Origin of the sequence: Aneurinibacillus aneurinilyticus ATCC 12856, from assembly GCF_000466385.1 — a bacterium.
GTDB classification, from domain to species: domain Bacteria; phylum Bacillota; class Bacilli; order Aneurinibacillales; family Aneurinibacillaceae; genus Aneurinibacillus; species Aneurinibacillus aneurinilyticus.
Genome location: NZ_KE952873.1, coordinates 1 through 49,532, shown reverse-complemented (window position 1 = coordinate 49,532; position 49,532 = coordinate 1). Strand labels below are relative to the sequence as shown.

The following is a 49,532-nucleotide window of genomic DNA, read 5'->3' as shown; positions in this document are numbered from 1 at the left end:
TGTTACTGTTCAGTTTTCAAGGAACTTTTCTTTCGTACTTCACCGCGTCTCAGCGGCGACTTTTATATCTTATAATATTTTAAAACAACTTGCAAGCACTTTTTGAAATTTATTTTTTAAAATTTCGAAGGCCTACAATCTTTTTTGTGACGACAAAATATAATTTATCACATATTACGCAATATGGTCAATACTTTTTTGCAAAATAAAAAGCGCAGGAATATTGCTCCTGCACTTTATATCTTCACATCGCACTTCTTTAAGGAATAATCGATTGCCCTAGCCCACTAGCCTCGTTCTCTCTCTCCATTTCTCCAATGAGCTTATTATTCTTCTCTATAGGAGATTTTTTATGATATCGTCCAAGCACAACACTCATCACCATAATAGCAACGACAGAGTATAAAGTCTGTATGTAGTCAAATACTAAAAGCGCAGAACATACGATGCAAATATCCGTAATCATAATGGTTTTGCCTGGATTAATACCATGGCGTCTGCTAAGGAACATAGCAAGAATATTGATGCCCCCGAGTGAAGAGTTACTTCTAAAAAGAAGGATTAATCCAAAACCAATTAGCACCCCACCTATAATGGCTCCAAAAAACGAATGAATAATTGGAAAATCTAACAAAGCAGTCAGACCATCAGAAAGCAGGGAGAGTAATGTTACACTCATAAATGTTTTGAGTGTAAAACCCATTCCCAGCTGCTTTATTGACAACCAGTAAAAGGGAAAATTAATCAAGAAAAAAAGCACCCCAAAAGATAGCCCGGTAATATGATGCAGCACAATGCTTATTCCAGCTGTACCTCCCAGCACCAAATCAGAAGCAGAAAAAACTCTAATACCAAGGGCTACTAAAAAACAACCGCCTAAAATCATGAACATTTGCCTTGCAAATGACACTTGAATAGTACCCCTTCCTCCTTATATTTCTCCTCCAACCAACTATTTTTATGCATTTTTTATGCATTATATATATAAACAATAATTCTTTTTTCTCTATTGGTTACAATATACCATATTAAACAATACGTTTTCTATCTTAAAATTAAACAAAGAAAAAGGCTCAATTATCAAATTTTAAGATTCAATATTAACTTAATAATAAAAATATTATATTGATAATAAATGAATATTTATGCATAAAAGCTTTAAAGCAATAAAGAAATTGTACCTTACAAACATAAAATAACTTCTATATAATAACAAAGAAAACCTTATCGGAAAGGAGAAGGCATCATGTCAATCATTGTGTATTCTGCCCCAGGATGCAGCACCTGTGAACTTGTTAAAAATTATTTGCAAGAAAAAGGACATGCATTTGAAGTCCGTGATTTGCTTTCTAATCAGGACTACCAAAAAGAAGTCGAAGCACTGGGTATCATGGGAATTCCGGTTACCGTAGTCAACGGAAAAGCGGTAAAGGGCTTTAAGCCAGCAGAATTAGATAAACTTTTGGAAGAAGTATAGCTTTCTTTCATTCTCTTTTTGAGATAACAAAGCAGCATAAGGAAAATTGTATAGCTACACAATAATGAAGGAAGGCGACTGCACATTTGCAATCGCCTTCCTTCATTATTTACTATGTGTTTAAATCTGCAATGTTTCCTGTAGACATATACAATGACCATTCTCCAATATTGGTCGCATGATCTCCAATACGTTCAAGAGATTGAAGCACCTTGATTAACTGCACACCTTCTTTAATTAATTCCGGTTGCTTCTCCATGCTCCACTCCACGTATTCAAAACACTTGCTATAATATCCATCAATGATATCATCCATCTCGTCCAGCAGGCGTAAACGGCGAAAATCCCCGCTTTTAATGGCTTGCACACATACACTTAGCATTTCTTTTACTTTCTCAGCCATTGTAGGCATTTCAAACAAGGAGAGCTGATAAGCTTTTCCTTCCAGACGAACTACCACCTTTGCGATGGCAACCGCTAGATCCCCAATGCGCTCTAAATCAGTCACGATTTTCAAATATGAACCTATGGCCCGTAAATCGGCAGCGACGGGTGCCTGTAGTGCGATAAGACGCAAACTCATTTTAAAGATTTTCTCCGCCAATACATTTAGCTTTTCGTCACGTACGATAACTTCCCTAGCTAAATCGACATCCGCCTCTAGAAATGCTCTCCATGCTTGCAGGAAGCCCGTCTGAGCAATTGTAGCCATCTCTGCCACTTCGTTCGTTAATTGGTTCAACTGCTCTTCTTGCATTCGAGCGCTCGCCCTCCTTCCTTGGAAAATATCTTTCCATACTATAGACTACACTTTATATTTTGATATATGCATAGCAGTGTTAAAATACTGAGAATAGAAAAGACGGTATCTTTACATCATAGAACATAATCATTAATGGAAAGTTAAGACATTGTTAATCTAAAATGAAAATACATTTCTTGATTTAGGACAAAAATAAAGTAAAAAATACCCCTGATTCACTTGACAGGGTATAGTAAACTACTAATATGCGATTCCATGTTTATATACTTAAAGCAAACTTTATATCCGGAGGAAAATATGAAAACAAGAGGAAGACCTGATTTCCCCATACTTATCCTAACCCTCTTTCTTGTAGGATTTGGTATTGTAATCGTTTATAGCGCCAGTTCCGTTTTCTCCCTGGATAAGTTTGGGACTGACACATACTTCGTGAAAAGGCAGGCCTTGTGGGCCTCAATTGGCTTAGCATTTATGCTATTTACAATGAATGTTCCGTATACATTCTATAAAAAACATTTTGTCGGCATTGCATTCATTGTCTTCTTATTACTAATTGCCGTGTTGATTCCTGGCATCGGACTTTTAAGGAATGGTGCACGAAGCTGGATTAATCTTGGTTTTGCCTCATTGCAACCGGCTGAATTCGCTAAGCTGGCAATAATTATCTATCTATCCGCACTTATTACAAAGAAGGGGGATAATATCCGCGATATTAAGAAAGGGCTTGTTCCTGTCTTCGTGGTGTTAGGATTATTCTGTGGTGCCATCATGCTTCAGCCCGACTTCGGTTCCATGGTAATTCTTGTGCTAACCGCTATGGCGGTTATTGTAGCGGGAGGTGCTAACCTAAAACATCTGCTTTATGGCGGGATCCCTTTTGCCATTGTGGGCTTTTTATCTGTGGTTTTCACTCCGTATCGGTGGAATCGACTACAAAATGTAGGTGATCCGTGGGCCGACGGAATGGATGGCCTAGGGACAGGCTATCAGTTGGCACATTCCTACTTTGCACTTGCTCATGGGGGGATTACCGGGGCAGGTCTTGGCAAAAGTATTGAGAAATATCTTTATCTGCCTGAGGTGCAGACTGATTTTATCTTCTCAATTATAGGGGAAGAACTTGGTTTTCTCGGCGCCGGCTTTTTTTTGCTAGTGTATCTATTCTTCTTATGGCGCATACTTGTGATTACCCTCCGTGTGCAGGATACTTTTGCAGCACTCGTAGGTATCGGTGTTGTCAGTATGATTTTTGTCCAGGCATTTATTAATGTTGGTGGTGTTACCGGTCTTATTCCCATTACCGGTGTTCCACTACCGTTCATTAGCTATGGCGGTTCTTCTCTATTGCTTAATATGATTAGTATCGGAATTGTACTAAGTATTTCACGAGAGAACTATAAACAAACCGTTCAAAAGCTAGAAGGCCGAAGAAGGAGCCTGCAAAATGCTCCAAAAGCAGTAACACAGCGTCGGAAAGCGTAAGGAATACATATTTCCCACCCCTCTCTAGAATATTGAGAGGGGCTTTCTATGCCTTTCTGGTAACTATAGTCTTAATTTATACAAAGCAATAAAATAGAAAGAGACTCGATCCGAAGACCGAGTCTCTTTTTTAATATATAACGTGCAGTGATTACTTAATGATAGTAGCAACCGCACCGGCACCTACAGTACGTCCACCCTCACGGATAGCGAAACGAGTACCTTCTTCCATAGCGATTGGGCTGATGAGTTCAACAGTGATCTCAACGTTATCGCCAGGCATAACCATCTCAGTGCCTTCTGGCAGTTTGATGATACCAGTTACGTCTGTTGTACGGAAGTAGAATTGCGGACGGTAGTTCGCGAAGAACGGAGTATGACGTCCACCCTCTTCTTTAGACAGAACATAGATTTGAGCTGTAAAAGTTGTGTGTGGTTTTACAGAAGCCGGTTTAGCAAGAACTTGTCCGCGCTCGATATCTGTACGGTCAACACCACGCAGAAGCGCACCGATGTTATCACCAGCTTCTGCTTGGTCAAGAAGCTTACGGAACATTTCTACACCTGTAACAGTTGTAGTTTTTGGCTCTTCAGTAAGACCAATGATTTCAACTTGGTCACCAACTTTAACGACACCGCGCTCTACACGACCAGTAGCAACAGTACCACGACCAGTGATAGAGAACACGTCCTCAACAGGCATCAAGAACGGTTGGTCAACAGCACGTTCTGGAGTTGGGATGTAGTCATCAACAGCAGCCATAAGCTCAAGAATACGTTGAGCCCATTCGCCAGTTGGGTTGTCAAGAGCTTCTTTAGCAGAGCCTTTTACAACTGGGATGTCATCGCCAGGGAATTCGTACTCAGAAAGAAGGTCACGAATTTCCATTTCAACCAGTTCAAGCAATTCTTCATCGTCAACCATGTCGCATTTGTTCATGAATACAACGATGTAAGGAACGCCTACTTGGCGAGAAAGAAGGATGTGCTCACGAGTTTGTGGCATCGGACCGTCAGCAGCAGATACTACCAGGATCGCTCCGTCCATTTGAGCAGCACCAGTGATCATGTTTTTAACGTAGTCAGCATGTCCTGGGCAGTCAACGTGTGCATAGTGACGGTTCTCAGTCTCATACTCAACGTGTGCAGTAGAGATTGTGATACCGCGCTCACGCTCTTCTGGAGCAGCGTCAATGCTACCGTAATCCATAGCAGTCGCGCCACCAGTTTGAGAAAGTACAGTTGTGATAGCAGCTGTCAAAGTAGTTTTACCATGGTCAACGTGACCGATAGTACCAATGTTTACGTGCGGTTTATTCCGCTCAAATTTAGCTTTAGCCATGTGGAAAAAAGCCTCCTTAATTAAAGGTTTTAAGAAGTATAAGTATTTATAAAGAAAGGTCCAAATGCAAGAAGGATATGTACCCTCTACACATTTTAAACCTTTCTTTAATTACAATAAAGGGGTTTGCTGAAAAATTACAGACCTTTAGCTTTTTTAACGATCTCTTCAGCGATGCTCTTCGGTACTTCTTCATAGTGATCGAAGTGCATAGAGTATGTGCCGCGGCCTTGTGTACGGGAACGCAGATTTGTTGCATATCCGAACATTTCGGAAAGCGGTACAAAACCACGAACAACTTGTGCATTACCACGGGCTTCCATACCTTCGATACGTCCGCGACGGGAGTTGATGTCACCCATGATGTCGCCCATGTATTCTTCCGGTACAGTTACTTCTACTTTCATCATTGGTTCGAGAATAGCTGGATTAGCTTTCTTTCCAGCTTCTTTCAAAGCCATAGAACCAGCGATTTTAAACGCCATCTCAGAGGAGTCAACCTCATGGTAGCTACCATGAACAAGCGTTGCTTTCAGGTCAAGGATCGGATATCCGGCAAGAACACCGTTTGCCATGGACTCTTCGATACCAGCTTGAACAGCAGGGATGTATTCACGAGGAATCGCACCACCGACAATTTTGTTTTCGAACACGTAGCCGGAACCTGGTTCGCCTGGTTCGAATTCAACTACAACGTGACCGTATTGACCTTTACCACCAGATTGTTTCGCATACTTGGATTCAACTTTCGCACCCTGGCGGAAGGCTTCTTTGTATGCAACTTGTGGAGCACCAATATTCGCTTCTACTTTGAATTCACGTTTCATACGATCAACAATGATATCAAGGTGAAGCTCACCCATACCTCGAATGATCGTTTGACCTGTTTCTTCGTTAGTATGCGTTTTGAATGTTGGATCTTCCTCAGCCAATTTTGCAAGAGCCATACCCATTTTATCCTGGTCAGCTTTTGTTTTTGGCTCGATCGCGATATCGATAACCGGTTCAGGGAATTCCATAGATTCAAGAATTACAGGGTTTTTCTCATCACAAAGAGTGTCCCCTGTTGTTGTATCTTTCAAGCCTACGCCTGCAGCAATGTCCCCGGAATATACGATTTTGATCTCTTCACGGGAATTTGCATGCATTTGCAGGATACGACCGATACGCTCACGCTTGCCTTTTGTAGAGTTAAGCACGTATGAACCGGACTCAAGTGTACCTGAGTATACACGGAAGAACGTTAATTTACCTACATAAGGGTCAGTCATGATTTTGAATGCAAGCGCTGAGAATGGAGCTTCATCGCTTGATTCACGAGTTACTTGCTCATCGCTGTCTGGAACAACACCTTGGATCGCCGGTACATCAATCGGCGCTGGAAGGTAGTCGATAACAGCATCAAGCATCGGCTGAACGCCTTTATTTTTGAAGGCAGAACCACAAGTAACCGGGAAGAACTTAACGCTGATTGTCGCTTGGCGAATCGCAGCTTTCAATTCTTCAACCGATACTTCTTCGCCCTCTAGATATTTCATCATAAGTTCTTCATCAAAGTCAGCAACCGCTTCGATTAGTTGACCGCGAAGTTCTTCAGCTTGCTCGGCAAATTCAGCCGGGAAGCCTTCAGTGATTTCAATATCTGTTCCAAGGTCATTCGTATAAATGTATGTTTTCTTCTCAACAAGGTCGATGATACCACGGAAGTTGTCCTCCGCACCGATCGGTAATTGGATCGGATGCGCATTCGCTTGCAAACGCTCATGCAGCGTGCGTACAGAATAGAGGAAATCTGCACCCGTCTTGTCCATCTTATTGACGAACACGATACGTGGTACACCGTATGTCGTAGCTTGACGCCATACTGTTTCCGTTTGCGGTTCTACACCAGACTGGGCATCAAGAACACCAACAGCTCCATCAAGAACACGCAGGGAACGTTCTACTTCAACAGTGAAGTCTACGTGACCCGGTGTGTCAATAATGTTTACACGGTGACCTTTCCATTGAGCAGTCGTGGCTGCCGAAGTGATCGTAATACCACGCTCCTGCTCTTGTTCCATCCAGTCCATTTGTGAAGCACCTTCGTGCGTTTCACCAATCTTATGAACGCGGCCTGTATAAAACAGGATACGCTCAGTGGTCGTCGTTTTACCAGCATCAATGTGTGCCATGATACCAATATTACGAGTCTTGGCTAAGGGGAATTCGCGTCCCATGCAAGTACTAGCCCCTTTCTCATGTTAGAGATTTGGCAAAGCAAAGCGGATAAGTATCCGCCTTGCATCCTACCAGCGGTAGTGAGCAAACGCTTTGTTTGCTTCCGCCATTTTATGTGTGTCTTCACGCTTTTTCACGGCTGCTCCAGTGCTATTGGCAGCATCCAAGATTTCACCTGCAAGACGTTCTTCCATTGTTTTCTCACCGCGTTTGCGGGAGTACTCCACTAACCAGCGAAGTCCAAGTGTAGTACGGCGTTCCGGACGAACTTCAACCGGAACCTGGTAGTTTGCACCACCTACACGACGAGCACGAACTTCAAGAACCGGCATGATGTTTTTCATCGCTTCTTCAAACACTTCCATTGCATCACGGCCAGAACGTTGTTGAACAAGATTGAAAGCATCATACAGGATGCGCTGAGAAACTCCGCGCTTACCGTCAATCATCATACGATTGATCAGGCGAGTTACTAATTTGCTATTGTAAATCGGGTCAGGTAATACATCACGACGAGGTACTGGGCCTTTACGTGGCATTCGTTTCCCCTCCTTTGCCTTTAAGTTTTTACGTATGTCTTACATCGCTTGAAGCAGATTATGCTTTCGGCGCTTTCGGACGTTTTGTACCGTATTTAGAACGGGACTGGTTGCGGTTTTGTACACCTGCTGTATCCAGAGCACCACGTACGATTTTGTAGCGTACACCTGGTAAGTCTTTAACACGGCCTCCACGAATAAGAACAACACTATGTTCTTGCAAGTTGTGACCGATACCCGGGATATACGCTGTAACCTCAATGCCGTTTGTTAAACGTACACGAGCGTATTTACGAAGCGCGGAGTTCGGTTTTTTCGGAGTCATTGTACCTACACGAGTACATACACCACGCTTTTGTGGAGAATTCGTGTCTGTTAACTCCTTCTTCATGCTGTTGTAGCCTTTTCCGAGAGCCGGAGATTTAGATTTATAAACCTTCTTTTCGCGACCTTTGCGCACGAGCTGGTTAATTGTTGGCATGCGTCGCACCTCCTTCCAATGTTACACGTGAATTTAAGACCACAGGTCCTGGTGGTTCATTGATAGGCAAACGAAAAGTTTTTGCTCCCGGAAGCCACTTCCTGAAGAAGGGCCCCCGGGAATAAGCAAAAACGTAAGTTAAGTTGCATATTATACTTTTAAACCAACCACTGCAGCTCCTACATCGATCCCGCATGCCTTGCCGAGTCGGTGCATCGAATCAACATAGTGAACCGGCAGACCTTTATCTTGGCATAGTGAAATAACCTTACCGGTTAATCGGGCGTCCGCATCCTTGGCCACAATCACTTCGGATATTTGTCCGAGCTCAATGGCACGTGAGGTTTGCTTAGCACCAATCACAGTTGCTTTAGCCTGTTCCACTTTTTCATAAGACATTTTCATATCCTCCAAAGCAGTATTAGGCACACTCAGATATCATATCACCTTCGACAATTTGTGTCAACAAGTTTTATTCATTATTTCTCTAGTATAACATCTTCCAGTTGACTTTCTGTAAAGGCTGCTTCAGAAGCTTCCTCGGCTGGCATCAGTTCATGCTCCAGAGAAATATTGCGGTAACGGTTCATACCTGTACCTGCAGGCACCAATTTACCTATGATAACATTCTCTTTCAAGCCTAACAAGCGGTCAACTTTTCCTTTAATTGCAGCATCCGTCAGGACACGTGTTGTCTCCTGGAATGATGCCGCAGACAAGAAGGAATCTGTTTCAAGAGATGCTTTGGTAATACCCAACAGCACCGGACGGGCTACGGCAGGCTGTTTACCTTCCCACAGCGTCTTCTTATTGGCTTCTTCGAACTCGTGAATTTCTACATAAGATCCTGGAAGAAGATCGGTATCTCCGTTATCAACCACACGAACTTTGCGCAGCATCTGACGGATCATAACTTCCACGTGCTTATCGTTAATTTCTACCCCCTGCATACGGTATACTTTCTGTACTTCCTGCAGGATATAGTATTGAACGCCTCGCATACCACGAATTTTCAGCATCTCTTTCGGGTCAATAGAACCTTCAGTCAATTCCTCACCAATATCGACTCTGCTGCCGACGCTTACTTTCAGACGGGAACCGTAAGGAATTGGATATACCTTGTTCTCGGTTTCACCGCGAATCTCGACTTCACGGCGATCTTTACCCTCACGAATATCGATAACTTCCCCTTCGATCTCGGTGATAACCGCCTGGCCTTTCGGATTCCGAGCTTCAAACAGCTCCTGAATACGCGGTAGACCTTGTGTAATATCATCCCCGGCAACCCCACCAGTATGGAACGTACGCATCGTCAACTGTGTACCTGGTTCCCCGATGGATTGCGCAGCGATAATACCAACTGCTTCCCCAATATCAACTTTTTTACCTGTAGCCAAATTACGACCATAGCATTTTTTACATACGCCATGCTGCGTCCGGCAACCAATAACGGAGCGAATATTCACTTCCGTAATACCCGCGGCCATGATTTCATCGGCAATACTCTCATCGATAAGCTCATTGCGACCCACGATGATTTCACCTGTCTCTGGATGACGTACTGTCTGGAAGGAATAACGGCCGACAATACGATCATACAGATCCTCAATGATTTCTTTTCCGTCGCGCAGTGCTCCTGCCTTAACGCCTTTATCCGTACCGCAGTCTTCCTCGCGCACGATAACATCCTGCGCAACGTCAACAAGGCGGCGGGTAAGATAACCAGAGTCCGCAGTACGAAGGGCCGTATCTGCCAGACCTTTCCGCGCACCATGCGTGGAAATAAAGTATTCCAATACGGTCAGACCTTCACGGAAGTTGGATTTAATCGGAAGCTCAATAATACGTCCAGATGGATTTGCCATCAGACCGCGCATACCGGCAAGCTGGGTAATCTGCGATACGTTACCACGGGCACCGGATGTCGCCATCATGTTAATGGCGTTGAATTTATCGAGTGAAGCCATGAGCACCTTGGTTACATCATCCTTCGCTTTACTCCAGATGCTAATAACCCGGTCATAGCGCTCGTTTTCCGTAATCAAACCACGACGGTATTGCTGCAATACCTTCTGTACTTGCTCGTCAGCATTTGAAAGGATTTCTTGCTTCTCGTCCGGTGTTTTAATATCGGCAACCGCAACAGTGATACCCGCCTTGGTCGAATACTTAAAGCCATTCGCCTTAATCCGGTCAAGAATAACTGATGTTTGTGTTGTTCCAAAACGACGGAAACACTCAGAGATGATTGTACCTAGATATCCCTTCTTTACAGCTTCCTGCTCAGGAAGCTGTTCCAGGAATTCTTTTACATTCGTACCTTTTTCAAAGATAAAGAACCTATCAGGAACATTCTTCTGCAGATTTGCTTTCGTCGGCTCATTGATAAACGGCAGTTCCGGCGGGAAAATTTCATTAAAAATAAGCTTCCCAACTGTTGTCACCATCAATGGAGCCTCCGCCTGTTTCGGCGTAAAGGACGTTTTGTTCAAGCTCTTCGGCGGAATAGCAATGCGGGCATGAAGCGTAATATGTTCGTTCGCATACGCCGCAATCGCCTGATTCGGATTAGAGAACACACAGCCTTCGCCTTTGGCTGCCTTGTTCTCCATCGTCAAGTAATACGTACCAAGCACCATATCCTGCGAAGGCGTAACAACAGGCTTTCCATCTTTCGGGTTCAAGATGTTCTGCGCTGCCAGCATCAAGATGCGAGCTTCCGCTTGCGCTTCTGCTGACAGCGGAACGTGTACAGCCATCTGGTCACCGTCAAAGTCAGCATTATATGCCGTACATACGAGCGGATGCAGACGGATCGCGCGGCCTTCAACCAGCGTCGGTTCGAATGCCTGAATTCCCAGTCTATGCAGTGTAGGGGCGCGGTTTAAAAGAACTGGATGTTCTTTAATAACATCCTCTAGAACATCCCATACTTCTGGATGCACGCGCTCTACTTTGCGTTTTGCAGATTTAATATTGTGAGCCAGCCCTTTGCTGACAAGTTCTTTCATTACAAAAGGTTTAAACAGTTCCAGTGCCATCTCTTTCGGCAAACCGCATTGGTACATTTTCAAGTGTGGCCCTACAACGATAACAGAACGTCCGGAGTAGTCAACACGTTTACCAAGCAGGTTTTGACGGAAACGTCCCTGCTTACCTTTCAACATATGGCTAAGAGATTTCAATGGACGGTTCCCTGGTCCAGTAACCGGACGGCCACGACGGCCGTTGTCAATAAGAGCATCTACCGCTTCCTGCAACATGCGCTTCTCATTCTGCACGATGATATCCGGTGCCCCCAGATCCAGCAGACGCTTCAGCCGATTGTTCCGGTTAATTACACGGCGGTACAAATCATTCAGGTCGGACGTCGCAAAACGACCGCCATCCAGTTGTACCATCGGACGAAGCTCTGGTGGAATAACCGGTAGTACGTCAAGCACCATCCAATCTGGATTGTTGCCTGAATTGCGGAATGCCTCCAGTACTTCCAAGCGCTTGATCACACGGTTCCGACGTTGTCCTTGTGCTGACTTTAACTCTTCTTTTAGGTAATCGACCTCTTTATCTAGGTCAATTTCTGCAAGCAGGCGTTTAATTGCTTCCGCACCCATGGAAGCTGTAAAAGAGGCACCGTACTTCTCGCGGTAGTTACGGTATTCCTTCTCAGACAGCAGCTGTTTTTTCTCCAGCGGCGTCTCGCCCGGATCGACAACTACATACGATGCAAAATAAATAACCTCTTCCAGAGAACGCGGAGACATGTCAAGCACAAGTCCCATACGGCTTGGAATTCCTTTGAAATACCAGATGTGAGAGACCGGGGCAGCCAACTCAATGTGCCCCATGCGCTCCCGGCGTACTTTCGCGCGGGTGACTTCAACCCCACAGCGATCGCAGACTACGCCTTTATAACGAACACGCTTGTACTTTCCGCAATGACATTCCCAGTCCTTTGTCGGTCCAAAAATTTTCTCGCAGAACAAGCCTTCTTTTTCCGGCTTTAAGGTCCGGTAGTTAATGGTTTCCGGTTTCTTGACCTCACCGTAAGACCAGGAACGAATCTTATCGGGTGATGCGAGGCCAATTTTCATATACTCAAAATTATTCACATCTAACAAGGCGCATACCTCCCATTACTTCCCGGTTTCATCCTTTACTCTTCGGTGCCGCTGATGTTCAGGTGTAGCTTTTCTCCAGATGTATCATCATCTTCATCCGTATCACGCATCTCGATTTCTTGCTCATCTTCAGAGAGGATTTTCACGTCCATACCTAAACTTTGCAGCTCTTTAATCAATACTTTAAAGGATTCCGGTACACCAGGTTCCGGTACATTTTCTCCTTTAACAATAGACTCGTATGTTTTCACACGACCTACGACGTCATCCGACTTGACAGTAAGAATTTCCTGGAGCGTATAAGCCGCGCCGTATGCTTCGAGCGCCCATACCTCCATCTCCCCGAAGCGCTGACCGCCAAACTGGGCTTTACCGCCGAGCGGCTGCTGGGTAACGAGAGAGTACGGTCCTGTAGAACGGGCGTGGATTTTATCATCTACCATATGCGCCAGTTTAATCATATACATAACGCCTACGGTTACCGTACGGTCGAATGGTTCACCCGTACGTCCATCATACAGAAGCGTCTTACCTGTACGGCTTAGGCCTGCTTCTTCAAGCGTATCGAATACATCATCTTCCGTCGCCCCATCGAATACAGGGGTAGCGATATGAATGCCAAGCGACTTGGCCGCCATACCTAGATGAACTTCCAGAGCCTGACCGATGTTCATACGAGACGGTACACCGAGCGGATTCAACACAACTTGAACAGGCGTACCATCCGGCAGGAAAGGCATATCCTCTTCCGGAAGAACACGGGCAATAACACCTTTGTTACCGTGGCGTCCGGCCATCTTATCCCCTACGGAGATTTTGCGTTTTTGTGCAATATACACACGCACGAGCTGGTTTACACCCGGCGGCAATTCATCGCCATTCTCACGGGTAAAGACTTTCACATCGACAACGATACCGGAGCCACCATGTGGCACGCGCAAGGATGTATCACGTACTTCACGCGCTTTCTCACCAAAAATGGCATGCAACAGACGTTCTTCTGCAGTCAGTTCAGTTACCCCTTTTGGTGTAACTTTACCTACTAGAATATCGCCATCCTTAATCTCAGCACCAATACGGATAATTCCACGCTCGTCAAGGTTACGTAGCGCGTCTTCCCCAACGTTCGGAATATCTCGTGTAATCTCTTCCGGACCGAGTTTTGTGTCACGGGCTTCCGCTTCATATTCTTCGATATGAATCGATGTATATACATCTTCTTTTACGAGTTTTTCACTTAATAGAATGGCATCCTCGTAGTTGTAACCTTCCCAGGTCATAAATGCGACGACAACATTGCGTCCAAGAGCAAGTTCACCTTTTTCCGTCGAAGGACCATCAGCGATAATATCTCCTGGTTTCACCACGTCGCCCCGCTTGATAATCGGACGCTGGTTAATGCATGTTCCCTGATTGGAACGTTCAAATTTATGCAGCTTATATTTGTCGATATCACCCATAATCGTGCGGCCGTCTACTTCCTCTTGACGGCGTACCCAGATCTCGCGAGCAGTTACACGCTCAACAACACCCGGACGGCGCACAACCGTAGCTACCCCGGAGTCCTTGGCTGCTGTATGCTCCATACCTGTACCGATAAACGGAGCTTCTGGCACAAGCAAAGGTACAGCCTGACGCTGCATGTTCGCACCCATCAGGGCACGGTTGGCGTCATCGTTCTCCAGGAACGGAATCATTGCAGTCGCGACTGACACGACCTGTTTCGGCGATACGTCCATATAGTCAACTTTATCGCGTGGCACAGTAACGATTTCACCTTTACGGCGGCAGATAACCATCTCATTCTCGAACTGGCTGTCTTCCGTTAGAGGTGCATTAGCCTGTGCTATGTTGTATACGTCCTCTTCGTCCGCAGTCAAATATTCAATCTCCATCGTTACGCGATTCGTTTCCGGATCGATTTTGCGACGCGGCGTTTCGATAAAGCCGTATTCATTAATACGCGCATATGAGGACAAGGAGTTAATCAGACCGATGTTCGGTCCCTCCGGCGTCTCAATCGGACACATACGTCCATAGTGCGAATGGTGAACGTCGCGAACTTCAAAGCCCGCGCGCTCGCGGGTCAAGCCCCCTGGTCCGAGCGCAGACAGGCGACGTTTATGCGTAAGCTCTGCCAGCGGATTCGTTTGATCCATGAACTGGGATAATTGGGAGCTGCCAAAGAACTCTTTGATCGCCGCGATAACCGGACGAATGTTAATAAGAGCCTGTGGCGTAATTGCATTCGCATCCTGGATGGACATACGCTCGCGTACTACACGCTCCATACGGGACAAACCAATACGGAACTGGTTCTGAAGTAATTCACCTACAGAACGCAGGCGACGGTTACCCAGATGGTCGATATCATCCGTTGTGCCGATACCATGTAACAGATTAATAAAATAGTTGATAGAAGAGATAATATCAGCCGGCGTAATATGTTTAATCTTCTTGTCGATTACACCATTTGACGTAACTTTAATTACTTTTCCGTCTTCTGTCGGCGAGAAAATATTAATAGACTGCAGACGAATATCTTCTTCCAACACACCACCACGAGGTTTTACGGTTACATAACCGACGTTGTTTTCGAGGTATGGCATAATGCGATCAAGTAGACGGCGATCAAGCATTTGACCTGCTTCCGCAATAATCTCGCCTGTCTCTGTATCAATTAGCGTTTCAGCGAGACGCTGATTGAATAATCTATTCTTAATATGAAGCTTTTTATTAATCTTGTAACGTCCTACATTTGCCAGGTCATAGCGCTTCGGATCGAAGAAGCGGGAGATTAGCAAGCTTTTTGCATTCTCAACCGTTGGTGGCTCACCCGGACGTAGTCTTTCATAGATTTCAATAAGTGCTTTTTCAGTTGATTCTGTGTTGTCTTTTTCTAACGTATTTCTGATGTATTCATCTTCACCAAGCAAGCTTAGAATCTCCGCATCGGTTCCGAATCCTAACGCACGCAAAAGAACCGTAACGGGGATCTTCCTTGTACGGTCGATACGAACATAGATAATATCCTTCGCGTCGGTTTCAAGTTCAAGCCATGCGCCTCGGTTTGGAATCACAGTTGCAGCATAAGCTTGCTTACCATTCTTATCTACTTTTGTGCTGAAATAAACGCTAGGAGAACGAACAAGCTGACTGACAATAACCCTCTCAGCTCCATTGATAATGAAAGTACCCGTCTCTGTCATAAGCGGGAAATCACCCATGAATACTTCCTGTTCCTTGACTTCTCCCGTTTCCTTGTTGATGAGACGGACTTTCACCCGCAGCGGGGCAGCAAACGTTACATCTCGTTCTTTTGATTCATCGACAGAGTACTTAGGTTCTCCTAAACTATAATCAATAAATTCAAGAACAAGATTACCCGTGAAATCCTGAATCGGAGAAATATCATGGAACATCTCGCGCAGTCCCTCATCTAGGAACCACTGATACGATTTCTGTTGGATTTCAATCAGGTTAGGTAATTCCATTACCTCTTTAATCCTCGCGTAGCTGCGACGCTGGCGATGACGTCCACACTGAATTAGATGACCTGCCAACTTATTCACCTCTCAAACCGAGTTTTTGCACAAAAAAGAACAAAGTCTCCCTCTATTTTAGAGAAGACTTTATTATTAATTTGAAGAGCCGGATGGTAATATTACCCCAGTATTCCCCTGACGCAATATTCTCATACTTACTTCATAAACCTTCCTTTCTTCAGACAAAAAAAAGGTTGACATTTTATGCAATTCCCACTTACTCGTTCACATATTCAGTGGCATTAAATAACGATATCACATTCAAAATATAATGTCAACTTAAGAATTTATTGCCTGAAAGATGAAGTACCCTTTCTTTTTTGCGACTTCCCGTACTTCAGAATATAATTCTTGCAGTTTTACGAGCGCAGAAGGCGCCCCCTGCTTTTTTTGAATAACAATCCATAGACTTCCACCAGGCGCAAGAAAATTCACCGCATCTTCGAAAATACCATGAACAATTTGCTTTCCGGCTCGAATCGGTGGATTGGTCAGAATAACATCAAATTTCTGTTCAGGAGGAACAGAAGAAAATCGATCACTGACAATTGCCTCCGCATTCAAAATCCCATTCACGGCGAGATTTCGATTTGCAAGCGACACGGCCCTTTCATTTATATCCAACATCATTACACGCCCGGACGGTGTAAGCGATGCGGCGGTCATTCCAATCGGACCATACCCGCAGCCCACATCGAGAACGTTCATCCCATCTTCGATTTCCATCGTCTCGATTAAGAGCACGCTGCCGAAATCAATGCGATTTTTCGAGAAAACACCGCGATCGGTAATAAAACGAAACTCTCTGCCTCGCAAATCGAACGTAAAAGTCTGTTCCATGCTGTCGGCTCCGGGTTGATTCGTATAGTAATGTTCCATCCGCGTCACCTCATGTTAGATTAGTTGGAAATAAAAAAGTTAAAAATTAGACTCCAGTAAAAATGAAGAAAACAAAGCTTTTTTCATCATTCCAATCTCTTACTTTTCTATTTCCTTTTTTCTAAAATAAAGCCCGGCGTATCAATACGCCGGGCTTTATGGAAGTAGTTAGAAAACTACTTAAGTTCAACAGATGCGCCAGCTTCTTCAAGCTTAGCTTTGATTTGCTCGGCTTCTTCTTTAGCAACGCCTTCTTTAACGTTAGCAGGAGCGCCATCAACCATAGCTTTCGCTTCTTTCAGGCCAAGACCTGTGATTTCGCGAACAACTTTGATAACGTTGATTTTAGAAGCACCAGCGCTTGCAAGAACAACTGTGAATTCACTTTGCTCAGCTTCAGCGCCACCACCAGCAGCGCCACCCATAACTGCTACCGGAGCAGCTGCAGTTACGCCAAATTCTTCTTCGATTGCTTTAACAAGATCGTTCAGTTCAAGAACGGACATTTCTTTGATCGCTTCAATGATTTGTTCTTTACTCATTGTGTTATCCTCCTAACAAATTATTAGATTAGGCTTCTTGGCCTTCTTTTTGATCACCGACAGCTTTAACAGCAAGCGCGAAGTTGCGCATAGGTGCCTGAAGCACACTAAGCAACATAGAGAGTAGGCCTTCGCGATTCGGCAGGCTAGCAATTGCCTTCACTTCATCAACGGAAAGCACTTTGCCTTCCATTACGCCACCCTTGATTTCAAGAGCTTCGTTTGCTTTTGCGAAATCAGAGAGAACTTTTGCAGCAGCGATTTCGTCTGCGCTGCTGAATGCGATGGCTGTAGGACCAGTCAAAGCCGCATCAAGTTCGCTTAAGCCAGCTTCAGCAGTCGCACGGCGAGTCATCGTATTTTTGTATACTTTGAACTCTACGCCTGCTTCGCGGCACTTCTTACGCAGTTCAGTTACTTGAGCTACGTTCAGTCCACGATAATCAGTTACGACTGTGCCTTTGCTGTTTTGAAGCTTCTCAACGATTTCATTAACGATTTGAACTTTCTCTTCACGTACGGACATGTTTGCACCTCCTGTAGCATGAGACTTTTATAATGAAAAAAGCCCACGCAGACATGCGAAGGCTTCGGATATATCATTCAATATCTTCGTCAGCACCTCGGAAGGGTATTAAGCCAAGGTAAACCCAGGCACCTTCTGTCTACGGTAACGGCATATTCATTTATCAACAAAAGACATTCTATCAGCTTTAAGAACCGATGTCAAGAAATTATTTTGTAGGAACAGCAACTTTTACACCAGGGCCCATTGTGGAGCTTACGGTGATATTTTTCATGTATGTTCCTTTTGCAGCAGCCGGCTTTGCTTTTTGCAAAGTTTCGATCAGCGTGCTCAAGTTATCAGCAAGCTTGCCTACTTCGAAAGATACTTTTCCGATTGGAGCGTGGATATTACCCGCTTTATCAGTACGGTATTCGATTTTACCTGCTTTAATTTCTTTTACCGCTTTCTCAACTTCGAATGTTACTGTGCCAGTTTTCGGATTTGGCATTAAGCCTTTTGGTCCGAGCACTCGGCCAAGTTTACCTACAGTACCCATCATGTCTGGTGTTGCAACAACTACATCGAACTCAAACCAACCTTGTTGGATTTTGTTCACGTACTCTTCGTCACCTACATAATCCGCACCTGCAGCTTCAGCTTCTTTTGCTTTTTCACCTTTAGCGAATACAAGCACACGCTGAGTTTTACCAGTACCATGCGGAAGTACGACAGCACCGCGGATTTGTTGATCGTTTTTGCGCGGATCAACGCCAAGGCGGAATGCTACTTCTACAGTTTCATCAAATTTAGCTTTCGAAGCTTTTTTTACAAGTTCGAGAGCTTCGCTGATTTCATAAGCAACATTACGATCAATCAGCTTTGTAGCTTCTAAGTAATTTTTACCCTTTTTCGCCACGTTAATTTCCTCCTTAATTGTGGTTTTAACGGTTGTGCCTCCCACGAAACAGGGCTGCGCGTCGACGGAATAACCCGTACCTACACAACCCTGCGGCAGAAACGTGTTTGGTTAGCCAGCCAATTAGTCAACGATTGTGATACCCATGCTACGGGCAGTACCTTCTACCATACGCATAGCAGCCTCAACGTCTGCAGCGTTCAAATCAGGCATTTTTGTTTCAGCGATTTCGCGAACTTTATCGCGTTTCACAGTCGCAACTTTTGTTTTATTCGGTACAGCGGAACCGGACTCAATTCCAGCAGCTTTCTTCAGCAGAACGGCAGCTGGCGGAGTTTTTGTAATAAATGTAAAGGAACGGTCTTCAAATACCGTAATTTCAACAGGAATAATAAGACCTGCTTGTTCTTGTGTACGAGCATTGAATTCTTTACAGAATCCCATGATGTTCACACCTGCTTGACCAAGAGCCGGACCAACCGGTGGTGCCGGATTCGCTTTACCTGCAGGAATTTGAAGTTTAACAACCTTGATAACTTTTTTAGCCATGTGGTACACCTCCTAAAGACAATAACTCTATAACTTAGCCACTTGAGCAAAGTCCAGCTCAACTGGCGTTTCGCGTCCAAACATATCAACCAATACCTTGACCTTGCGCTTGTCCAGTTGGATTTCCTCTACGGAACCAACCATATTGGCGAACGGGCCTTCCTTGACCTTCACCATTTCCTTTAATTCAAAGTTGACGCGCTGCACGGATTCCTCCATGCCCATCTGTTTCATGATGGCAGTCACTTCTTCAGGAAGTAAAGGAGTCGGTTTTGAGCCTGCACCTGCAGAACCAACGAATCCGGTCACACCCGGCGTGTTCCGTACCACATACCAAGAATCGTCAGTCATGACCATCTCGACGAGCACGTAACCCGGAAAAACCTTCTTCGTTACGACTTTTTTCTTGCCGTCGCGTTCTTCGGTTTCATCTTCGGTAGGAATGAGCACGCGGAAGATTTTATCTTCCATTCCCATTGATTCTACGCGCTTTTCCAGGTTTGTTTTAACCTTATTCTCATATCCAGAATAAGTGTGAACTACATACCAGCGTTTTTCCATGATTCGAGGACAAACAGGTGTCCTAACCCCCCCATCATTATTTCCCTGTCTTCAAAATGAGTTCAAGGAGCTGGGAAATTCCTAAATCGATTACTGCGAAGAAGATTGCGATGAGCGTCACAGTTACCAGTACAACTGTCGTATAGGAAACGAGCTCCTTACGTGTTGGCCAGGTCACTTTTTTCAGTTCGGTCCAGGCTTCCTTCAAAAAGGCCGGTCCGCGTTTGAGTTTATCTACAAAACTCATAACGCACCTCCAATAAAATTGGACTCTGACACTGCATTAACGAGTTTCACGATGAAGAGTATGATCATTGCAGAATTTGCAATACTTCTTCATCTCGATGCGTTCCGTTTGCTTACGTTTGTTTTTCGTTGTGGTATAGTTGCGTTGTTTGCACTCGGTGCACGCTAACGTTACAGTTACCCGCATGATGTTACACCTCCCACATTATTGGCTATGTACTAGCCTTTCATAGTTAATTTGCATCAAGTAAAACCGTGTGTTTTCACACGGCTACCTCAAATACTTTATCACAGCGTAAAATAGGTGTCAAATAAAAGTTTTGACAATTACTTCTCCATTTTGAAACGTGCTACCAGACTTTCCATTTGATCAGACAGACGTCCCATCGCCGCCGCATCATGCGATAACTGCTGGGCTGCTGCCGCTTGCTGTTCGCTCACTGCAGCTACTTCCTGTGAACCGGCAGATGCTTCCTCGGTAATTGCGGATACATGCTCCATCTCTGCTGATACTTTACGTGCGCTTTCCTCTGCCATTTTAATAGAGGAAGTAATGCGCTCGCTCTTCTCGCCTACCAGATTAATATGCTCATGAATTTTAGCGAATGAATCACCCGTATGCCGTACCATCTCCTGGCCTTCTACAATCACATCATGACCGCGCAAAATCGAGTCGATTGCTTCATGGGTTTCCCGCTTATTTTCCTGAACAATACGCGAGATGTTGTTTGCTGCTTTGTCCGTTTCTTCAGCAAGCTTGCGAACCTCATCCGCCACTACCGCAAAGCCCCGTCCAGCTTCTCCTGCACGCGCCGCCTCAATACTGGCATTAAGTGCAAGAAGATTCGTCTGCGATGCAATACCTGTAATCAAACTAACAATCTCGCCGATTTCTTCGGAACGATTACCAAGTTTGTGCACAACCGAAGACGCATCATCTACCATACGTTGGATTTCCTCCATTTTATAAACAGCGGTTCGTACCGCCTGTTCCCCTTCTTTTGTCAGTGCATTCGTGATGACAAACGTTTGGTTCATCTCGTCAGCATACGCAGAAATCTGCTGTAGGTTTTCGTTAACCAATGCGACTCCCATGTGGGCAGACTGAGTGGAATGGGCAATCGTGCCGGCACCTTCCGCCAAATCATTAATGGTCACTGCCACCTGCTCAGCTGAAGCGGTCGTCTCCCGGCTTGCTAATGTCAGAACCTCCGAAGATTGCCTCATTTTTCGGGATGCTTCTTTAATTTCAAGCAATAGCATGTGGACGCTCTCCACCATCTGATTGAAATTTTGACTGAGTACACCTACTTCATCTTTACTGCGATTGGGCGTTTTCACAGTTAAGTCACCCTTAGCAATCATCGCCGTCAATTCGCTCAAATGACGAATCGGTCGTACAAAATGAGAGGAGAATAAAATAAGAATGATTACTGAAAAAACAAGAACCACACTGGCAGTTACAAATGAGAGTTTCGCCAAATAATCCAATTGACTCGATGCCTCTTTGACCGGAGCTGTAATCGCAACTACCCAGCCTGTAGCTGGTACCTTGGAGAAGAAAGCATACTTATCTACACCTTTGTACGCATACCGTTTATATCCAGTTTTACCAGTGGAAGCTTCCTGAATACCTGCTGTAAGGGGGGGAATGTTTAACTTATACACATTTAACTTTAAAATTTCTTCCTGCTGCGGGTAGCTAATGACAAGACCATCCTTCTGTACCATGTATGCATATCCAGTTTGTCCGATTTTCTGACCAGCTACAATCTCGTTCATTGTGGTAATCGGAACTGTGGCACCCAGCATACCACTTAATTGCTTCTGTTGATTATAAATCGGACTGGCGATAACAACTACCAGCTTGCCGGAAGCACGAGAGATCAGAGGTTCCGAGATGGCATATGATTGTTCTTCAATTACCTTTTTGAAATACTCACGACTCCCCACGTCCACCTTTTGGCCGGCTGTCGTAAGCGCCTTTCCATGCAAATCAGCAATAAAAAACATCTCATATTCCTGGTATTCATTCATCTTGGATTTTAGATAGGAAAATTGCATCTCTTGGTTCATGCTTCGCATATCCATACTGGTTGCTATATTCGTTACACGGTCCCTCTGCTGCTGAAGCCAATCGTTTACTTTGTTACTTAACAAATCGAGCTGAATAAATGCTCTTTCCTGAAAATTGCTTTCCAGAAACTCTTTCGCTTTATTGTGATTAAGCCAGGCAACAAAAGAAAGCGCTATCACAATAAGCGGAACGATGACTCCTAATAGTTTAAACTTGAGACCTCTTGCCTTCATTCCCATCCCCCCTCTATTTATCTAACAGTTAATACCATTATACCATGATAAACGACTTATACATTATACCTAGTAAGAATTTTCATATTATTTGCGTCAATTTTTTGAATATGAAAAAACTCGCAAATACCCTTATTAGACCTTCACACTACGTGGCTCCACATCGGAAAAGCAACGTTCGACAACATCTTACGGCTTTTTCCTTCCTAACCATTCAAAAAAAAACAGGGCCTAGGCCCTGTTTTCCTTAACGTATTCTATTACACTTGGGAAACTTCACGAACTTCCAGATACTTCTCAAGCTTACGCTTTACACGTTGGAGAGCATTATCAATTGATTTGACATGACGGCTTAAATCAACCGCAATCTCTTGGTATGAACGACCGTCCAGATACAAAAGCAAGACCTGTTGCTCCAAATCGCTCAAAATCTCACTGATTTTATCTTCGATGTCATCGTACTCCTCCTGGTTGATAATCAGCTCTTCCGGGTCTGTCACTCGGGTACCGCAGATAATATCCAGCAAAGTACGATCTGAATCTTCATCATAGATGGGCTTGTCCAGCGAGACATAGGAATTAAGAGGAATATGTTTCTGTCGAGTGGCTGTCTTGATCGCAGTAATAATCTGGCGCGTGATACACAATTCAGCAAATGCTTTGAAGGAAGCCAGCTTATCTCCCTTAAAGTCCCGAATAGATTTGTACAGCCCAATCATACCTTCCTGCACAATATCCTCACGATCAGCACCGATTAAAAAATAAGAACGGGCTTTAGCACGAACAAAATTCCTATACTTGTTGATTAAGTATTCTAACGCGTCACCGTCACCTAACCGTACAAGATCCACGATGTCTTCATCGTATAGAGCTTCATAGCGGGTATGGTCTGCAGCCAAACATCATCCCTCCGACCTGCCGTTATGCATCAGATAAAACAATTATATATTATGTAACCTTCCCCAGTCAATAAACTCACTGATCTCCACGGCGCCATTTTTCGAATTTTTTTTAATTTCATCACTTAATTCAATGCCTCTACCCTTAGGTTGCTGTTTTGTTTCACGTACCTTCTCGGTAATATCACGATTTACCTGTTTCATCTCAAGCCATAACTCTCGTGCCGACTTGCGTAAAGCACCATAACCGAATGTCACTCTCTGCTCCGTATAATCAGAGGTCGCTACATAAATCTGGCGATGTCGATTGGACAACTCAAAAACAAGCCGTTCGATACACTCGTCCGCTGTTTCTTTCTCTTTCGTATAACGAATATCCAAGCGGTATTCACGCACTTTTCTGCCCGTACCTTTTACATTGTGCGCATCAAATACAACGATTACACGCGTTCCTGTGAAGCCCTGATAATCGGCAAGCCATCCGAGCAAATCATCCCGCGCTTCCTCCAGACTAATCTTCTTCTTCTCCTTCAGCCGCTTCCAATCCCCGATGACATTATAGCCATCTACAATCAATATTTCTTCCATGCCAATGCGCCCTTATTCAGCTAACGGATGACGCTGGCGGTACACTTCATACATGAGTAAAGCTCCGGCAACGGAGGCATTCAACGAGGTGACACGGCCAGCCATAGGTAATTTGACCGTAAAATCACACTTCTCTCGAATGAGTCGGCTCATTCCCTTACCTTCACTTCCAATAACAAGTGCAACTCCCATATCGAAGCGAGCCTGACGGAATTCTTCCGTGCCAGAGGCATCTGTTCCGACGACCCAAATGTTACGTTCCTTTAAATCTTCAATGGTACGGGCCAGATTCGTTACACGAGCGACCGGTACATACTCAATCGCTCCTGCTGACGCTTTAGCAACCGTAGAGGTCAATCCGGCTGCACGGCGTTTTGGTATGATAACGCCGTGCACTCCGGTGGCGTCTGCGGTACGAAGAATGGAACCTAAATTATGCGGATCTTCAACTTCGTCCAGAATAACGAGGAACGGTGGCTGTCCCGAAGCAGCGGCTTTAGCAAGAATGTCATCCAGCTCTGCATAGTCATACGCAGCAATGTACGCAAGAATTCCTTGATGGCTTTCTCCTTCCGCTGCCTGATCCAGCTTTTTGCGCGGAACAATCTGCACTGTTACCCCCGCTTCCTTTGCCAATGCCATTACCTGACCACTCACTCCCTTTTGGGAGCCTTCGGCGATCCATATTTTATTAATTGAACGTCCCGAGCGTAGCGCCTCGATAACAGGGTTTTTCCCAACGATATATTCACTCATGGCAAACTCCTTCTTCTATTCATTCGTCCTTTCAGCATGACCATTCTCTACCCATTCAAGCGCATATGTTAGAATTTCTTCTAACCTCTCGTCCTGTTCTGTTAAATATAAAAATCCGAGCAACGCTTCAAATCCTGTACTTAGTCGATACTCGGCAACTTGCGCATTCTTTGGCATGGTCGCTGATTTGGCGTTTCGTCCCCGCTTTAATACAGCCTGCTCTTCTTCAGTAAGCCGATCCCATATTCCTCCTACGATACTGGCCTGCGCTTTGGCTGAGACATAGCGTACGGCCGTACGCTGCAGCAGGTTCGGCTTCACCTCCCCTGCCGCAATTAGATGCTGGCGTACGCGTATCTCTAATACCGCATCACCCATATAGGCAAGTGCAAGCGCATTAAGCTGCCTTGGATCTCTAGTTAGTTTATCCCGCTTCATGTCCGCTCCTTTTTCAGGCTTATTTCCGGTGCCATCGCACGCCTTGAGGCGTATCCTCCAATATGATACCCAGCTCCTGCAATTGGTTGCGGATTTCATCAGCACGAGAGAAGTTCTTATCCTTGCGAGCCTGAATTCGTTCTTCAACCAGAGCGTTAATCTCTTCGTCAGAAGGCCCATCCGTTGATACATCAGCCTCTCCAAATGGAATACCCAGCACATCACCTAGCTCCGTAAAAAGCGTAAGGTACGCTTCCGCCAGTTCTTTCTTCAGCATATTCCCTGCCATAGATTGGTTGACTTCTCTTACAATATCGAACAATACCGTAATTGCGTCCGCTGTGTTGAAGTCATTATCCATCTCTTCAACAAATCGTTGCCGGTAGGAATCAATTTGCTGCATCTGCTCATCTGTCATTGCTTCGCTCTCTATGGAAGAGAGGTAGTGCTTGAGATTACGCACGGCTGTATCGATGCGCATAAAACTGTTCGTTGCCTGCTGTAACAGTTCGTCACTGAAGTTAATCGGGTTGCGATAATGCGCACTTAGCATGAAGAAGCGAACCACACGCGGGGCATATTTCTCTCGTACATCTTTTACCAGAATGAAATTACCGAGCGACTTGGACATTTTTTCGTTCTCAATATTGATATAGCCATTATGCATCCAATACCTTGCCATCGGATGCCCGGTTAAACATTCCGATTGCGCAATTTCATTCTCGTGGTGCGGAAAAGTAAGATCATGGCCTCCTCCATGAATATCGAACGTATCTCCAAGATATTTGTGTGACATCGCCGAGCATTCAATGTGCCAGCCCGGGCGCCCCTGGCCCCATGGGCTTTCCCAATAGATTTCACCTGGCTTCGCGCCTTTCCACAACACGAAATCAAGCGGATTTTCTTTCTTGTCATTCACTTCGATGCGTGCACCTGCTTGTAGTTCTTCAATGTTTTGGTGCGAAAGCTTGCCGTATTCCCGGAATGAAGCTGTACGAAAATACACATCGCCACCTGCTGCATACGCATGCCCTTTCTCGATTAAACCCTCGATAAACGAGATAATTTCCGGAATATGCTCCGTAACCTTCGGATGAATGTCAGCCTCTTTAATGCCCAGAGCACGAACATCCTCGATGAATGCCTTAATAAACGTCTCAGCTACCTTTCCGACGCTCATCCCGGTTTCTTCTGCTTTTTTTATGATTTTGTCATCCACGTCAGTAAAGTTCTGCACATACGTAACTTCATATCCCCGATAAGCGAAATAGCGACGCACTACGTCAAATACGATAGGCGGACGGGCATTTCCAATATGAATAAAATTATAGACTGTCGGACCGCACACGTATATCTTCACCTTGCCCGGTTCGAGCGGAATAAATTCTTCTTTTTTGCGCGTAAGCGTATTATATATTTTAATGGTGCTCATCAGATGGTCTACTCTCCTTCAACTGTTTTACTTCCTGTCTAAGTGTATCAATTTCACGCTGCATTGCGCGCATTACTTCCCCGATCGGATCAGGAAGATTAACCTGATCTAAATCCTGCTCTACTCGCATACCATTCTGTATCTTAATACGACCCGGTATGCCTACAACGGTGGAATTTGGAGGTACTTCCTGCAATACGACGGAACCCGCTCCAATTTTGGAGTTATCACCGATTTTCATCGAGCCGAGCACTTTGGCACCGGAGGCGATAAGAACATTATTGCCAATCGTTGGGTGGCGTTTTCCTTTTTCCTTTCCTGTTCCCCCCAGTGTTACGCCCTGATACAATGTAACATTATCACCTATTTCACACGTTTCCCCAATTACGACACCCATTCCATGGTCGATAAATAAACCTTTGCCGATTGTAGCGCCCGGGTGAATCTCAATTCCTGTCAACCATCGGCCGATTTGTGATACCATCCGGGCCAGCGTATAAAATTTCCCTTTCCATAAACGGTGGCTCAGGCGGTGAAACCATATCGCATGCAGCCCGGCATATGTCAGAATGACTTCAAGCGTGCTACGTGCGGCCGGATCGCGTTCCATTACTGCGCGGACATCTTCCCTTATCGTTTTAAACATCTTCTCACCCCTCCCTGCTATTTTCAAACAAAAAAAGCCTCCACAGCCTATACACGGCTGCAGAGGCGGCTAATGTCATCCGCGGTTCCACTCTGCTTCATTACGCTTCCTCCTATAAAAAAGCGTAACGCTCTTACATCCCGTAACGTGGGAATACGAGACACCCTACTGACAAAAAACAGCGTTCAGATGTCCGGCTCACGGATGCATTTCCGGAAACAGGAAGCAAAGCCGCTTTCAGCACGATACAGAGCATCTGTATCGGCGGCCTTCTCTGTTGTTTCCTTTTCATTCCGTACTTCTTCCGTTCCTTGCCGTTGCATATTTACTTTCTATCATTATTTTACAACATGATCATAATTATTGATTACATTCATTATACGCTGTACTACCGTTTCGCGTCCCAATAAGAACAGCGTCTCATTCAAATCACGTCCGTGTGTAAATCCAGTAACGGCTACACGAACCGGCATGAATAGCTTCTTGCCTTTATGACCGGTTGCTTTCTGTACGGATTTCAATGCACCTTTAATCGCGTCTGCACTGTATTCTTCAATGGAGGCTACTTCTTCATGAAAAGCTTTCATTACATCTTGTACCTGTTCTTCCGCAAGTACAGCTTTCGCTTCTTCATCATAGTTCACACCGTCTTCAAAGAACATAGCTGCCAGTTCCACGATTTGTGCCGCATACTCTAGTTGCTCCTGATACAAAGCTACCAATCTCTCTGCCCATTGGCGCTGTTGTTCACTCAATTCCCCTGGCAGCTGCCCTGCCTTTTGCATGTGCGGAATACAGAGCTCAGCAATACGCTCAGCTGGAGCTTGCTTAATATAGTGGTTATTCATCCAATTCAACTTATGAATATCAAAAATAGCTGGTGACTTCGAAACACGATTTAAGGAGAATTTCTCAATAAGTTCTTCACGTGTAAAAATCTCCTGCTCCTCTTCCGGCGACCAACCGAGAAGAACGAGAAAATTCATAAGAGCTTCAGGCAGATAGCCAAGGTCCCGATACTGTTCCATGAACTGAATCAAGGATTCGTCGCGCTTACTCATCTTCTTACCGTCTGGATTTAGAATTAATGCAACATGCGCAAACTCCGGGGCCTCAAATCCAAGCGCCTCATAAATCATCAACTGACGCGGCGTATTAGACAAGTGCTCTTCACCACGAATAACGTGCGTAATCTTCATAAGGGCATCATCGATTACAACCGCAAAGTTATATGTCGGAATCCCATCGGGACGACAAATAACGAAGTCGCCAATTCCGTCGGATTCGAACGTAACTTCGCCGCGAATATGATCATGTACAGTATATTGACGGTTCTCCAGCACACGGAAACGAATAGAGGCTTTGCGCCCCTCTGCCTCATAGGCCTGAATCTGTTCCGGAGTCAAATTGCGGCATGTTCCCGCATAGCGAGGTGTCTCTCCTCTCTCTTTCTGAGCTTCACGCTCCGCATTCAGCTCCTCTTCCGTACAGTAACAAGGATAGGCCTTTCTTTCCGCTACCAGTCGATCAATATAGCTGCGGTAAATATCCAATCTGTCCATCGAACGATACGGACCAACACCACCGTCCTTATCGATGCTTTCATCCCACTCTGTACCGAACCAGCGCAAACTTTCGATTAACTTTGCTTCAGCATCCTCCACATTACGTTTCTGGTCTGTGTCTTCAATACGCACGACAAAGTCACCGCCGTGGTGGCGGGCAAATAAATAGTTAAAAAGGGCTGAACGTGCCCCCCCAATATGTAAATGTCCAGTTGGACTCGGTGCAAACCGGACACGGATTCGTTTGGACATGACTTGCCACCATCCTTCTGTTTTTAGCTTTATCTATTATAATCCTACTTTTTGTAACAATACAACAGCCATCGCGGCGATTCCTTCGCCACGACCTGGAAAACCCAGATTTTCTGTCGTGGTGGCCTTTACATTAATTCTCTCCATCTCCGATTCAACACAAGAAGCAATCACTTCACGCATCGGATTAATGTACGGCGCCATCTTCGGCCGCTGGGCAATGATCGTCGCATCCACATTACCGATGGTGTATCCTTTTTCCTTAACAAGCTTCCATACGTCGCGTAACAGCAGCTGGCTGTCAGCATCTTTGAACGCATGATCCGTATCAGGAAAATGCTTACCGATATCACCCAATCCGAGCGCTCCCAAAATCGCATCGGTAATGGCATGCAGCAACACATCTGCATCCGAATGTCCTAGGAGCCCCTTCTCGTGTGGAATCTCTACGCCGCCGATAATTAACTTGCGCCCCTCTACCAGTTGATGAACATCAAAACCTTGTCCTACCCGAATCATTGCCCTTTCTCCTTTCTCCACCTCAAAATCGCCTCACCAAAAACAAGATCATCTGGTGTAGTGAGTTTAATATTCGTATATTCCCCTTCTACTACATGCACCGCCTGGCCCAGCCTTTCTATAAGGGAAGCATCATCCGTCCCAAGAAAGCCATCCTGCCGCGCCTGTTCATGTGCGGCAAGAATATCAGACAAAGCAAAAGCCTGTGGCGTTTGCACGGCCCACAAGCTTTGTCTTGGCGGTGTGTCCATCACAATTCCCGTCTCGTCTGTGCGTTTAATCGTATCTTTTACGGGTACGGCTAGAATCGCGGCCCGCTTTGAACGCACAGCATCGATCAGTCTCTCAAGCGTCAGGCGGGAAAGAAAAGGTCGCGCTCCATCATGGATAAGCACATAATCCGAAAAGCAAAGCGCCGTAAGGCCAAGATATACACTGTCCTGACGTTCTGCACCGCCCGGAATAACCCGGATATGCGGATACGAACTCAGCAGCTCCTTCGTGCGCTCTACGTCTTCTTCCGCCGCCACGACGACCATTTCTCTCACATATTCCAATTCGGCGAAAAGATCAAGTGTATGAAGCAGTACCGGCTTTTCCGCCAGCTCAATAAATTGCTTCTTGACTGAACCACCCATCCGCTTTCCCTGTCCTGCCGCTGCAATGACTACACCTATATTCACTTTCATCCACTCATTTCCTACAGCGCTTTTTCCATCAATTTCGGCTTCGCGAAGATCATGCGTCCTGCCGAAGTCTGCAACACACTCGTAACGATAACATCAACGAACGAACCGATATACTCTCGGCCATTTTCAACGACAATCATCGTACCGTCATCAAGATACGCTACACCCTGTCCATTTTCTTTTCCGTCTTTAATGACCTGTACATGCAATTCCTCACCCGGCAACACCACAGGCTTGACCGCATTTGCCAAATCGTTAATGTTTAAGACGGAAACACCTTGCAGCTCGCACACTTTATTCAAGTTAAAATCATTGGTAACGACTTTACCTTTCATTACCTTAGCAAGCTTAACAAGTTTGCTGTCCACTTCACTGATTTCCTCGAAGTCTTTGTCTGTAATGATAACCTTTACCTTTAATTCTTTCTGTATTTTATTGAGGATGTCAAGCCCGCGACGACCGCGGTTACGCTTCAACGCATCGGAAGAATCGGCAATATGTTGCAGTTCTTCAAGCACGAATTCAGGAATGACAAGCGCTCCTTCAATAAAACCCGTCTTGCATATGTCCGCAATCCGACCATCGATAATCACACTTGTATCAAGAATTTTATACTGTCCCTGGTTCGAATCTTGCTTCTCTTCCTTCTTCTTCTCGCCTTTAAATCGGCCGATCGAGAATGCCGACATAATCTCATCACGTTTACGCAGCCCTACCTGGAAGCCGATATAGCCGCACAACACGGAAATAAGCAGCGGGAGCAATTTCGCTACGATCGGGATGGGGATGCTATTAATAGGGAGAAAAAGTAAAAACGCTACAATAAGTCCAATAATAAGCCCCATAGCTCCAAATAATACATCCGTAATCGGAAGCTTAATTAGCGTCTCTTCACTGCGTTTGATGGTCTTTACAATATATTCTGTCGGCCAAGAGGCAAGCAGGAAGAACAGCACTGCCCCAAGCACCGCACCGATGTATTCCATACCCGGTACTTTCCCGATATCAATAAGCGAGTTCAGGAGTCCGAACAGGTCAGGACCGAACTGGTATCCTAAGCCTGCACCGACTAAGAGGAAAAACAACTGAATAATTCTTCTGACCATACATTCACCTCCTCAAAATCATTCATATTCCATTATAGTCATATCTACCAAATAAAAAACGATCGAAAACAAAAACACGACATTAAAAAAGCAAAAACTTTTCCTATCTGTTCTTACGTAAAAACAGCAGCAAAAGTTACAAAGAAAGAAAAGAGAAAAGCTTCTCTTAGAGAAGCTTTCCCCTCTAACTATTGACTACTTGCTCCAATAAGTGAGTCGCCTGCTCTTCATCAATATCCTTAACGAGCACCAGTTCGCTCAAAAGAATCTGCCGAGCATTATCCAGCATCTTCCTTTCACCTGTTGAAAGACCTTTCTCTTTCTCTCTGTGCATTAATTCACGAACAACGGCAGCGACTTGATAAATATCGCCCGTACGTATCTTCTCCATATTCCTACGATACCTGCGGTTCCAACTGATGCCTAAATCATCTTCTTCACGCCGCAAAATCTCCATAACCCGCTCAAGCGCATGCATATCAACAACCTGACGGATGCCCAGATTCGACACTTTTTCCATTGGGATCATGACCTGCATATTGCCGACTGGCATCTTCATAATATAGTACTGCTGTTTCTCACCAAGAATCTCCTTCTCTTCAATGGCTTCGATAATACCTGCACCATGCATCGGATAAACAATCTTATCGCCAATTCGAAACAACAAACCCACCCCCAACAGAGTATCCAACCTCACCATAGCATAGCACCTACTTTTTTGTCAAGTATTTAAAATTTATTATCATATCACACAAAAAAGAACCATGTCAACAAATATGTCAAATTAAATTTTCATTAATTTTTTGGACACATAAAAAAGACCGGAGCGCACTCCGGTCTTTTTTATGAATTGATAACTTCTTCTTCGGTTTTTTCGCAGCGGCGTTTCCTCACCATCCGGTCAACATTCTTCTTCACGCCATACAACGCGTAAAGCACAAGCGGAATAAATACAATCATCGGAAACTGTGAAGGGAAACGCACAGCAACGACTCCCACGATTACCATAATCAGCGGGGTCACCCAATATGCAGAACGCGGAATGCCGACCTTCTTAAAATTAGGGTACTTAATATTACTAATCATAAGATAAGAAAGACCAAGCATACTTAATACTAGATACACCGATGAAAACGCCTGATGATATAATGCGAGCGTCGCCAGTACACCCCCTGCGGCCGTAATCGGCAAACCTACAAAATAGCCTGTATTACCTCCGACTGCAGAATTAAAGCGAGCCAGACGCAATGCCCCACAAATCGGAAATAGTCCAGTCAACAGAATGCCTATCCATCCCATATCCTGAAGGATCACCACGTACATAATGAGCGCGGGCGCCACACCAAATGTAACAATATCCGAGAGCGAATCCAATTCTTTCCCGAAGTCACTCTGCGCATTTAACATGCGGGCCAGACGTCCATCCAATCCATCCAGTACCATTCCTATAATAACCATAATTGCTGCATAGCTTAAATATATAGGTTCATCGCGGAAAGCCAACAGCATTGCAATAACGCCCAAAAACAAATTGCCCATTGTAAATAAGTTCGGTATTATTCTCGCTATCATTTCAGCTCTTTTACCTCCCTGATACTGTTTCTCTACCGCCGAAACAGTCTCCCCTTGTCCGAAAGCAGAATGCATATAGATTTATTGGCTTCGGACAATTATTTTATTGTATGCCGAACTAGATATGTCTGTCAATGAACACCTGCTCCTGTATCCGTTTCAATCCCTCTTTGATAGCCCGGGCCCGTACTTCCCCGATTCCTTCCACTTCATCCAGTTCCTCAATGGTCGCCATCATAACTTGGGGCAAACTGGAAAATTCTTCGATAAGATTGCTAACAATAGAGCCTGGAAGACGCGGAATTTTACTAAGAATACGATAGCCGCGCGGAAAGACCGGCTCATCATTCAGATTTGCGCTTGGCAAGTAGCCGAGGGTTTTGAGAATATTAACCGGCTCGAGAAGCTCATCAGCGGATAGTTTATGCAGTTGTACAAGTACATCCTCCGGGTCGACCTCTTCACCTTGACGGCAATAATCTTTAATAAGCAGATAGGCATCGTCTTCGATATTCGATACAAGCTCTTCCATCTGCATGCTAATAAGACGGCCTTCTGTCCCTAGTTCATTAATATATTTAATAATTTCTGATTTAATGCGTAAAACCATCTCGATTCGCTGTACGACGAGTGCTACTTCATGCAGTGTCACCAGTTCTTCAAATTCTAGCGCACCCAGATTCGTCAACGCCTGATCCAATACGGATTTGTACTTTTCAAGCGTCTGAATCGCCTGGTTGGCCTTGGTTAGGATGACCCCGATATCTTTTAAGGAATATCGGTACGGCCCTCGATACAATGTAATTACATTGCGTCGCTGTGAAATGGAAATAACCAGTTGACCGGTCTGTCTGGCTACCCGCTCGGCCGTACGATGACGAATTCCCGTCTCTGTCGATGGAATAGCCGAATCCGGTATCAATTGCGTATTAGCATATAGAATTTTTTTTGCATCTTCGCTCAAAATAATAGCTCCATCCATTTTGGCCAGTTCATACAGGTGAGCAGGTGTTAAGTCACAATTGATCGAAAAGCCACCATCCACAATCGTTTGTACTGTAGGTGTATTACCAATAACGATAAGCGCACCCGTTTTCGCTCTAAGCACGTTCTCCAGACCTTCTCTAAACGGCGTTCCCGGCGAAACGAAACGCAGTACCTCACTAATAAATTGTTCACGCTTGTTGTCCGCTGCCATATTATCCTCCCAACGCTTCCCGCAACGCTTCCGATACTGTCTGCACACCAACAACTTCAAGGCCCCTCGGGTGCTCCCAGCCGGCTACATTCTTGGCGGGAATAATTACACGTTTGAATCCTAGTTTTTGTGCTTCTTTGACGCGTTGCTCTATACGGGAGACGCCCCGCACCTCTCCCGTTAGGCCCACTTCCCCAATGACTACATCATACGGATGAGTCTGTTTATCTCGAAAGCTGGATGCCAGGCTGACAGCTACGGCCAAATCAATTGCCGGCTCATCCAGGCGTACACCTCCCGCTACATTTACATACGCATCCTGGTTCTGCAAAAGTAGACCTACGCGCTTTTCCAGCACTGCCATGATCATAGCGATCCGGTTATGATCGACACCCGTTGCCATCCGTCGAGGTGTCGCAAATCCGGTCGGTGTAACAAGTGCTTGCATCTCCACCAGCACTGGACGCGTGCCTTCCATGCTAGCGACAACTGTGGAACCAGCTACGCCTAGCGAACGCTCGGACAGGAACATCTCCGATGGATTCGTCACTTCTTTTAATCCATCCTCCCCCATCTCGAAGATGCCGATTTCATTTGTAGAACCGAACCGGTTTTTTACAGCGCGCAGAATACGATACGTATTATGGCGCTCTCCTTCAAAATACAACACTGAGTCCACCATATGTTCCAGCAGACGGGGACCAGCGATTGCTCCCTGCTTGGTAACATGGCCGACGATAAGGATAGCAATATCTTTCGTTTTGGCCAATCGCATTAGATGAGCCGTGCACTCCCGCACCTGGGCCACGCTGCCCGGAGCCGAAGTAACATCCGGATGAAATATCGTCTGGATAGAATCCAAAATGACCACAGCAGGCATTAAATGTGAAATCTGCTGTTCAAGCAGGAATAGATCTGTCTCCGCCAGCACGTATAAATTCGGACTGGCCGCCCCTAATCGTTCGGCACGTAGTTTAATCTGCTTAGCAGATTCCTCACCAGAAATGTAAAGTATTTTGTTATTGTTACTTGCCAGCTCCTGTGATGCCTGCAATAGCAATGTGGATTTACCAATACCCGGATCTCCGCCCACAAGAACAAGCGATCCCGGCACAACACCACCGCCAAGCACGCGGTTCAGTTCGCTAATATTGGTCGTCAGGCGCGGCTCATCCTCCCCGACAATCGTGGTAATGGGCGCCAGGCGGCTGGCTTCTGCCGATAAACTGCGTCGTGCCGTTTCCCCTGGCTTCGCCCTCTCTTCCAGCTCCTCTACCATTGTGTTCCACTTGGTACAGCCAGGGCATTTTCCCATCCACTTCGGCGACTCATATCCGCATTCTTGACATACATATTTGGATTTATATTTAGCCATGCCTATCTTCTCTTCTTTCTTAACATATTTTCTTGTTAATTATACCGTTTTCCTGCTTTATCGCGCATCTTCCTACACTTAATTACATAAAAAAGGCTCCCCTGAGCAAAAATTGCTGTCATCAGGAGAGCCTCTTGTTCCGTTTATTATGATTTATTGCAAAGAATTTGTTACTTTGAAACGGATTCCTCCGCGCTTTCTTTCGCTTTCTCTACCTTTAATCCACCTTCCGTCACATCAATCTTTACTGTGTCACCTTTCTTGATGCCGCCGGTCAGCAATTCTTCAGATAGACGGTCTTCAATGTGACGCTGAATAGCACGGCGCAACGGACGGGCGCCAAACGCCGGGTCAAAGCCTTCCTTAGCCAGGAACCTCTTCGCATCCTCAGTAAGAACGAAATCGATTTCCTGTTCATTCAGACGCTTACGAAGCTCTTCAGACATAAGCAGCACGATTTCTGCAATGTGCGATTCCTCTAAAGAATGGAAGACAATGAGTTCATCGATCCGGTTCAGGAACTCCGGACGGAAGCTGCGCTTCAACTCCCCAAGCACGCGATCTTTCATATCTTCATAGTGCTTAGAGCTATCCGGCGTCGTAAAACCAAGGGTTGTATTTTTCTTGATTAAATCTGCACCCACATTCGATGTCATGATAATAACCGTATTGCGGAAGTCAACCGTACGCCCTTTAGAATCGGTTAGACGTCCGTCTTCAAGCACCTGCAGCAAGATGTTGAAAACTTCCGGGTGCGCTTTCTCAATTTCGTCAAGCAGTATAACAGAATACGGTTTACGACGTACTTTCTCAGTAAGCTGTCCTCCCTCATCAAATCCAACATATCCGGGAGGCGCACCTACCAGTCGGGAAGTAGAATGTTTTTCCATGTACTCGGACATATCAATACGAATCATCGCATCTTCTTCGCCGAATAATGCTTCCGCCAGGGCACGAGCTAACTCAGTTTTACCTACACCGGTCGGACCGAGGAAAATAAAGGAGCCGATAGGACGCTTCGGATCCTTCAATCCAGCTCGAGCACGACGTACGGCACGAGAAATGGATTTAACTGCATCCTCTTGACCTATCACACGTTTATGCAGGATTTCTTCCATCTTCAATAGGCGTTCCGTCTCTTCCTCTTTTAGCTTAACAACCGGAATACCGGTCCAGCTCGCTACTACAGAAGCGATATCTTCCGGAGTAACTTCAGAGTCAGTTTGCCCCTGTTTTTCCTGCCATTCATTCTTTGTCTTGTCTAATTCTTCACGCAGCTTTTGTTCCTTGTCGCGCATGGAAGCTGCCTTTTCGAATTCCTGGCTTTGTACTGCCGCATCCTTTTCCTTTCGTACTTCTTCCAGCCGTTGTTCCAATTCCTTCAAATTCGGCGGAATGGTATAGGACTGCAGACGCACTTTTGAGGCTGCTTCATCGATTAAGTCAATTGCCTTATCAGGCAGGAAACGGTCAGAGATGTAACGATCGGACAAATATACTGCCTGACGGATCGCTTCATCTGTAATATTCACGCGATGATGCGCTTCATAGCGATCTCGCAGGCCGAATAAAATTTGTACCGCTTCTTCCGTAGAAGGTTCGTCAACCTGAATCGGTTGGAAACGTCGTTCAAGCGCTGCATCCTTCTCAATATATTTACGATATTCATCAAGCGTAGTGGCACCAATGCACTGAAGTTCGCCCCGTGCTAAAGATGGCTTTAGAATGTTGGAGGCATCAATCGCTCCTTCCGCACCACCTGCACCGATTAATGTGTGCAATTCATCAATAAACAGGATGATATTACCTGCCTGGCGTATTTCATCCATGATTTTCTTTAAACGATCTTCGAATTCACCACGATATTTCGTACCAGCGACAACAGTCCCCATATCTAAAGTCATGACGCGCTTGTTACGCAAGGTTTCTGGTATTTCATTATTGATAATACGCTGTGCTAGCCCTTCTACAACCGCGGTTTTACCTACACCAGGCTCACCGATAAGCACCGGATTATTTTTTGTTCGACGACTAAGCACTTGGATAACACGCTCAATTTCCTTAGAACGACCAATAACAGGGTCTAAAGACCCATCACGTGCCACTGCGGTTAGATCACGGGCCAGACTGTCCAGTGTCGGCGTATTGACGGCTGCATTGCTGGAGCTTTGCTGATGAGAAGACATCGCTTCACTGCTGCCAAGCAACTGCAGCACCTGCTGGCGCGCTTTATTCAGGCTTACACCCAGATTATTAAGAACACGGGCTGCTACACCTTCCCCCTCGCGAATCAACCCGAGAAGAATATGCTCAGTACCTACATACGTATGGCCAAGCTTTCTTGCTTCATCCATGGAAAGCTCAATAACTTTCTTAGCACGCGGTGTATAATTGATGTTGCTTGGCTGTTCGCCGCCGCGACCAATTAACGACTCTACCTCGCCTTGAATTTTATCAAGACCAAGCCCTAACGCCTGCAGGGCTTTTGCTGCAATGCCGTCTCCTTCGCGGATAAGGCCAAGAAGGATATGTTCAGTTCCGATATTTTTGTGACCTAAACGAACCGCTTCTTCCTGAGCAAGGGCCAGAACCTTTTGTGCCCTTTCCGTAAAACGACCAAACATCATAAGACAAACACCTCCATAAGTATAAGTAAAAAGAATGGCCTATCATATTATTCTATCGTTGACTGTAAACGTTCCCGGATAAGCCGTGCCCGGCGTTCATCACGGGAGTCGGCGGTCAACTGCTGACCCGCATATTGCTGTAAAAAGCCTGGTTGCGTCATAACCATTAGTTCATTCATGACACTAAGCGGTATACCATGGATAATATCCAGGTCTATACCGAGCCGTACATCAGATAGACGTTCAGCAGCCTCTTTCGATTCGATAATGCGCGCATTGGTCAAAATACCGTATGAGCGGCATACCCTGTTCTCCAGCTGAAGCCGATGATTCCGCATTAAGTTTTGACGAGCTATACGTTCCTCTTCGATAATCTGACGGGTCACACCTGCAAGGTTCTCGATAATCTCTTCCTCGGATTGACCAAGCGTAACTTGATTGGAAACCTGAAACAAATTTCCGACCGCTTCGCTTCCCTCTCCATACAGCCCTCTCACCACCAGACCAAGCTTATTGATAGCAGAAAGTATCTGGTTAATCCTTTGCGTCATCACAAGTCCCGGCAGATGCATCATAACAGAGGCACGAATTCCGGTGCCTACATTGGTGGGACAACTGGTGAGAAAGCCTCTTTTTTCGTCAAATGCGAAGTTCACATGTTTCTCGAAGATATCGTCAATCTCATTCGCTGCTTGCCATGCTTCTTTTAATTGCAACCCGGAAAACAGACATTGAATGCGTAGGTGATCTTCCTCGTTCACCATAATGCTAATGGCTTCGTTCTCGCTAAGGATGACGGCGCCCTTTCGAGAGTCCGCAAGCAGGTTCGGGCTGATCAGATGTTTTTCCATCAGTACACGCTTCTGCAACGGTGTCAGCGCCTCCATGCGAATCATCTCAAACTGGTTCTTTGCCTTAAACGCCTCATCCCCCATTGCCTGCTCGACCTGCTCAATTACATGCTCAAGCTGTGAATCAGTCGCCAACATCGGGAACGGCTCGTCACGCAGGTTGCGCGCCAGTCTCACCCGGCTGCTAATAGCTATATCAGCGTCCTGTCCATCGCCATTCATCCATTCGCTAATCGCATTTGATATAAACTTCTGGAAAGACATGCGTTTTCCCTCCTACAAATCTGCGATTTGTTGCTCTAACTCGCGGATTCGATCGCGAATTTTCGCCGCTTCCTCAAATTCCTCACGTTCAATACGATTTCTCATCTCTTCTTTTAGTTCAGACATTTCTTTTTTCAACTTGATTGTACCGCCCGAGCGCTCCGGTACCTTTCCGCTGTGGTGCGTATTCCCATGCACCCGCCGGAACAGCGGATCAAGCTTCTCTTCAAATGCCTTATAACAATTGCTGCAGCCGAACCTTCCGCTTTTGCTGAATTGAGAGTATGTCAACCCACATGTATCGCAGCGCAGCGGTGTTTCCTGTTGCACTTTAAATGTATTCACATTCGGTTCAGCGGTGTTCAACAACCCGGATAGCAGGTGATGGATAGAAAAATGATTCATACCTCCCGGGAACACTTCTCCTCTTTCCTGCGCACATACTTCACAAAGATGGAATTCGGTCTTTTCACCATTAACGATTTTCGTGAAATGGAGCGTGGCGGGACGCTCTTGGCATTCCTGGCATATCATTTCCGCTTCCCTCCCAAGCACACATAGTTCTATACATACTATTTAATAAATAAAAATCGCAGTTAACATCGCTCGAAGAATATCTGCACGTAGCCGGTCCCTGACCGGAACCGGCACAGCCGAAATAACTCTTCCAGTGGCTGCCTTCATCATGTGCATTTCCCTTGGCGAAATGATTCCTTCTTCCCGCAGCCGTTCAATAATATTGTCACAGGCTGCTGACGTTATACTCTGGCCGATCGCTTCCATCAGCATGTGATAAAAACGCTTATTGTCAATAATCTCAATCTTGCGGATACGAATATATCCACCGCCGCCCCGTTTACTTTCTACAAGGTAGCCTTTCTCGACGGTAAACCGGGTGCTGATTACGTAATTAATCTGCGAAGGCACACACTGGAACTTATCAGCCAACTCACTACGCTGAATTTCTACTGCCCCATCGCCTTGCTGCAGAATATTCTTCAGGTGCTGTTCAATGATGTCCGATATGTTCCGCATGCACACACCTCCTAACCGGTTTGTCTTTGACTTTGACTTTCTTTGACTATAATTATAATCACACTTATGTAAAAATGCAAGCAACCAATATTGTTATTCTTGACCTAAAATTTCATTTCTATTCTTATCTACCCTTTTTTTAGTGTTTACAACAAAAAAATCTAAAGTGAACTTCACTTCAGATTTTCTATGTAGGAATTAATAATGTGCACGATATCAGTAAACGCCGTAACACACGTGTCAGCACCATCCAATTCTCCCTCTTTAGCAAAGCCAAAATCGCAGGCGATGGTGTATAATCCATTTACTTTGCCCGCTTCCACGTCCGAGTGACGGTCACCAACCATAATCGCATGCTCAATACGGTAGTCATTCAGTAGCTTTGTGACAAGGTCGTTCTTCGTTTTTGTTTGGAAACGGCCTGCACTATACAAATCCGTAAATAACATTGATAATCCAGTATATTTTACCACAGCCTCAATGTACGCTTTCTCCCCGTTGCTTACAACGAAAACCGGAATTCCGTTTTCCTTGAGTCGAGTCAATACATCGAATACGCCATCATACAGCTTCCCTTCTCCATTTTTTAAGCGTTCAATTTCGTAGTCAAGCATTAATGTATTCGCTTTTTCCCTTACTACCTGCGATGCATCAGGCATAAGTGTATTCCAAATTTGCTCTATGGTCATGCCAAATACGTTTAAGACTTGCTCTCTAGTAGGCGTTTTCCCTTTATATATACCTTCCCGTTTCAAATGCTCGAATGCATCCTTTACCGCAGGCAATGCTACATTTTCCGTTTGCAGCAGCGTTCCGTCCATGTCGAAAAATACTGCAAGCTGAATTGTTTTGTTAAAGGGCTTTACCGCTTCTGTCATCCGCTTACCTCCTGTATCATATTGAAATATATTGTAACAGACAGTAAGCCAACACTCAAAAAAGAACCGGAGAAATCCGGTTCCTGAGCTTTAGCCAAAGCGCCCTGTAATGTAATCTTCTGTACGCTTATCTTGCGGATTGGTAAAGATCGTCTCTGTTTGATCAAACTCAACCATTTCACCTAATAGAAAAAAGGCTGTGTGATCAGATACGCGTGCAGCTTGTTGCATATTATGCGTGACAATAATGATGGTGTACTTCTTCTTTAGCTCAAACAACAGCTCTTCCACTTTTTGCGTAGAAATTGGATCCAGCGCCGAGGTAGGTTCATCCATCAACACTACTTCCGGCTCTACGGCCAATGTACGGGCAATGCACAGACGCTGTTGCTGACCGCCAGATAAACCCATCGCATTTTTACTTAAGCGGTCTTTAACCTCATTCCATAGACCAGCTTGTGTCAGGCAGCGCTCTACGATCTCATCCAGCTTCTTCTTGTTCTTGAATCCGTTAATCCGAAGACCTGCTGCTACATTGTCATAAATAGACATCGTAGGAAACGGGTTCGGTTTCTGAAACACCATTCCTACCTGCTGGCGTACCGTTACAGGATCACGGTCCGGATTATAAATATTCTCGCCCTCAAGCAGAATTTCGCCCTCTACCTTTGCGCCCTCGATTACTTCATGCATACGGTTAATCGCCCGCAAAAACGTTGATTTGCCACAGCCGGAAGGACCGATAAACGCAGTTACTTTATTTTTTTCAATAGCCATATTAATATTTTTAATCGCATGAAAATCGCCATACCATAGGTTCAGGCTTTTTGCTTCAATCATTGATCTCCACCTCGTATATTCTATCGCTTTCTCGTAACCAAACGTGCAGATACATTCAACACAAGAACAATTAGAATAAGCGTCAGCGCCCCTGCCCATGCCTGAGCTTGCCACTCCGCATACGGAGAAATTGCATAGTTAAATACCAGCACTGGCATCGAGGCAATCGGTTCATTAAGGGACTTGTTCCAATACATATTTCCGAAAGCCGTGAAGAGCAACGGAGCGGTCTCCCCTGATACACGAGCCACAGCCAGCATAATACCTGTAATAATCCCACGTAGCGCAGTGGGCAGGATTATCAGCATGATAACACGCCACTTTGGAATACCGAGTGCAAGGCCCGCCTCCCGGATATGATTCGGCACTAGCTTTAACATCTCTTCTGTTGTACGGGTAACAGCCGGAATCATAATAAACGCCAGCGCTATTCCTCCCGCATAGGCGGAAAAACCGCCCAGCCACAATACTACGAGAGCATACACAACAATACCCACAACAATAGAAGGTACGCCAAGCATAATATCTGTTAGGAATGAAACGAATTTACCAAAACGGTTGCGACCATACTCAGATAGGAAGACTCCTGCCATCAAGCCTACTGGTACCCCAATTAATGAGGCAAGACCAATAAGCGTAAATGTACCGACAATACCGTTGGCCATCCCGCCACCTGCTTCTCCCGGGGGGGCAGGTAGCTCCGTGAAAAAGGCAAAATTTAAAGCGGGTATTCCTTTTACAAGAACATATCCCAGAATGCTGAACAGAGGGGTAAGTGCCAGAAGCATACTTAAGATGGTTAGGCTGACCATAAAAGAGCTGAATGCACGGCGCCGGCCCAGCTTGGCATTCAATTTATTCGTTTTTTGTTTTTTGACACTTTCCAATACACTTTCCATATTTATTTAGCCTCCTGTATGCCTCTAGACGTTGTCCACACAAGGAAACGTGCGAAGATGTTGACCAACAGCGTTACCGCAAACAGCAGGAACCCAATTTCAATCAACGTGGATAAATAAATATCAGAGGAGGCTTCGTTAAATTCATTAGCAATGACGCTCGCCATCGTATAAGCGGGGTCAAATATAGAATCCGGAACTTCCGGTCGATTTCCGATAACCATCGTAACAGACATCGTCTCTCCGATTGCACGGCCCAGCCCGATAATCATGGCGCCAAGAATACCTGAACGCGAATACGTAAGTACAGCCGTACGAATCATTTCCCATTTCGTTGCGCCAAGGGCTAGAGCAGCTTCACGCTGTGCATCCGGTACAACCATAATCACTTCTCTGGAAATAGAAGCGATCGTCGGAATGATCATAATCGCCAGAATTACACCTGCTGTGAAAATCCCGACTCCGAAGGAAGGCCCAGCAAAGAACGGAATGAACTTCCCTAATGTATTAATAAATACAGGAGCGATATACTCCCGAATAATAGGGCCTAAAACGAAAATTCCCCACAAACCATATACAATGGAAGGAATTGCAGCTAAAAGCTCAATTAGAAAGCCTACAACATCCCGAAACCATTTCGGAGCGACTTCAACAAGAAAGACAGCAATTCCAATACTTATAGGTGTTGCGATAACAAGAGCCAGGAGTGAAGAAACAATCGTACCGTAAATGAACGGCCAAGCTCCAAATTCTTCTGTGACGGGGTCCCATGAGGAGCTAAATAAAAAGCCTAACCCATACTTATCAAGAGCAAAGCTCGAACCGCGGAACATCTCCCACACCATAAGACCAAGCATGGCAATGATTGAACAACCAAAGATATATGCGATTGCTTTGAATAATTGATCTCCATATCTTTTCTTCAAGGATTACACTCCCCATTCTCTTGAAAAAAGCGGCAAAAAACTCCAGGGAGTTTTTTGCACGCTCTTTCTGTCTTACTGCTTTATTTCAAAACCGGTTGACCGTCTACTTTTACTTTTTTTAATTGTGCTACGCACTTGTCCTGCAGTTCTTTCGGCAGTGGAGCATACTGTAAATCGGAGGCATATTTTTGTCCATCTGTTACAGTCCATTGCAGCATTGTCAGCATTTTTTCAGCTTTTGCTTTATCCATTCCCAAATCTTCTGGAACTAGTGCCCATGTTGTTCCGACGATCGGATAGCTGTCTTTTCCAGGCTGATCGTTGAGTTCAATTTTCAAATCTTCCGGTACATTCGCCAATCCGCCTTGCGCAGCCGCTGTTACAGAATCAAGCGAAGGTGCTACAAACTGACCGTCTTTGTTTTGAACTTGAGCTGCTGTCATGTTGTTTTGGATAACATATGCTAACTCGATGTATCCGATGGACCCTGGTGTGTTTTGTACTTGTCCGGCTACGCCTTCGTTTCCTTTCGCACCAGTACCTACATTATCCCACTTGATCGATTTTCCTACTTTTTCTTTCGGCCACTTATCTGCTGCTGCTTTATTCAGATATGTTGTGAAAATGTGGCTTGTGCCGGAACCGTCAGAACGGTGTACCGGAAAAATATCTGTATCTGGAAGCTTCACGCCTTTGTTGTTTGCTGCGATTTGAGGATCATTCCATTTTTTTACTTTTCCGCTGTAAATATCAGCGATGTTCGCTGGAGTTAGCTTCAAGTCCTTTACGCCCTCAAGGTTGTATGCAATCGCAACCCCGCCCAGCGTTACTGGAATATGCAATACGTTGCCGCCAGCCGCTTTGATTTCATCTTCTTTCATTGGAGCATCAGAAGCTGCAAAATCAACTGTTTTTGCAGTCAATTGCTTGATACCGCCACCGGAACCGATTGCCTGATAGTTTACTTTCACGTCTGTATGTTCTTTGGAATACTCATTGAACATTTTAGAGAACAACGGATTTACAAAGCTGGAACCTGCGCCATTCAGAAGACCTGCTTCTCCGCTAGGCTTCTGTTGTCCGCTTGCTCCTGCTTCTTTATCGCCTTCCGGTTTCAGGCTCGTGCTGGAAGAACCACACGCTGCGAGAGAAAACATCATCACAAGCGCAAAAAGTAGGACACCGATTTTTTTCAACTTCACTGCAAAAATCCCCCTCTAAGATTTTTAGTAAATTGGTTTTATTTCCGTGTTGATGTGGAATAATTACGTTGTTCATAATAATCGAGGAATATAGGCCCTACAAGGTGTTTTACACGATCTTTAATTTATCTTTACAAACTGTTTACACCATTAAAAACGAAGGTTTTCTTCAGATTTTCTCTCCCTGTATAATCCTTGTTTTGACAGGCTTTCTTTCCTTCATGAACAGGATTGTTAATTTAATGTTAAGAAATAAAGAACAGAAAAAAGAGTGCTTGCGTTCTGCAAGCACTCCTCATTTTTTCCTTGCTATGCTAAATATGACTTGCTATATAACGTAAACTCATCCAGTCTTTCACGACTTACTTCATATCCAATACCAGGTCCTTCTGGAACGGTAATCCAGCCATCCTTCACGGTAACTTCTGGAATGATAATGTCCTTCTCCCAATAGCGTGCAGAGGCAGCTGTATCCCCCGGCATAATGAAATTTGACAACGTTGTGATAGCCACATTATGTGCACGACCAACCCCTGCTTCCAGCATACCGCCACACCATACCGGAATATTATGCTCCTTGCATATATCATGGATTTTCTTTGCCTCGGTTAAGCCACCTACGCGACCGATTTTAATGTTAATTACACCGCAGCTTTTAAGTTTAATCGCTTTACGCACGTCTTCTACAGAATGAATACTTTCATCAAGACAAATCGGTGTCCGAAGCTGTGCTTGCAATTCCGCATGATCAACAATGTCATCATGGGCAAGCGGCTGTTCAATCATCGTAAGGTTGAATGCATCCAATTTGCGCAAATGTTCGGCATCGTCTAACGTATAAGCAGAGTTCGCATCAGCCATTAACTTAATATCAGGGAAACGTTCGCGTACCGCACGAATAACTTCAACATCCCATCCCGGCTGAATTTTTACCTTAATACGCTTATAGCCTTCGTATACATACTTCTCTACAAGACGGAGCAGTTCATCCACAGAATCTTCAATGCCTAAGCTGATGCCTACCTCAATTTTTTTCTTCTCTCCCCCAAGCGCTTGTGCAAGTGTCATTCCCTTCTGTCTGGCATAGAGATCCCAGACTGCTCCCTCAATTGCTGCCTTCGCCATATAGTTGCCCCTGATATGAGCAAACCTTTCGTTAGTAAGTTCATCTGGATGTTCAATCGGTTTTTCGAATACGAGCGGAAGCAAGAAATCCTCAAGCATATGCCAGTTCATCTTGACCGTCTCTTCTTTATAGAACGGTTCAATTGCGGCGACCGATTCTCCCCAGCCTGAAAGACCGTCTTCGCTTTTTGCTTCTACAAGAATGAATTCCTTGTCATATTCAGTACCTACACTTGTAGTAAATGGTCGACGCATCCGCATCTTCATGTGACGCAAAATAACCTGTTTAATGTTCATTTATAATCCTCTCCTTTTCTGTGTAAAACATAGAAATGTACTGGTGTTGCCTTCTCATTACGTACCAGATCCGTTACAATCCAGCCCCGCTCGAACAAATATGTAAACGCATGATGTGTCACCGCACGCCACCGAATAGCCAGCGATTTGTTTTGTTTTTTCATTTGCTGAAATTGCGCTGGCACCGGGAGATACATCGTTGTTCCCTCGAGTCGATCCCAGTCTATGTCTTCAGCCACCGGTACCGGATAACCATTCTCATCTCGTTCCCAATCGAAAAGCAAGCCTTCAGGAACATCGTTATATTGCTGTCGCTTCCCTTCTGCTCGTGCAACTACTCTTTGGCTTCCGATATGCCAGTCCACTTGAAAACGGTCGGAAGAAATTCCCCGATTCAGGGAATCCTGCATATCGCCGTAGCAGTTCTCAATATAAGTGGAGCACACCGCGCCGAGCTTATGAATATTCAGATAACCGTTGGCCGTCTCCAATGGATCATAGGTCCATGTGATTCGATCATAGCCAAGTGTTAATGCAGCTTCTCGTTGCTTCCACTTCAATTTCTCCCCAATCTTCATGTAACGATAATCAGGATGTGTCCCTAGCATATGCGAGCAAAGATATGTTCGCTTCCCGTCAAATCCTGCAAAACTGTATTGAAAACCGATAAGCCTGTTGTCCAGAAAAGCACCGAGCACCATCCCTCCATGCTTGGCAGCAGTCACCATCTGATCCGCTGGCATCGGTATATCGGTTTGCCAGATTATCTTCTCCAGTTCCACAATAGGCTCGATTTCTTCTACCTTTGCCAGCATACGAATCTCTAAATTCTGTGTCATGTCGACTCTCCCTTCTGGAATGTATGAATGACTGTCCGGGCCATAATATGTGCTCCCGACACCAGTGCTTCACGGTTAAACTGCATATGAGGATGATGAAGTCCTGGTGTAAGGCCGCAACCTAAACCCAGCATGGTTGCTTTGATATGTGGATGCTTTAGGGTATAAAAGTGAAAGTCCTCACCTCCAGGTGTAATAACATCAGGTGCTGTATTCTCCTGGCCCAGCACATCCTGAATAGATTGACGCATACATGCTTTCGCTTCATCATGTACTTCGGCGGCCGCTGTTCTTCCATCCGGCTGCAATGTAATGTGGGCACCATACATCTCTGCTGTACATCTGGCAACCGACTGAATTTTTTCATATATTTCGTCGAGTGTTTGATTGGATTGAGAACGAACGTCAAGTGTGAATCTGGCATAATCGGGAATGACATTTGTGCTGTTTTCATCTCCTGCACGTATGCTCGTCATTTTAATAGAAGATGGGATCATTGGGTTTGTGTGAATATTCTGGATTGTTTGAAGGAATGCTGCAGCTGCTTCGATGGCATTCACTCCCAGGTGAGGACGGGCACCATGCGAGGTTAGCCCTTGCACTTCTCCCCGTACAAGAAGCGAAGCTCCGTTATAGATAGCAGGTGAAGCCTTACCGTCAGGCAGTTCCTGAATGGGGCGCAGATGAAGCCCATACAGGTAGTCAACACCTTCTACTGCCCCTTTTTCTACCATTTTTAGCGCGCCTTCCCCAGTCTCTTCCGCTGGCTGAAAAATCACTTTAATCGTACCTGGAGGACGGTATCCGGCTTTTTTTAGAATTTCCAGCGCAGAAAGTACAACCGTCATATGGGCATCATGCCCACAGGAGTGATTTGCTCTCCATTCGCCATCTACTGACTGCCATAGTGCGTCAATGTCCGCTCTCAAGGCAACAGTAAGTGGTTCTTGTCGAACAGTTGCTTCTTCCGGCTCCCATATCCCTATCACACCCGTACAATCGGTAAATGTCTCAGTCTGCAAACCAAGTAATGCTAATCGTTGTACGATAAATCGCGTCGTTTCTTCCTCCTTCCAGCTTGTTTCGGGATGTTCATGAAGATGAGAAAATGTCTGCATGATACTCGACCGCATTGTTTGTACAGAAGCTGTAAGCTCCATTACTTTTCCTCCTTTTCTTCCTGATACACCTTCTCGTATATTTGTTCATAGCGCGTTAATGTGTTCGTAATTTCTTCACTTTTTTCAGCTGATAATACGGTAACAATCGCGTTTAGCAAGGAAAAAAGGGCAGGTATAGAGTCAAGCGTCGCATCTGTTACTGCAACAGGCAAAACGAAATCGCTATAACGGGCAGCCGGTGCAATCATGCTATCGGTAATGGTCAACACTCGAGCTCCATTTTCCTTGGCGAATTTCGCCAATTGAACCGTTTCTTTCGCATAGCGCCGAAAGGAAAGTGCAATTATCACCCAGTCAGAATCAAATTCAGTGATCCATTGCGCCATATCATCTGTATCAGGGCGATAGAGACGCGTCTTTCCGCGCAGAAGATTTAGTGAGTAAGCCAACCAGGAAGCAGGAGCATGTGAAGTCCGATGGCCAACAACGAGAATATACGGAGTTTCAGCCAGGCAGCGAATAACTTGTTGAAAGGTTGACCGGGAAAGCTGGCTGAATGTTTTTTCAATTTGAAACATGTCGTTTCTCATAATTTCATCAAGTAAATCTCTTTCTTCGATTTGTGCATTTTCTGCAATTCGAGATGAGCTTTGATGCATTTGCAGCGTATAATTTGAAGCCAGAAGCTCATCCCATACGGCTTGCTGCATGTGCATGAAACTGTCAAAGCCTACTGCATGACAAAAACGAATTACCGTTGTTTCGCTAACACCTGCCTTTTTTCCGATTTCAGTTGCTGTATGCTTTGAGAACTCATGGGCATGGTCTAAAACATATCGGGCGACTTTCTTTTGTCCGGCAGTTAGCTCATGAAAATGGTGGCTGATTTTTTCACGGTAGGACATAAAACAAACTCCTTTTAAGAAGTATTGGCTTCTTAAATTTATTAATGTAGAAGTTTTCACTTCAAACTGAGTATAATTAATTTTCTGCATTTATACAAGAAAAATTTTTCGGCTATGTGAAGCGTGTGGTGTAAAGGACAACTTGATCTTGTATCCAAACCAAAAACCCCCCCTATCTGATTGCTCAGATAAGGGGGTTCATTTATT

48 protein-coding genes and 1 other annotated feature are annotated in these 49,532 nt (G+C 45.1%); of the genes, 2 read left to right on the top strand and 46 right to left on the bottom strand.

The genetic code is table 11. The annotated features are described in order from the left end of the window. Window positions 1-259: 259 nt before the first annotated feature. Window positions 260-910: a YitT family protein gene (locus tag HMPREF0083_RS20635; RefSeq protein WP_040304164.1), complete on the bottom strand. Its 651-nt coding sequence runs from the start codon at window positions 908-910 to the stop codon at window positions 260-262. A gap of 336 nt (window positions 911-1,246) precedes the next feature. Here HMPREF0083_RS20635 and HMPREF0083_RS20630 point away from each other — a divergent pair, with 336 nt between their 5' ends. Then, the gene (locus tag HMPREF0083_RS20630) at window positions 1,247-1,477 is read left to right on the top strand and encodes a glutaredoxin family protein (RefSeq protein WP_021623686.1); all 231 of its coding nucleotides are present in this window, start codon (window positions 1,247-1,249) and stop codon (window positions 1,475-1,477) included. A 112-nt stretch (window positions 1,478-1,589) separates the two neighbouring features. Here the strand turns inward: HMPREF0083_RS20630 and phoU are convergent, their stop codons facing one another. After that, entirely contained in the window at window positions 1,590-2,234 is a 645-nt protein-coding gene (gene phoU / locus HMPREF0083_RS20625) for a phosphate signaling complex protein PhoU (RefSeq protein WP_021623685.1), read from the bottom strand. Window positions 2,235-2,537: 303 nt separating this feature from the next. Here phoU and ftsW point away from each other — a divergent pair, with 303 nt between their 5' ends. Further along, complete coding sequence (gene ftsW / locus HMPREF0083_RS20620; RefSeq protein WP_051354742.1) at window positions 2,538-3,722, top strand: putative lipid II flippase FtsW; 1,185 nt, start codon at window positions 2,538-2,540, stop codon at window positions 3,720-3,722. Between the two features lie 151 nt (window positions 3,723-3,873). On the opposite strand, the gene tuf is transcribed toward ftsW, so the two are convergent. The 44 genes from tuf to HMPREF0083_RS20410 all read right to left on the bottom strand — a co-directional run bounded on the left by tuf (window position 3,874) and on the right by HMPREF0083_RS20410 (window position 49,325). Next, window positions 3,874-5,064 carry an elongation factor Tu gene (gene tuf, locus HMPREF0083_RS20615; protein ID WP_021623683.1) on the bottom strand — a complete coding sequence of 397 codons (1,191 nt, stop codon included), beginning with the start codon at window positions 5,062-5,064 and terminating at the stop codon, window positions 3,874-3,876. A 137-nt stretch (window positions 5,065-5,201) separates the two neighbouring features. Then, a complete protein-coding gene (gene fusA, locus HMPREF0083_RS20610; protein WP_021623682.1) occupies window positions 5,202-7,283 on the bottom strand; it encodes an elongation factor G in 2,082 nt (693 codons plus the stop codon). 69 nt (window positions 7,284-7,352) lie between these two features. Then, on the bottom strand, window positions 7,353-7,823 hold the full coding sequence (rpsG, locus tag HMPREF0083_RS20605) for a 30S ribosomal protein S7 (protein ID WP_040304161.1): 471 nt from the start codon (window positions 7,821-7,823) through the stop codon (window positions 7,353-7,355). A gap of 58 nt (window positions 7,824-7,881) precedes the next feature. Next, the gene (gene rpsL / locus HMPREF0083_RS20600) at window positions 7,882-8,304 is read right to left on the bottom strand and encodes a 30S ribosomal protein S12 (RefSeq protein WP_021623680.1); all 423 of its coding nucleotides are present in this window, start codon (window positions 8,302-8,304) and stop codon (window positions 7,882-7,884) included. 150 nt (window positions 8,305-8,454) lie between these two features. Continuing rightward, window positions 8,455-8,703, bottom strand: a complete 249-nt coding sequence (locus HMPREF0083_RS20595; RefSeq protein ID WP_040304159.1) for a 50S ribosomal protein L7ae-like protein — start codon at window positions 8,701-8,703, stop codon at window positions 8,455-8,457. Between the two features lie 80 nt (window positions 8,704-8,783). After that, the gene (gene rpoC / locus HMPREF0083_RS20590) at window positions 8,784-12,425 is read right to left on the bottom strand and encodes a DNA-directed RNA polymerase subunit beta' (protein WP_040304157.1); all 3,642 of its coding nucleotides are present in this window, start codon (window positions 12,423-12,425) and stop codon (window positions 8,784-8,786) included. 35 nt (window positions 12,426-12,460) lie between these two features. Then, complete coding sequence (gene rpoB / locus HMPREF0083_RS20585; RefSeq protein ID WP_040304155.1) at window positions 12,461-15,988, bottom strand: DNA-directed RNA polymerase subunit beta; 3,528 nt, start codon at window positions 15,986-15,988, stop codon at window positions 12,461-12,463. Between the two features lie 261 nt (window positions 15,989-16,249). Then, on the bottom strand, window positions 16,250-16,849 hold the full coding sequence (locus tag HMPREF0083_RS20580; RefSeq protein WP_021623676.1) for a class I SAM-dependent methyltransferase: 600 nt from the start codon (window positions 16,847-16,849) through the stop codon (window positions 16,250-16,252). Between the two features lie 176 nt (window positions 16,850-17,025). Further along, window positions 17,026-17,391 carry a 50S ribosomal protein L7/L12 gene (rplL, locus tag HMPREF0083_RS20575; protein ID WP_021623675.1) on the bottom strand — a complete coding sequence of 122 codons (366 nt, stop codon included), beginning with the start codon at window positions 17,389-17,391 and terminating at the stop codon, window positions 17,026-17,028. A gap of 28 nt (window positions 17,392-17,419) precedes the next feature. Further along, window positions 17,420-17,917 carry a 50S ribosomal protein L10 gene (gene rplJ / locus HMPREF0083_RS20570; RefSeq protein ID WP_021623674.1) on the bottom strand — a complete coding sequence of 166 codons (498 nt, stop codon included), beginning with the start codon at window positions 17,915-17,917 and terminating at the stop codon, window positions 17,420-17,422. A 26-nt stretch (window positions 17,918-17,943) separates the two neighbouring features. Beyond that, window positions 17,944-18,080: a sequence feature (ribosomal protein L10 leader region), on the bottom strand. Between the two features lie 45 nt (window positions 18,081-18,125). Beyond that, complete coding sequence (rplA, locus tag HMPREF0083_RS20565) at window positions 18,126-18,815, bottom strand: 50S ribosomal protein L1 (protein WP_040304152.1); 690 nt, start codon at window positions 18,813-18,815, stop codon at window positions 18,126-18,128. A 123-nt stretch (window positions 18,816-18,938) separates the two neighbouring features. Beyond that, window positions 18,939-19,364 (bottom strand): 50S ribosomal protein L11, encoded by a 426-nt coding sequence (gene rplK, locus HMPREF0083_RS20560; protein WP_021623672.1) that lies wholly within the window; start codon window positions 19,362-19,364, stop codon window positions 18,939-18,941. 27 nt (window positions 19,365-19,391) lie between these two features. Continuing rightward, the gene (gene nusG / locus HMPREF0083_RS20555) at window positions 19,392-19,925 is read right to left on the bottom strand and encodes a transcription termination/antitermination protein NusG (protein WP_021623671.1); all 534 of its coding nucleotides are present in this window, start codon (window positions 19,923-19,925) and stop codon (window positions 19,392-19,394) included. 37 nt (window positions 19,926-19,962) lie between these two features. After that, entirely contained in the window at window positions 19,963-20,172 is a 210-nt protein-coding gene (secE, locus tag HMPREF0083_RS20550; protein WP_021623670.1) for a preprotein translocase subunit SecE, read from the bottom strand. A 36-nt stretch (window positions 20,173-20,208) separates the two neighbouring features. After that, window positions 20,209-20,358, bottom strand: coding sequence for a 50S ribosomal protein L33 (gene rpmG / locus HMPREF0083_RS27455; RefSeq protein ID WP_043063763.1), 150 nt, complete (start codon window positions 20,356-20,358; stop codon window positions 20,209-20,211). 140 nt (window positions 20,359-20,498) lie between these two features. Continuing rightward, window positions 20,499-22,481, bottom strand: coding sequence for a methyl-accepting chemotaxis protein (locus HMPREF0083_RS20545; protein WP_040304149.1), 1,983 nt, complete (start codon window positions 22,479-22,481; stop codon window positions 20,499-20,501). Between the two features lie 260 nt (window positions 22,482-22,741). Then, window positions 22,742-23,380: an RNA polymerase sporulation sigma factor SigH gene (gene sigH, locus HMPREF0083_RS20540; protein WP_021623668.1), complete on the bottom strand. Its 639-nt coding sequence runs from the start codon at window positions 23,378-23,380 to the stop codon at window positions 22,742-22,744. Window positions 23,381-23,422: 42 nt separating this feature from the next. Continuing rightward, entirely contained in the window at window positions 23,423-23,968 is a 546-nt protein-coding gene (locus HMPREF0083_RS20535) for an NYN domain-containing protein (protein ID WP_021623667.1), read from the bottom strand. A gap of 12 nt (window positions 23,969-23,980) precedes the next feature. Further along, window positions 23,981-24,724, bottom strand: a complete 744-nt coding sequence (gene rlmB / locus HMPREF0083_RS20530) for a 23S rRNA (guanosine(2251)-2'-O)-methyltransferase RlmB (protein WP_021623666.1) — start codon at window positions 24,722-24,724, stop codon at window positions 23,981-23,983. Window positions 24,725-24,739: 15 nt separating this feature from the next. Further along, window positions 24,740-25,162 carry a Mini-ribonuclease 3 gene (locus tag HMPREF0083_RS20525; RefSeq protein WP_021623665.1) on the bottom strand — a complete coding sequence of 141 codons (423 nt, stop codon included), beginning with the start codon at window positions 25,160-25,162 and terminating at the stop codon, window positions 24,740-24,742. A gap of 19 nt (window positions 25,163-25,181) precedes the next feature. Beyond that, on the bottom strand, window positions 25,182-26,594 hold the full coding sequence (gene cysS, locus HMPREF0083_RS20520) for a cysteine--tRNA ligase (RefSeq protein WP_021623664.1): 1,413 nt from the start codon (window positions 26,592-26,594) through the stop codon (window positions 25,182-25,184). Then, the gene (gene cysE / locus HMPREF0083_RS20515; protein WP_040304146.1) at window positions 26,581-27,240 is read right to left on the bottom strand and encodes a serine O-acetyltransferase; all 660 of its coding nucleotides are present in this window, start codon (window positions 27,238-27,240) and stop codon (window positions 26,581-26,583) included. Before cysE ends, cysS begins: the two co-directional genes overlap by 14 nt. Window positions 27,241-27,425: 185 nt before the next feature. Further along, the gene (locus tag HMPREF0083_RS28305; protein WP_021623662.1) at window positions 27,426-27,563 is read right to left on the bottom strand and encodes a hypothetical protein; all 138 of its coding nucleotides are present in this window, start codon (window positions 27,561-27,563) and stop codon (window positions 27,426-27,428) included. A 15-nt stretch (window positions 27,564-27,578) separates the two neighbouring features. Continuing rightward, on the bottom strand, window positions 27,579-29,057 hold the full coding sequence (gene gltX, locus HMPREF0083_RS20510; RefSeq protein WP_021623661.1) for a glutamate--tRNA ligase: 1,479 nt from the start codon (window positions 29,055-29,057) through the stop codon (window positions 27,579-27,581). Window positions 29,058-29,093: 36 nt separating this feature from the next. Continuing rightward, a complete protein-coding gene (gene ispF, locus HMPREF0083_RS20505) occupies window positions 29,094-29,576 on the bottom strand; it encodes a 2-C-methyl-D-erythritol 2,4-cyclodiphosphate synthase (RefSeq protein WP_021623660.1) in 483 nt (160 codons plus the stop codon). Further along, a complete protein-coding gene (ispD, locus tag HMPREF0083_RS20500; protein ID WP_021623659.1) occupies window positions 29,573-30,265 on the bottom strand; it encodes a 2-C-methyl-D-erythritol 4-phosphate cytidylyltransferase in 693 nt (230 codons plus the stop codon). The genes ispF and ispD overlap by 4 nt, the downstream gene beginning before the upstream one ends. Window positions 30,266-30,276: 11 nt before the next feature. Then, the gene (locus tag HMPREF0083_RS20495) at window positions 30,277-31,371 is read right to left on the bottom strand and encodes a PIN/TRAM domain-containing protein (RefSeq protein ID WP_021623658.1); all 1,095 of its coding nucleotides are present in this window, start codon (window positions 31,369-31,371) and stop codon (window positions 30,277-30,279) included. A 184-nt stretch (window positions 31,372-31,555) separates the two neighbouring features. Then, complete coding sequence (locus HMPREF0083_RS20490) at window positions 31,556-32,035, bottom strand: CarD family transcriptional regulator (RefSeq protein WP_040304144.1); 480 nt, start codon at window positions 32,033-32,035, stop codon at window positions 31,556-31,558. A gap of 179 nt (window positions 32,036-32,214) precedes the next feature. Continuing rightward, the gene (pssA, locus tag HMPREF0083_RS20485) at window positions 32,215-32,943 is read right to left on the bottom strand and encodes a CDP-diacylglycerol--serine O-phosphatidyltransferase (protein WP_040304142.1); all 729 of its coding nucleotides are present in this window, start codon (window positions 32,941-32,943) and stop codon (window positions 32,215-32,217) included. A 118-nt stretch (window positions 32,944-33,061) separates the two neighbouring features. After that, window positions 33,062-34,141: a DNA integrity scanning diadenylate cyclase DisA gene (gene disA / locus HMPREF0083_RS20480; protein WP_021623655.1), complete on the bottom strand. Its 1,080-nt coding sequence runs from the start codon at window positions 34,139-34,141 to the stop codon at window positions 33,062-33,064. A 1-nt stretch (window position 34,142) separates the two neighbouring features. After that, the gene (gene radA, locus HMPREF0083_RS20475; protein ID WP_021623654.1) at window positions 34,143-35,516 is read right to left on the bottom strand and encodes a DNA repair protein RadA; all 1,374 of its coding nucleotides are present in this window, start codon (window positions 35,514-35,516) and stop codon (window positions 34,143-34,145) included. A gap of 170 nt (window positions 35,517-35,686) precedes the next feature. Beyond that, window positions 35,687-38,143, bottom strand: coding sequence for an ATP-dependent protease ATP-binding subunit ClpC (gene clpC, locus HMPREF0083_RS20470; protein ID WP_021623653.1), 2,457 nt, complete (start codon window positions 38,141-38,143; stop codon window positions 35,687-35,689). A 47-nt stretch (window positions 38,144-38,190) separates the two neighbouring features. Continuing rightward, the gene (locus HMPREF0083_RS20465; protein WP_021623652.1) at window positions 38,191-39,258 is read right to left on the bottom strand and encodes a protein-arginine kinase McsB; all 1,068 of its coding nucleotides are present in this window, start codon (window positions 39,256-39,258) and stop codon (window positions 38,191-38,193) included. A gap of 12 nt (window positions 39,259-39,270) precedes the next feature. After that, window positions 39,271-39,792, bottom strand: coding sequence for a protein-arginine kinase activator protein McsA (locus tag HMPREF0083_RS20460; protein WP_040304140.1), 522 nt, complete (start codon window positions 39,790-39,792; stop codon window positions 39,271-39,273). Window positions 39,793-39,834: 42 nt separating this feature from the next. Continuing rightward, window positions 39,835-40,293, bottom strand: coding sequence for a CtsR family transcriptional regulator (locus tag HMPREF0083_RS20455; protein WP_021623650.1), 459 nt, complete (start codon window positions 40,291-40,293; stop codon window positions 39,835-39,837). Window positions 40,294-40,466: 173 nt separating this feature from the next. Continuing rightward, the gene (locus tag HMPREF0083_RS20450; protein WP_021623649.1) at window positions 40,467-41,171 is read right to left on the bottom strand and encodes an HAD-IA family hydrolase; all 705 of its coding nucleotides are present in this window, start codon (window positions 41,169-41,171) and stop codon (window positions 40,467-40,469) included. A 90-nt stretch (window positions 41,172-41,261) separates the two neighbouring features. Beyond that, a complete protein-coding gene (gene pstB / locus HMPREF0083_RS20445; protein ID WP_021623648.1) occupies window positions 41,262-42,011 on the bottom strand; it encodes a phosphate ABC transporter ATP-binding protein PstB in 750 nt (249 codons plus the stop codon). A 20-nt stretch (window positions 42,012-42,031) separates the two neighbouring features. Continuing rightward, on the bottom strand, window positions 42,032-42,910 hold the full coding sequence (gene pstA / locus HMPREF0083_RS20440) for a phosphate ABC transporter permease PstA (protein WP_021623647.1): 879 nt from the start codon (window positions 42,908-42,910) through the stop codon (window positions 42,032-42,034). Between the two features lie 2 nt (window positions 42,911-42,912). After that, a complete protein-coding gene (gene pstC / locus HMPREF0083_RS20435) occupies window positions 42,913-43,836 on the bottom strand; it encodes a phosphate ABC transporter permease subunit PstC (RefSeq protein ID WP_021623646.1) in 924 nt (307 codons plus the stop codon). Between the two features lie 80 nt (window positions 43,837-43,916). Next, window positions 43,917-45,038, bottom strand: a complete 1,122-nt coding sequence (gene pstS, locus HMPREF0083_RS20430) for a phosphate ABC transporter substrate-binding protein PstS (protein ID WP_021623645.1) — start codon at window positions 45,036-45,038, stop codon at window positions 43,917-43,919. A gap of 309 nt (window positions 45,039-45,347) precedes the next feature. Then, the gene (gene menC, locus HMPREF0083_RS20425; protein WP_021623643.1) at window positions 45,348-46,460 is read right to left on the bottom strand and encodes an o-succinylbenzoate synthase; all 1,113 of its coding nucleotides are present in this window, start codon (window positions 46,458-46,460) and stop codon (window positions 45,348-45,350) included. After that, window positions 46,457-47,299, bottom strand: a complete 843-nt coding sequence (locus HMPREF0083_RS20420) for a GNAT family N-acetyltransferase (protein WP_021623642.1) — start codon at window positions 47,297-47,299, stop codon at window positions 46,457-46,459. The genes menC and HMPREF0083_RS20420 overlap by 4 nt, the downstream gene beginning before the upstream one ends. Further along, entirely contained in the window at window positions 47,296-48,459 is a 1,164-nt protein-coding gene (locus tag HMPREF0083_RS20415) for a M20 peptidase aminoacylase family protein (protein WP_021623641.1), read from the bottom strand. The genes HMPREF0083_RS20420 and HMPREF0083_RS20415 overlap by 4 nt, the downstream gene beginning before the upstream one ends. Beyond that, window positions 48,459-49,325 carry a MurR/RpiR family transcriptional regulator gene (locus HMPREF0083_RS20410; protein ID WP_040304137.1) on the bottom strand — a complete coding sequence of 289 codons (867 nt, stop codon included), beginning with the start codon at window positions 49,323-49,325 and terminating at the stop codon, window positions 48,459-48,461. The genes HMPREF0083_RS20415 and HMPREF0083_RS20410 overlap by 1 nt, the downstream gene beginning before the upstream one ends. Between the last annotated feature and the right edge of the window lie 207 nt (window positions 49,326-49,532).

Excerpts from the sequence above, each read along its gene's own strand:
- HMPREF0083_RS20630 (WP_021623686.1), top strand. The coding sequence starts at position 1,247 with ATGTCAATCATTGTGTATTCTGCCCCAGGATGCAGCACCTGTGAACTT.
- phoU (WP_021623685.1), bottom strand. The coding sequence starts at position 2,234 with ATGCAAGAAGAGCAGTTGAACCAATTAACGAACGAAGTGGCAGAGATG.
- ftsW (WP_051354742.1), top strand. The coding sequence starts at position 2,538 with ATGAAAACAAGAGGAAGACCTGATTTCCCCATACTTATCCTAACCCTC.
- tuf (WP_021623683.1), bottom strand. The coding sequence starts at position 5,064 with ATGGCTAAAGCTAAATTTGAGCGGAATAAACCGCACGTAAACATTGGT.
- fusA (WP_021623682.1), bottom strand. The coding sequence starts at position 7,283 with ATGGGACGCGAATTCCCCTTAGCCAAGACTCGTAATATTGGTATCATG.
- rpsG (WP_040304161.1), bottom strand. The coding sequence starts at position 7,823 with ATGCCACGTAAAGGCCCAGTACCTCGTCGTGATGTATTACCTGACCCG.
- rpsL (WP_021623680.1), bottom strand. The coding sequence starts at position 8,304 with ATGCCAACAATTAACCAGCTCGTGCGCAAAGGTCGCGAAAAGAAGGTT.
- HMPREF0083_RS20595 (WP_040304159.1), bottom strand. The coding sequence starts at position 8,703 with ATGTCTTATGAAAAAGTGGAACAGGCTAAAGCAACTGTGATTGGTGCT.
- HMPREF0083_RS20580 (WP_021623676.1), bottom strand. The coding sequence starts at position 16,849 with ATGGAACATTACTATACGAATCAACCCGGAGCCGACAGCATGGAACAG.
- rplL (WP_021623675.1), bottom strand. The coding sequence starts at position 17,391 with ATGAGTAAAGAACAAATCATTGAAGCGATCAAAGAAATGTCCGTTCTT.
- rplJ (WP_021623674.1), bottom strand. The coding sequence starts at position 17,917 with ATGTCCGTACGTGAAGAGAAAGTTCAAATCGTTAATGAAATCGTTGAG.
- rplK (WP_021623672.1), bottom strand. The coding sequence starts at position 19,364 with ATGGCTAAAAAAGTTATCAAGGTTGTTAAACTTCAAATTCCTGCAGGT.
- nusG (WP_021623671.1), bottom strand. The coding sequence starts at position 19,925 with ATGGAAAAACGCTGGTATGTAGTTCACACTTATTCTGGATATGAGAAT.
- secE (WP_021623670.1), bottom strand. The coding sequence starts at position 20,172 with ATGAGTTTTGTAGATAAACTCAAACGCGGACCGGCCTTTTTGAAGGAA.
- rpmG (WP_043063763.1), bottom strand. The coding sequence starts at position 20,358 with ATGCGGGTAACTGTAACGTTAGCGTGCACCGAGTGCAAACAACGCAAC.
- HMPREF0083_RS20545 (WP_040304149.1), bottom strand. The coding sequence starts at position 22,481 with ATGAAGGCAAGAGGTCTCAAGTTTAAACTATTAGGAGTCATCGTTCCG.
- HMPREF0083_RS20535 (WP_021623667.1), bottom strand. The coding sequence starts at position 23,968 with ATGGAAGAAATATTGATTGTAGATGGCTATAATGTCATCGGGGATTGG.
- rlmB (WP_021623666.1), bottom strand. The coding sequence starts at position 24,724 with ATGAGTGAATATATCGTTGGGAAAAACCCTGTTATCGAGGCGCTACGC.
- HMPREF0083_RS20525 (WP_021623665.1), bottom strand. The coding sequence starts at position 25,162 with ATGAAGCGGGATAAACTAACTAGAGATCCAAGGCAGCTTAATGCGCTT.
- cysS (WP_021623664.1), bottom strand. The coding sequence starts at position 26,594 with ATGAGCACCATTAAAATATATAATACGCTTACGCGCAAAAAAGAAGAA.
- cysE (WP_040304146.1), bottom strand. The coding sequence starts at position 27,240 with ATGTTTAAAACGATAAGGGAAGATGTCCGCGCAGTAATGGAACGCGAT.
- HMPREF0083_RS28305 (WP_021623662.1), bottom strand. The coding sequence starts at position 27,563 with ATGCAACGGCAAGGAACGGAAGAAGTACGGAATGAAAAGGAAACAACA.
- gltX (WP_021623661.1), bottom strand. The coding sequence starts at position 29,057 with ATGTCCAAACGAATCCGTGTCCGGTTTGCACCGAGTCCAACTGGACAT.
- ispF (WP_021623660.1), bottom strand. The coding sequence starts at position 29,576 with ATGATTCGGGTAGGACAAGGTTTTGATGTTCATCAACTGGTAGAGGGG.
- ispD (WP_021623659.1), bottom strand. The coding sequence starts at position 30,265 with ATGAAAGTGAATATAGGTGTAGTCATTGCAGCGGCAGGACAGGGAAAG.
- HMPREF0083_RS20495 (WP_021623658.1), bottom strand. The coding sequence starts at position 31,371 with ATGGTCAGAAGAATTATTCAGTTGTTTTTCCTCTTAGTCGGTGCAGGC.
- pssA (WP_040304142.1), bottom strand. The coding sequence starts at position 32,943 with ATGATAGCGAGAATAATACCGAACTTATTTACAATGGGCAATTTGTTT.
- disA (WP_021623655.1), bottom strand. The coding sequence starts at position 34,141 with ATGGCAGCGGACAACAAGCGTGAACAATTTATTAGTGAGGTACTGCGT.
- radA (WP_021623654.1), bottom strand. The coding sequence starts at position 35,516 with ATGGCTAAATATAAATCCAAATATGTATGTCAAGAATGCGGATATGAG.
- clpC (WP_021623653.1), bottom strand. The coding sequence starts at position 38,143 with ATGATGTTTGGTCGTTTTACGGAAAGGGCACAAAAGGTTCTGGCCCTT.
- HMPREF0083_RS20465 (WP_021623652.1), bottom strand. The coding sequence starts at position 39,258 with ATGTCTTTCCAGAAGTTTATATCAAATGCGATTAGCGAATGGATGAAT.
- HMPREF0083_RS20460 (WP_040304140.1), bottom strand. The coding sequence starts at position 39,792 with ATGATATGCCAGGAATGCCAAGAGCGTCCCGCCACGCTCCATTTCACG.
- HMPREF0083_RS20455 (WP_021623650.1), bottom strand. The coding sequence starts at position 40,293 with ATGCGGAACATATCGGACATCATTGAACAGCACCTGAAGAATATTCTG.
- HMPREF0083_RS20450 (WP_021623649.1), bottom strand. The coding sequence starts at position 41,171 with ATGACAGAAGCGGTAAAGCCCTTTAACAAAACAATTCAGCTTGCAGTA.
- pstB (WP_021623648.1), bottom strand. The coding sequence starts at position 42,011 with ATGATTGAAGCAAAAAGCCTGAACCTATGGTATGGCGATTTTCATGCG.
- pstA (WP_021623647.1), bottom strand. The coding sequence starts at position 42,910 with ATGGAAAGTGTATTGGAAAGTGTCAAAAAACAAAAAACGAATAAATTG.
- menC (WP_021623643.1), bottom strand. The coding sequence starts at position 46,460 with ATGAACATTAAACAGGTTATTTTGCGTCACATGAAGATGCGGATGCGT.
- HMPREF0083_RS20420 (WP_021623642.1), bottom strand. The coding sequence starts at position 47,299 with ATGACACAGAATTTAGAGATTCGTATGCTGGCAAAGGTAGAAGAAATC.
- HMPREF0083_RS20415 (WP_021623641.1), bottom strand. The coding sequence starts at position 48,459 with ATGGAGCTTACAGCTTCTGTACAAACAATGCGGTCGAGTATCATGCAG.
- HMPREF0083_RS20410 (WP_040304137.1), bottom strand. The coding sequence starts at position 49,325 with ATGTCCTACCGTGAAAAAATCAGCCACCATTTTCATGAGCTAACTGCC.